The sequence below is a fragment of the Methylobacterium sp. Leaf123 genome (genome assembly GCF_001423405.1).
Lineage (GTDB): Bacteria > Pseudomonadota > Alphaproteobacteria > Rhizobiales > Beijerinckiaceae > Methylobacterium.
Window position 1 is genome coordinate 1 of sequence record NZ_LMNS01000038.1, and the last position, 55,052, is coordinate 55,052.

The 55,052-nt window shown below is 69.0% G+C and carries 55 protein-coding genes (1 of these 55 running past the window's edge); 28 read left to right on the forward strand and 27 right to left on the reverse strand.

Annotated features, from left to right (window positions below; genetic code table 11):
• The first annotated feature begins 320 nt into the window (after positions 1–320).
• Positions 321–1,439: a heme-binding protein gene (locus ASF53_RS19645; protein ID WP_156635704.1), complete on the forward strand. Its 1,119-nt coding sequence runs from the start codon at positions 321–323 to the stop codon at positions 1,437–1,439.
• A gap of 74 nt (positions 1,440–1,513) precedes the next feature.
• Here ASF53_RS19645 and ASF53_RS19650 read toward each other — a convergent pair whose 3' ends face one another.
• A complete protein-coding gene (locus tag ASF53_RS19650) occupies positions 1,514–1,951 on the reverse strand; it encodes a DUF3429 domain-containing protein (RefSeq protein ID WP_056202587.1) in 438 nt (145 codons plus the stop codon).
• A 312-nt stretch (positions 1,952–2,263) separates the two neighbouring features.
• Here ASF53_RS19650 and ASF53_RS19655 point away from each other — a divergent pair, with 312 nt between their 5' ends.
• The 3 genes from ASF53_RS19655 to ASF53_RS19665 all read left to right on the forward strand — a co-directional run bounded on the left by ASF53_RS19655 (position 2,264) and on the right by ASF53_RS19665 (position 4,708).
• On the forward strand, positions 2,264–3,592 hold the full coding sequence (locus ASF53_RS19655) for a chloride channel protein (RefSeq protein ID WP_056202591.1): 1,329 nt from the start codon (positions 2,264–2,266) through the stop codon (positions 3,590–3,592).
• Positions 3,593–3,665: 73 nt separating this feature from the next.
• Positions 3,666–3,845 carry a DUF1328 domain-containing protein gene (locus tag ASF53_RS19660; protein WP_056202595.1) on the forward strand — a complete coding sequence of 60 codons (180 nt, stop codon included), beginning with the start codon at positions 3,666–3,668 and terminating at the stop codon, positions 3,843–3,845.
• Positions 3,846–3,862: 17 nt separating this feature from the next.
• A complete protein-coding gene (locus tag ASF53_RS19665) occupies positions 3,863–4,708 on the forward strand; it encodes an SDR family oxidoreductase (RefSeq protein ID WP_056202598.1) in 846 nt (281 codons plus the stop codon).
• A 209-nt stretch (positions 4,709–4,917) separates the two neighbouring features.
• On the opposite strand, the gene thiL is transcribed toward ASF53_RS19665, so the two are convergent.
• From thiL to ribH, 3 genes are read right to left on the reverse strand one after another with little or no spacing between them, the layout of a single operon-like run.
• Positions 4,918–5,895 carry a thiamine-phosphate kinase gene (thiL, locus tag ASF53_RS19670; protein WP_056202604.1) on the reverse strand — a complete coding sequence of 326 codons (978 nt, stop codon included), beginning with the start codon at positions 5,893–5,895 and terminating at the stop codon, positions 4,918–4,920.
• A 5-nt stretch (positions 5,896–5,900) separates the two neighbouring features.
• Entirely contained in the window at positions 5,901–6,416 is a 516-nt protein-coding gene (gene nusB, locus ASF53_RS19675) for a transcription antitermination factor NusB (protein ID WP_056202605.1), read from the reverse strand.
• A complete protein-coding gene (ribH, locus tag ASF53_RS19680) occupies positions 6,413–6,934 on the reverse strand; it encodes a 6,7-dimethyl-8-ribityllumazine synthase (protein WP_056202606.1) in 522 nt (173 codons plus the stop codon). The genes nusB and ribH overlap by 4 nt, the downstream gene beginning before the upstream one ends.
• Positions 6,935–7,324: 390 nt before the next feature.
• Between ribH and ASF53_RS19685 the strand changes: the two genes are divergently transcribed.
• Entirely contained in the window at positions 7,325–8,845 is a 1,521-nt protein-coding gene (locus ASF53_RS19685) for a UbiA family prenyltransferase (RefSeq protein WP_056202607.1), read from the forward strand.
• The gene (locus ASF53_RS19690; RefSeq protein ID WP_056202609.1) at positions 8,845–9,270 is read left to right on the forward strand and encodes a GtrA family protein; all 426 of its coding nucleotides are present in this window, start codon (positions 8,845–8,847) and stop codon (positions 9,268–9,270) included. The genes ASF53_RS19685 and ASF53_RS19690 overlap by 1 nt, the downstream gene beginning before the upstream one ends.
• On the opposite strand, the gene ASF53_RS19695 is transcribed toward ASF53_RS19690, so the two are convergent.
• Complete coding sequence (locus ASF53_RS19695) at positions 9,258–10,478, reverse strand: hypothetical protein (protein WP_056202611.1); 1,221 nt, start codon at positions 10,476–10,478, stop codon at positions 9,258–9,260. The genes ASF53_RS19690 and ASF53_RS19695 overlap by 13 nt on opposite strands.
• A 294-nt stretch (positions 10,479–10,772) precedes the next feature.
• Between ASF53_RS19695 and ASF53_RS19700 the strand changes: the two genes are divergently transcribed.
• Positions 10,773–11,294 carry a hypothetical protein gene (locus ASF53_RS19700; RefSeq protein WP_056202613.1) on the forward strand — a complete coding sequence of 174 codons (522 nt, stop codon included), beginning with the start codon at positions 10,773–10,775 and terminating at the stop codon, positions 11,292–11,294.
• A gap of 13 nt (positions 11,295–11,307) precedes the next feature.
• Here ASF53_RS19700 and ASF53_RS19705 read toward each other — a convergent pair whose 3' ends face one another.
• The 12 genes from ASF53_RS19705 to ASF53_RS19760 form a co-directional block, all read right to left on the reverse strand.
• Entirely contained in the window at positions 11,308–11,946 is a 639-nt protein-coding gene (locus ASF53_RS19705; RefSeq protein WP_056202615.1) for a riboflavin synthase, read from the reverse strand.
• Position 11,947: 1 nt separating this feature from the next.
• The gene (gene ribD, locus ASF53_RS19710; RefSeq protein WP_200943306.1) at positions 11,948–13,024 is read right to left on the reverse strand and encodes a bifunctional diaminohydroxyphosphoribosylaminopyrimidine deaminase/5-amino-6-(5-phosphoribosylamino)uracil reductase RibD; all 1,077 of its coding nucleotides are present in this window, start codon (positions 13,022–13,024) and stop codon (positions 11,948–11,950) included.
• A 50-nt stretch (positions 13,025–13,074) separates the two neighbouring features.
• Positions 13,075–13,632 (reverse strand): transcriptional regulator NrdR, encoded by a 558-nt coding sequence (nrdR, locus tag ASF53_RS19715; RefSeq protein WP_056202619.1) that lies wholly within the window; start codon positions 13,630–13,632, stop codon positions 13,075–13,077.
• 63 nt (positions 13,633–13,695) lie between these two features.
• Entirely contained in the window at positions 13,696–14,190 is a 495-nt protein-coding gene (locus tag ASF53_RS19720; RefSeq protein WP_082482872.1) for an RrF2 family transcriptional regulator, read from the reverse strand.
• Between the two features lie 210 nt (positions 14,191–14,400).
• Positions 14,401–15,705: a serine hydroxymethyltransferase gene (gene glyA / locus ASF53_RS19725; protein ID WP_056202627.1), complete on the reverse strand. Its 1,305-nt coding sequence runs from the start codon at positions 15,703–15,705 to the stop codon at positions 14,401–14,403.
• A 363-nt stretch (positions 15,706–16,068) separates the two neighbouring features.
• Entirely contained in the window at positions 16,069–16,554 is a 486-nt protein-coding gene (locus ASF53_RS19730; protein WP_200943308.1) for a F0F1 ATP synthase subunit B family protein, read from the reverse strand.
• Between the two features lie 90 nt (positions 16,555–16,644).
• A complete protein-coding gene (locus ASF53_RS19735) occupies positions 16,645–17,250 on the reverse strand; it encodes a F0F1 ATP synthase subunit B (protein ID WP_056202633.1) in 606 nt (201 codons plus the stop codon).
• Between the two features lie 197 nt (positions 17,251–17,447).
• Positions 17,448–17,675, reverse strand: coding sequence for a F0F1 ATP synthase subunit C (locus ASF53_RS19740; RefSeq protein ID WP_003601125.1), 228 nt, complete (start codon positions 17,673–17,675; stop codon positions 17,448–17,450).
• A 60-nt stretch (positions 17,676–17,735) separates the two neighbouring features.
• Positions 17,736–18,491, reverse strand: coding sequence for a F0F1 ATP synthase subunit A (locus ASF53_RS19745; protein ID WP_003601124.1), 756 nt, complete (start codon positions 18,489–18,491; stop codon positions 17,736–17,738).
• A 136-nt stretch (positions 18,492–18,627) separates the two neighbouring features.
• On the reverse strand, positions 18,628–18,981 hold the full coding sequence (locus ASF53_RS19750) for an AtpZ/AtpI family protein (RefSeq protein ID WP_056203824.1): 354 nt from the start codon (positions 18,979–18,981) through the stop codon (positions 18,628–18,630).
• A gap of 163 nt (positions 18,982–19,144) precedes the next feature.
• Positions 19,145–19,798: a DsbA family protein gene (locus ASF53_RS19755; RefSeq protein WP_056202636.1), complete on the reverse strand. Its 654-nt coding sequence runs from the start codon at positions 19,796–19,798 to the stop codon at positions 19,145–19,147.
• Positions 19,799–19,970: 172 nt separating this feature from the next.
• Positions 19,971–20,447: a DUF721 domain-containing protein gene (locus ASF53_RS19760; protein WP_056202638.1), complete on the reverse strand. Its 477-nt coding sequence runs from the start codon at positions 20,445–20,447 to the stop codon at positions 19,971–19,973.
• Between the two features lie 169 nt (positions 20,448–20,616).
• Between ASF53_RS19760 and mutY the strand changes: the two genes are divergently transcribed.
• Positions 20,617–21,831: an A/G-specific adenine glycosylase gene (gene mutY, locus ASF53_RS19765; RefSeq protein WP_056202641.1), complete on the forward strand. Its 1,215-nt coding sequence runs from the start codon at positions 20,617–20,619 to the stop codon at positions 21,829–21,831.
• A gap of 65 nt (positions 21,832–21,896) precedes the next feature.
• On the opposite strand, the gene ASF53_RS19770 is transcribed toward mutY, so the two are convergent.
• A complete protein-coding gene (locus tag ASF53_RS19770) occupies positions 21,897–23,093 on the reverse strand; it encodes a site-specific DNA-methyltransferase (protein ID WP_082482924.1) in 1,197 nt (398 codons plus the stop codon).
• A 429-nt stretch (positions 23,094–23,522) separates the two neighbouring features.
• On the opposite strand from ASF53_RS19770, the gene ASF53_RS19775 reads away from it, so the two are divergent.
• From ASF53_RS19775 to ASF53_RS19800, 6 genes are all read left to right on the forward strand, one after another.
• Positions 23,523–23,870, forward strand: a complete 348-nt coding sequence (locus ASF53_RS19775) for a septal ring lytic transglycosylase RlpA family protein (RefSeq protein ID WP_056203827.1) — start codon at positions 23,523–23,525, stop codon at positions 23,868–23,870.
• Positions 23,871–23,997: 127 nt separating this feature from the next.
• Positions 23,998–24,315 (forward strand): polyhydroxyalkanoic acid system family protein, encoded by a 318-nt coding sequence (locus ASF53_RS19780; RefSeq protein WP_056202646.1) that lies wholly within the window; start codon positions 23,998–24,000, stop codon positions 24,313–24,315.
• A gap of 107 nt (positions 24,316–24,422) precedes the next feature.
• Positions 24,423–24,644, forward strand: a complete 222-nt coding sequence (locus ASF53_RS19785; protein WP_056202649.1) for a hypothetical protein — start codon at positions 24,423–24,425, stop codon at positions 24,642–24,644.
• 161 nt (positions 24,645–24,805) lie between these two features.
• Positions 24,806–26,629, forward strand: coding sequence for an ABC-F family ATP-binding cassette domain-containing protein (locus ASF53_RS19790; protein WP_056202652.1), 1,824 nt, complete (start codon positions 24,806–24,808; stop codon positions 26,627–26,629).
• A gap of 326 nt (positions 26,630–26,955) precedes the next feature.
• Positions 26,956–28,617: a porin gene (locus tag ASF53_RS19795; RefSeq protein WP_056202658.1), complete on the forward strand. Its 1,662-nt coding sequence runs from the start codon at positions 26,956–26,958 to the stop codon at positions 28,615–28,617.
• A gap of 223 nt (positions 28,618–28,840) precedes the next feature.
• Positions 28,841–30,838, forward strand: coding sequence for an OmpA family protein (locus ASF53_RS19800; protein ID WP_056202660.1), 1,998 nt, complete (start codon positions 28,841–28,843; stop codon positions 30,836–30,838).
• On the opposite strand, the gene ASF53_RS19805 is transcribed toward ASF53_RS19800, so the two are convergent.
• On the reverse strand, positions 30,822–32,117 hold the full coding sequence (locus ASF53_RS19805) for an adenylate/guanylate cyclase domain-containing protein (protein ID WP_056202665.1): 1,296 nt from the start codon (positions 32,115–32,117) through the stop codon (positions 30,822–30,824). The two genes, ASF53_RS19800 and ASF53_RS19805, sit on opposite strands and share 17 nt — an antisense overlap.
• Positions 32,118–32,254: 137 nt before the next feature.
• On the opposite strand from ASF53_RS19805, the gene ASF53_RS19810 reads away from it, so the two are divergent.
• The gene (locus ASF53_RS19810; RefSeq protein ID WP_056202668.1) at positions 32,255–32,848 is read left to right on the forward strand and encodes an HD domain-containing protein; all 594 of its coding nucleotides are present in this window, start codon (positions 32,255–32,257) and stop codon (positions 32,846–32,848) included.
• On the opposite strand, the gene ASF53_RS19815 is transcribed toward ASF53_RS19810, so the two are convergent.
• Positions 32,838–35,162 carry a lytic transglycosylase domain-containing protein gene (locus ASF53_RS19815; protein ID WP_056202671.1) on the reverse strand — a complete coding sequence of 775 codons (2,325 nt, stop codon included), beginning with the start codon at positions 35,160–35,162 and terminating at the stop codon, positions 32,838–32,840. The two genes, ASF53_RS19810 and ASF53_RS19815, sit on opposite strands and share 11 nt — an antisense overlap.
• A 199-nt stretch (positions 35,163–35,361) precedes the next feature.
• Between ASF53_RS19815 and dapA the strand changes: the two genes are divergently transcribed.
• On the forward strand, positions 35,362–36,252 hold the full coding sequence (gene dapA / locus ASF53_RS19820; protein WP_056202675.1) for a 4-hydroxy-tetrahydrodipicolinate synthase: 891 nt from the start codon (positions 35,362–35,364) through the stop codon (positions 36,250–36,252).
• Between the two features lie 102 nt (positions 36,253–36,354).
• Entirely contained in the window at positions 36,355–36,828 is a 474-nt protein-coding gene (gene smpB / locus ASF53_RS19825; RefSeq protein WP_056202676.1) for an SsrA-binding protein SmpB, read from the forward strand.
• 189 nt (positions 36,829–37,017) lie between these two features.
• On the opposite strand, the gene ASF53_RS19830 is transcribed toward smpB, so the two are convergent.
• The 5 genes from ASF53_RS19830 to rpoZ form a co-directional block, all read right to left on the reverse strand.
• Entirely contained in the window at positions 37,018–37,674 is a 657-nt protein-coding gene (locus ASF53_RS19830) for a LabA-like NYN domain-containing protein (RefSeq protein WP_056202677.1), read from the reverse strand.
• Between the two features lie 502 nt (positions 37,675–38,176).
• On the reverse strand, positions 38,177–38,767 hold the full coding sequence (gene pyrE, locus ASF53_RS19835; protein WP_056202678.1) for an orotate phosphoribosyltransferase: 591 nt from the start codon (positions 38,765–38,767) through the stop codon (positions 38,177–38,179).
• A gap of 212 nt (positions 38,768–38,979) precedes the next feature.
• A complete protein-coding gene (locus tag ASF53_RS19840; protein WP_056202680.1) occupies positions 38,980–39,321 on the reverse strand; it encodes a hypothetical protein in 342 nt (113 codons plus the stop codon).
• A gap of 112 nt (positions 39,322–39,433) precedes the next feature.
• Complete coding sequence (locus ASF53_RS19845) at positions 39,434–41,665, reverse strand: RelA/SpoT family protein (RefSeq protein WP_056202683.1); 2,232 nt, start codon at positions 41,663–41,665, stop codon at positions 39,434–39,436.
• 371 nt (positions 41,666–42,036) lie between these two features.
• Positions 42,037–42,447 carry a DNA-directed RNA polymerase subunit omega gene (rpoZ, locus tag ASF53_RS19850; protein ID WP_003602879.1) on the reverse strand — a complete coding sequence of 137 codons (411 nt, stop codon included), beginning with the start codon at positions 42,445–42,447 and terminating at the stop codon, positions 42,037–42,039.
• Between the two features lie 203 nt (positions 42,448–42,650).
• Between rpoZ and ASF53_RS19855 the strand changes: the two genes are divergently transcribed.
• The 4 genes from ASF53_RS19855 to ASF53_RS19870 all read left to right on the forward strand — a co-directional run bounded on the left by ASF53_RS19855 (position 42,651) and on the right by ASF53_RS19870 (position 45,479).
• Positions 42,651–43,217, forward strand: a complete 567-nt coding sequence (locus ASF53_RS19855) for a NifU family protein (RefSeq protein WP_056202686.1) — start codon at positions 42,651–42,653, stop codon at positions 43,215–43,217.
• Between the two features lie 159 nt (positions 43,218–43,376).
• Entirely contained in the window at positions 43,377–44,057 is a 681-nt protein-coding gene (tsaB, locus tag ASF53_RS19860) for a tRNA (adenosine(37)-N6)-threonylcarbamoyltransferase complex dimerization subunit type 1 TsaB (protein WP_056202688.1), read from the forward strand.
• Entirely contained in the window at positions 44,054–44,575 is a 522-nt protein-coding gene (locus ASF53_RS19865) for a GNAT family N-acetyltransferase (protein ID WP_056202690.1), read from the forward strand. The genes tsaB and ASF53_RS19865 overlap by 4 nt, the downstream gene beginning before the upstream one ends.
• A 25-nt stretch (positions 44,576–44,600) precedes the next feature.
• Positions 44,601–45,479: a lysophospholipid acyltransferase family protein gene (locus tag ASF53_RS19870; RefSeq protein ID WP_056202693.1), complete on the forward strand. Its 879-nt coding sequence runs from the start codon at positions 44,601–44,603 to the stop codon at positions 45,477–45,479.
• A gap of 4 nt (positions 45,480–45,483) precedes the next feature.
• On the opposite strand, the gene ASF53_RS19875 is transcribed toward ASF53_RS19870, so the two are convergent.
• The gene (locus ASF53_RS19875) at positions 45,484–45,924 is read right to left on the reverse strand and encodes an MEKHLA domain-containing protein (protein ID WP_056202697.1); all 441 of its coding nucleotides are present in this window, start codon (positions 45,922–45,924) and stop codon (positions 45,484–45,486) included.
• A 131-nt stretch (positions 45,925–46,055) separates the two neighbouring features.
• Here ASF53_RS19875 and miaB point away from each other — a divergent pair, with 131 nt between their 5' ends.
• From miaB to ASF53_RS19905, 6 genes are all read left to right on the forward strand, one after another.
• Entirely contained in the window at positions 46,056–47,396 is a 1,341-nt protein-coding gene (miaB, locus tag ASF53_RS19880) for a tRNA (N6-isopentenyl adenosine(37)-C2)-methylthiotransferase MiaB (RefSeq protein WP_056202699.1), read from the forward strand.
• 36 nt (positions 47,397–47,432) lie between these two features.
• Entirely contained in the window at positions 47,433–48,539 is a 1,107-nt protein-coding gene (locus ASF53_RS19885) for a PhoH family protein (protein ID WP_056202702.1), read from the forward strand.
• A 69-nt stretch (positions 48,540–48,608) separates the two neighbouring features.
• Complete coding sequence (ybeY, locus tag ASF53_RS19890) at positions 48,609–49,094, forward strand: rRNA maturation RNase YbeY (RefSeq protein ID WP_056202706.1); 486 nt, start codon at positions 48,609–48,611, stop codon at positions 49,092–49,094.
• 36 nt (positions 49,095–49,130) lie between these two features.
• Positions 49,131–50,276, forward strand: a complete 1,146-nt coding sequence (locus ASF53_RS19895; RefSeq protein WP_056202708.1) for a hemolysin family protein — start codon at positions 49,131–49,133, stop codon at positions 50,274–50,276.
• Positions 50,277–50,408: 132 nt separating this feature from the next.
• A complete protein-coding gene (gene lnt, locus ASF53_RS19900) occupies positions 50,409–52,112 on the forward strand; it encodes an apolipoprotein N-acyltransferase (RefSeq protein ID WP_056202710.1) in 1,704 nt (567 codons plus the stop codon).
• Between the two features lie 190 nt (positions 52,113–52,302).
• On the forward strand, positions 52,303–53,034 hold the full coding sequence (locus tag ASF53_RS19905) for a BA14K family protein (RefSeq protein ID WP_056203830.1): 732 nt from the start codon (positions 52,303–52,305) through the stop codon (positions 53,032–53,034).
• Positions 53,035–53,145: 111 nt separating this feature from the next.
• On the opposite strand, the gene ASF53_RS19910 is transcribed toward ASF53_RS19905, so the two are convergent.
• The gene (locus ASF53_RS19910; protein ID WP_056202714.1) at positions 53,146–54,738 is read right to left on the reverse strand and encodes a catalase; all 1,593 of its coding nucleotides are present in this window, start codon (positions 54,736–54,738) and stop codon (positions 53,146–53,148) included.
• Between the two features lie 146 nt (positions 54,739–54,884).
• On the opposite strand from ASF53_RS19910, the gene ASF53_RS19915 reads away from it, so the two are divergent.
• A protein-coding gene (locus tag ASF53_RS19915) for a LysR substrate-binding domain-containing protein (RefSeq protein ID WP_056202717.1) crosses the window boundary here: on the forward strand, positions 54,885–55,052 show its start. Its footprint extends 804 nt past the window's final position; only the first 168 of its 972 coding nucleotides appear in the window; the start codon lies at positions 54,885–54,887; its stop codon lies beyond the right edge, outside the window.

A 55,052-nucleotide genomic window follows, 5' to 3' on the forward strand; every position in this document is an offset into this window, starting at 1 on the left:
TCCACATGGCACGTCCAGATCAGGCTTCAGCACCCTTCTGGAATCACCGCCATCCCGGCCACTCAACCCCGGCCAGACATTATCGGACGGGCTCTCAGACGAGCGTCGCGCCGGCCTTAGGGCTGGTCGCGCGGCTCGGCATGAGGATCGGCAGGAACACCACCTCAGACCAATCTAACAAACGCCCAAGAGCGTCCCGGTCCGCAGGGCCTTCCGCCGGCATCTCGTGACCCGAAATCGTCTCGTGAATACGACTTCTGCGCGAAAGTCGACAAACAGATAATTTGCAATGGTACTCCTTTTCAAGGAGGACAGGCGCCATGACTGCTGTCAAAAACCCGGAGCGCAGAACCCGCAAGTTTTCCGAAATCATTACACCGCAGCCCGTACGCACCCGTAGCTTGTCCAGCCGGGGGGTCGCGCCGCGCCAGGAGCTTGGTCCGCTCGAACAATTGCTGGGCGTGTGGAACGGGCGGGGCACGGGCTGGAACATGATCGCCCTGCCGTTTCACAAAGCTCCGGCGTCGCCGGCAGGATTCAAGTTCCGTGTGCTGATGAACCAATACGACGAGGAGCTTCAGTTCACCTTCATTGACGATGACGTTCCCAATCGCGGGCTCTCACGGCCCAGCCAGCCCGACTTCGATCAGTTCGTCGTCACGCTCGACTATCAGCAGAAGATCGCACAGATCGCAGCGGAAGATCGGCCGAGCAGCGGCGGTCTCGCCGGCCCGGTCGGACTGCCGATCCATCACGAGCCCGGCTTGTGGCTCTACGAAAAGAACCGCCGAACCAAGGACGATCAGATCAAGGGTGACGCAATCTCGGAAGTCGAGCTCGATGTCGCTCGGCTGGCGTCGATCCCCCACGGCAACTCCGTTCTGGCACTCGGCAAGTCGGAGTTGCACGATGGCATGCCGCCCATCCCACCCGTGAGCGGACTACCCTCAGGCCGATTCGAGGATGTCTCAACTCCGGACTATGACTTCAGGTCAGCCGCCAATCCGGATCCGTATCTTGAGCCCTACCGGCATTACATCGACCATCCGTTCATGGGGAATGTCACGGTGCCCGGATTTCCGGGTTTCAGCCCCGCCGACATGAACCAGATCCTTCGCTTCGCGAACCAGAATGTCGACATCGTTCGAACGACGACGCTGACAGTGGATTCGACTCGGAAAAGCGCCGGTATATCGAACGTTCCGTTCTCGGTTCGCGAGGCCGAGCCCGTCAGCATGAAGTCGACATTCTGGATTCAAGAGCTGGCGGAGAAGGACGACCAGGGGAAGCCGAAACTGCGGCTGCAATACTCACAGGTCGTCATGCTACATTTCTTTCGCCCCCGCGAAGACGAATTACCGGAAAGAGCCGTCTGGCCGCATATTAGCATCGCGACCTTGGATAAAATGCCTGCCAATTATGAGCTTGTGGAAGGTTAGACCACAAACCACGCCCTTCGAGAGATCCAGGACGCATCGCCCGGAAAGCGGTGGCCAGCATTCGGGACGATCCCTTATGCGGCCACCAATAGCGCCGCCCCGGCGACGGCGGACAGGGCCAGCCGCAGGCGGCCCATCCAGGCCGGGACCATGCCGCGGCGGGGCAGGTCCTGATCGACGATGCCCCAGAGCAGTACGAGCGCGCCGAGCATCCGCAGATCCCAGGGCGGCGGGGCGGCGAGCGCCGCCCAGGCGAGGAGCGAGGGCACGATCGCGAGGCCGTAATCGCGCCAGCCCGCATCGCGGGCCGCCGCCGCTCCCCAGCGGATACCGCCGAGGAACGAGGCGATCACCGCCCCGTAGGCGGAGAGGATGGTGCGCGGCGACAGGCCGATGGTGCCGAGCCCGACATCCGTGCCGCTGACCGAGAGGGCCGCAAAGCCCACGAACGGAATCAACCCCGCAATGCCCAGAAGGACCGCGCTCGCCGGTACCGTGGTCAGCCGCCCCATGCCGTCTCCCTGGCTGATTGCCGCGCGGCCCGGTTCTGCGGGATCCGCGCATCGTCCGCCTCGACCGCCGGCCATGCGAGACCCAGGATGGGCCACCGACAACCGGGGGTGTCATGAAGCCTTCTAAACGCGCAGATCCTCATCCATGTCGCAACCGAGACCATTTGTTGCAGCGCCCGGTCTCCCCCTCCGTACCGGCCCTCCACATCGGATGACGCGTTCGCGCCGGATCCTCGCGCCGCGGCGATGGCCCTGCGCCGATTTCGCCGCCAGGGTGTGGGCGACACGGTCCATCCCTTGCGTGATCCCCCCATGCCGCTGCGCCCCACGGACCTGAGACCAGCCCTGTCGCGGCTGCGCGGTGCCTCCGGCAATGCGTGGACGACCTGGCGCAGGCGGAGCCTGTTCCTGGTGGGCGGCATCTGCGTCGGCCTGGCGGCGGTGCTGATGGCCAAGGCGGCCGATGCGGCGCAGGATCTCTTCCGGCACGGGCTCCACGCCTCGCCGGCCCTGGCGCTTCTGCTCTGCCCGGCCGGCTTCGCGCTCGCCGCGTGGCTCGCCCGCACCGTTTTCCCGAACGCGCAGGGCTCGGGCATCCCGCAGGTGATCGCCGCCCGTGCCCTGGATGCCGGGCCCGCGCGCCGCGCGCTGGTCTCGCTCAAGGTGGCGGCGGGCAAGATCGTCGTGATGTGCCTCGGGCTCCTGTGCGGCGCCTCGATCGGCCGCGAAGGGCCCACCGTGCAGGTCGGCGCGGCGATCATGGCCGCCTTCGGGACTTTGAGCCCGGAGCGGATGCGGGGCCTGCTGCTCGCGGGCGGCGCGGCCGGGGTGGCGGCCGCCTTCAACACGCCGCTGGCCGGCATCGTCTTCGGCATCGAGGAACTCGGCCGGGCCTATGACAGCCGCGGCAGCGCGCTGATCGTCGCCACCATCGTCGCCGCCGGCCTGACCTCGCTCGCGATCCTCGGCGACTACACCTATTTCGGCACGTCGGACGCGCGGCTCTCGCTGGCCGCCGGCTGGCTCGCGGTGCCGCTGCTCGGCGTGGCGGGCGGCCTTGCGGGCGGTCTGTTCAGCCGCATCGTCATCGCGTTCGGCCGCGGCCTGCCGGGACGGGTGGGCGGGTGGATCGGGCGCCGTCCCGTCCTGTTCGCCGGCCTGTGCGGGCTCGGCGTCGCCCTGTGCGGGCTTGCCTCCGGCGGCTCCGTCTACGGCACCGGTTACGAGGAGGCGCGGGCGCTGCTCCATGCCGGGAACGATCCGCGCTGGGATTTCGCCCCGCTCAAGTTCCTGGCAACCGTCCTGTCCGCGATCAGCGGCATTCCCGGCGGTCTGTTCGCGCCGTCGCTGGCCGTCGGCGCCGGGCTGGGCGCGGAGGCGAGCCTGTTCCTGCCGGATGTGCCGGTCGGCGCGCTCGTGCTGATCGGCATGACCGCCTACCTCACCGGCGTGCTTCAGGCGCCGCTCACCTCCTTCGTCATCGTCACCGAGATGACCCAGAACCACGCGATGATGATCCCGCTGATGCTCGCGGCGCTGATCGCGGATGCGGTCTCGAAGCTGGTCTGCCGCGGCGGCCTCTATCACACCCTGGCGGAGCTGCTGGTGCGGCGCGCGGCGGCGGAGCAGACCGGCGCTTAAAGCGCGAGCCGCGACGGAACGCCGCCGGCTCATCGGCCGTTACTGCTCCGCTTTTGTTTCGGAGTGAACTGCCATGACGCTTCTCAAATGGGCCGCCATCGCCTTCGTGATCTCGCTTGTTGCCGGCGGCCTCGGCTTCACCGGCATCGCCTCCGGCGCGAGTTCGATCGCCCGCATCCTGTTCGGCCTGTTCCTCGTGCTCGCCATCGTCATCGTGGTGATCGCGCTGGCCATCGGTCAGGCGGTGTTCTGAGCCGCCGGCTCCAACCCGTGCGCCTCGACGGCCGCACCGCCCTCGTCACCGGCGCCTCCTCCGGGATCGGCGCCGAGACGGCCCTGGGGCTCGCCCGCCTCGGGGCGCGGGTCGGCCTCGTCGGGCGCGACCGCGCGCGCACGGAACGCGCCGCCGCGCATCTGCGCCGGGAGACCGGCGGCGCGGCGGACGTCTTTCTCGCAGACCTGTCGAGCCAAGCCGAGATCCGCAGGCTCGCGGGCGAGGTGAGGGCGCTCTACCCGGCCCTCGACCTCCTCGTGAACAATGCCGGCGCGATCTTCTCGGAGCGCCACGTCACCGCCGATGGCATTGAGCGCACCTGGGCCCTCGACCACCTCGCCTACGTGCTGCTGACGCACGAGCTGCGTGGCGCGCTCGAAGCCGCGCCCCGTGCCCGCATCGTCAACCTCGCCTCGGCCGCCCATACCCGCGGGCGCATCGATTTCGAGGATCTCGGCGGCGAGCGCCGCTACGGCGCGATGAAGGCCTATGCCCAGGCCAAGCTCGGCAATGTGCTGTTCACCACCGCGCTCGCCCGGCGGCTGGCCGGCAGCGGCATCACCGTCAACGCGGTGCATCCGGGTGTCGTGGCGAGCGACTTTGCCAAGAACACGAAGGGCGGGCTCGGCTTTGCCTGGAGCCTGATCCGCCCGTTCCTGATCTCGACCGAGGCCGGCGCCCAGACCTCGCTTCACGTCGCCACCGCGCCCGAACTCGCTGGCGTGAGCGGGCGCTACTTCGCCAAGAGCCGCGAGACCGCCGCGTCCGCCCGCAGCCGGGATGAGGCGTTGCAGGAGCGGGTCTGGGCCCTGAGCCGGCGCCAGACCGGAATCGAGGTGTAACCCGGCTCGCCGTCGACCGTGCTGTTCCTTATGGGACGCGCGCTTACTCAGCCCCCGTCTTCGTGTTGTTCTCTTTGCTCTTCTGGATGTGGGCGCGTCGGCACTCATCGACGCTCGGCTGCTGTTTCGTCGCCGCGCTCGCCGATTGAGCGTTGCTCCCCCTGGCGCTTTCGGCCTGCACGATCATGGGCAGAGCCGCGGGCACCGCTTCAGAAGTGGCTGAACGAGGCGCGGGCAAAGCCCATTGCGCGCCCATGCGCATCGTGAAAGCGCGGCGGCCCGTCGCCGGCTTCCACGGTGCCGATTTCGGCAGCGGGCACCCCGGCGGCCCGCGCCTCGGCCAGGAACGCGCCTACGGCGTCGGGCGGCACGGCGCAGAGGATCTCGTAATCGTCGCCGCCGGTCAGGGCCGTATCGAGGCGGCTCGCATCGCCGGCGATGGCCGCCTGCGCGGCGGGTGAGAGCGGCACCACCGGCACGTCGATCCGGGCGGTCAGGCCGGTGCCGGCGAACATCTTCGTCAGATCGCCCGCAAGCCCGTCCGAGACGTCCATGGCCGCGCGGGCATGGCGGCGCAGCACCGGGGCGAGCGCCAGCCGCGGGCGCGGATGAAGGTAGCGGTCGAGGAGCGCATCGCGGTGGAGGGGGGCCAGCGCGGGATCGGGCGTGAGCCGCAGGGCGAGGCCCAAAGCCGCGTCGCCGATCGTGCCGCTGACGCAGAGCCGGTCACCCGCTCGCGCCGCCTGCCGCCTCAGGATGCCGCCGGCCGGCACCTCGCCGAAGGCGGTCACGCCGATGAGCGCCGGGCCGCCGGAGCGCACCGTGTCGCCGCCCAGCAGCGGGCAGCCATGGGCGCGGCTCGCCGCACCGAGACCCTCGGCGAAGGCCGCGAGCCACGCCTCGGTCCAGTCGTCCGGCAGCGCGAGGGTCAGGAGGAAGCCGCGCGGGCTGGCGCCCTTGGCGGCGAGATCCGACAGGTTCACGCCGAGCGCCTTGTTGGCGATGGAGCCGGGCGGGTCGTCGGGGAAGTAATGCACGCCGGCCACGATGGCGTCGGCCGTCACCACGAGGTCGTGGCCGGGCGTCGGCGTCAGGCTCGCGGCGTCGTCGCGCAGTCCCTCGGCCCCGGGGCCACTGAGCGGCGCGAAGTAGCGCGCGATCAGCGCCTCCTCGCCCGCACGCGCCATGCCGGTCAGCCCTTCTTCGCCGGGCCGGGCGCGGCAGGAATCCCGAACTCGGTGGAGCGCACCTCGCGGCCGACCCGGTCGAGCACGGCGTTGACCATGCCCGGCTCGTCGCCGCCGTAGAAGCTGTAGGCGACCTCGACATATTGCGAGATCGCGGCGCGGGCCGGCACGTCGCGGCGGAACATCAGCTCATAGGCGCCCGCCCGCAGGATGGCGCGCAGCACCGCTTCGAGCCGGCGTAGCGGCCAGCCCTTCGCCAGCGCCGTATCGAGCTTCGGGTCGATGGCGCGCTGCTCCTCCACGGCGCCGCGGAGCACGTCACGGAAGAACGCGATCTCGGCCGGGGGGTGAACGACGCCGTCGACCTCCTGACCGATCCAGAAGGCCTCGAACTCGGCGAGCGCTTCGATCACGCCCTTATCCGAGATCTCCATCTCGTAGAGCGCCTGCACCACGGAGAGGCGCGCGCCGGTGCGGGCGTTCGGCTTCGGCTGGGCCGGTGTCGCGGCGGGTTCTGTCATCGGGCGGGTTCCAGGTTGGCGGCGCGCTTGATGGCGAGGAGGCTCAGGGCCGCCTCCGCTGCACCGCCGCCCTTGTTCATCTCGGAGACCCGGGCGCGAGCGAGCGCCTGCTCCATGGTCTCCACGGTGAGGATGCCGTTGCCGAGCGGCAGGTGCTCGGACACGGAGAGGTCCATCAGCGCACGGGCGCTCTCGCCCGCGACGATGTCGTAATGGCCGGTCTCGCCGCGGATGACGCAGCCGAGCGCCACGGCCGCATCGTAGGGTCCGCCGGCCTTGCGGCCGGCCTCCATCAGGATCGCGATGGCGGCGGGGATTTCGAGGGCGCCCGGCACCGTGAAGACCCGCGCCTCGGCGCCGACCGCCTCGATCGCGGCGCGGGCACCGGCCAGCAATTCGTCGGCGATGTCGTCGTAGTAGCGCGCCTCGACCACCAGCACGCGGGTGCCGGCGAGGCTTTCGAGGATGCTCTTGGGGCTATCCTTGGGCGCGTCCGCGTCCCGGCGTTGGGAGACCATGCGACTGTCGTTCCGGGGCGAGTTCACGAATGTTCGGGGCAGGCCGGAGGGTTAGCCCAAGTGCCGCGGGCTCCACAAGCGGCACGGGACGCAGCGCGGGCAATTGCGCGAAGAGCGACGGCGCCGTCCGTCCGGTGCGGGTCCCGACCGTACCGAACTGCCCAAGCGGAGCGAAGGCGAAGGCCGCCAGCGTTCGAGGCCGGACCGGCAACAGCACAATTCAGCGGAGGCGGAAAGGTTTGATCAATCAAATGGAGCCGAAGTCTCGGTGCTACAACCTGCGGTGACATTCATTAACCCGGCTGAAGTCGATCCCGGCGATAGACTGTCGAACGCAAATTCGCGGGTGTTCGACCACCGATCCCGCACTGGAAACGGGGGTTATCCCGCATGGCGACGGCGCACGCGCGAAGGGCGGAGACGGCCCCGATCCTGATCGAGGACGCGGCCCCGCGACCGGTGCCGCTGGTGATCGACCTCGACGGCACGCTGCTGCGCACGGATCTGCTTCTGGAAGGCATCATCGCGCTGCTGCGGCGCAACCCGCTGACGCTGCTCCTGATGCTGCTATGGCTGCCGCGGGGCCGGGCTTTCTTCAAGCGCCGCATCGCGGAAGGCGCCGGCCTCGACCTCGCGTCCTTGCCGGTCAACGCGGCGCTGCTCGCCCATATCGAGGCGCGGAAGGCGGCGGGCCAGGAGATCGTGCTCGCCACCGCCGCCGACGAGCTGATGGCCCTGGGTGCCCTGCGGCGTTTTCCGGTCTTCGACCGCGTGGTGGCGAGCGACGGGGTGCGGAACCTCAAGGGTGAGGCCAAGGCGGCGCAGCTCCGGGCGCTCTACCCGCAGGGCTTCGATTATGCGGGCGATGCCAGGGCCGACCTTCCGGTCTGGGCCGCGGCCCAGCGGGTGATCGTGGTGGGCGCCTCCGGCTCCGTGCTCCGCGCGGCGCGGGGGCTCGGCAAGCCGGTCGAGGAATTTCCCGCCGTCTCGCAGTCGCGCGCGCTGCTCAAGGCCCTGCGCCTGCATCAATGGGCCAAGAACGCCCTGGTCTTCCTGCCGCTCGTCCTCGGCGGCCGGGCAGGGGAGTCGCAGGCCTGGGGAAGTGCAGCTCTGGCCTTCCTCGCGCTCGGCCTCGTCGCCTCGGCGAGCTATCTGCTGAACGACCTGCTCGATCTGTCGCACGACCGGGCGCATTGGTCGAAGCGCGAGCGCCCCCTGGCGAGCGGCCGGCTTCCCATCGCCACCGGTCTGGCGGCCCTGGTGCTCGGCCTCGTCGGCGGGCTCGCGGTCGCGGCCTGGGCCGGGGCGGCGGTGCTCACCGGCGTGCTCGCCTATCTCGCCCTGACGCTGGCCTATTCCGCGTGGCTGAAGCGGGTGCCGATGCTCGATGCGCTGACGCTCGGGAGCCTGTTCTCGTTGCGCATTGCCGTCGGCGTCGCGGCGGTCGCGGTGGCGTGGTCGCCCTGGCTCCTGACCTTCTCGATGTTCCTGTTCACGTCGCTGTCCTTCGCCAAACGCCATACCGAGCTGCGCGGGGCGGTGCGGCGCGGGCAGGCCGGCACCATCGCCGGGCGCGGCTATGAGCCGGCGGACGAGCCTGTGGTGCTCGCCTTCGGCATCGCCTCCGGGCTCGCCAGCGTCGTCATCTTCATCCTGTATCTCGCCAACGAGGCGTTCCGCCACGCGATGCTCGCGGCGCCGCCGGCCCTGTGGATCTTCCCGCCGATCCTCGTCCTGTTCATCGGCCGGGTCTGGTTGCTGGCAGGCCGCGACGCGCTCCACGACGATCCGGTCGCTTTCGCGGTCAAGGATCGCCCGAGTCTCATGCTCGCGGGCGTGGCCGGCCTCGCCTTCGCGGTGGCGGCCTTCGGCCTGCCGCCCGGTCTTCTCCCAAAGACGTTCGGGCTGTGATGCAAAGCGAGGTCGTCCGCTTCCTGATCGCCGGCGGCTCGGCGGTGGCGATCAACTGGGTCGCGCGGATCCTGCTGTCGTTGGCGCTGCCTTTCGAGGCGGCCCTGATCCTGGCCTACGGCATCGGCATGGTCGCCGGCTTCTGGCTCTACCGCGTCTTCGTGTTCCGGGCGGCCGCGCACGGCACGCTGCGCGGGCAGCTCGTCCTGTTCCTCGCGGTCAACGCCGTCGGCCTGGCGGTGGTCCTCGCGGTCAGCACACTGGTGATCGACGGCCTGACCGGCCTGTTGCCGGGTCTGAAACCGGCCGTGGCGCAAGCCCTCGGCCACGGCGCCGGCATCGCCGTCGGCGCCGTGACGAACTTTCTCGGCCATCGGCTCCTCACCTTCGGCGCGGCCCTGCGACCGCAGCCTCAGAGCCGGTAGAGCGACACCAGCGTCACCACGGCGAGGTTGGCGACGACGCCCCAGGTGACGAGGATCGGCAGGGCGGCGAAGGCCGGCGGGCGTTCACCGCGCACCATCAGCACGATCAGGATCGGCAGCCAGTCGAGGACGTAGCGCTGGGTCGCGATCTGCTCGGCGCCGTTCGAATGATAGAACAGCGTGATCCCGGCAATGACCGCGATGGTCGCCGCCCCGGCGGCAAAGACCCGGTCGAGCCGCGCGTAGAAGGCCAACAGCAGCCACGGGCTCGCCACGAGGAGCGCCGTGCCCGCCTTGTCGAAGCCGACGAGTTCCGTCAGCCGGGGGCTCCCGAACTCGAAATGGATTCCCTGCAGGAACAGGTAGAGCGTGTTGAACAGCAGGTAGTCGCGCGAGAACAGGCCGCCCTCGGTGATGCGCCGCCAGATGAAACTCTCCTGGCCGGGATTGTGGATGAAGGCGTAGCCGGTCTCGAACGGGCTTCCGAAGCGCGCGGCGTTGTAGGCGCAGTAGATGGCGAGGGCGGCTGCGACGCATAGGCCCGCCAGCATCGCGGATTTCGCCACCGAGGCCGGGTTCGCCAGCAGCGAGCGCCCGCGGGGGAGGGCGAGAACCAGCAGGAACAGCGGATAGAAGATCGCCATCTGCCGACACAGGAAGGCGAGGCCGACGAACAATCCGGCCAGCGGCAACGAACTCCGACAGATCACCGCCCACAGGCTCAATGTCATCATCAGGAAGCCGACGGTCTGGGAGAAGAACCAGACGCCGTCCGAGCGCAGCGTGACCTGATAGAGCGGGCTCGCGAAGGCGAGCGCGGCAAGCAGCCACAACGCCTGCCCGCGCTCGACCTCCAGCGCGCGGAAGATGCGGCTCCAGGCGAGCAGGCTCAGGGCCGACAGGCCGAGGCCGAGTAGCACGAAGCCCTTGAAGCCGGGAAAGCCGAATAGGGCGACGAACGGCGTCAGCACCAGGGCCGGCAGCGGCGGGAAGATGATGTAGGTGCGCCCCTCGAACACCGCGCAGTCGATCTCGGGGCAGTGCTCGACCCAGAGCCGGCCGTGCAGGAACGCGTCGGCCAGCGCCCCGTGCGAGTTGAAGCCGGCATCGCGCAGCGCACCCCGCCCCAGAAGGAGGGCGAGGAGGACGGCACCGCTCAGCGCAGTCAGCGCCGCCAGCACCCTGTCGCGGCGTCCTGTAACCGTCATGATGGCCAGCGCCCTTTTATGAAACGAGCCCGAATCGAGGCGAGAGATTCGGCGGGAAGGATTAAGTCTTCCTCACGGATCATCCGGTGAGCGTCCTCACCAAGACTGGTCGAACCGAAGACCCACCCAGCGCTCACCCGATGCGGCGGCTCAATCGACACGATGCCCGGGACGTTCCGTCTCCTTGAAAAGGTTTCTGTCGATCTGGGACGGGTGTGCATTGCCGAACGCTAAGCGTGACGGCAAGTCTCGGGCAGGCTCGCTCACAACGAAGGGGGCCGACAGGGGATATTCATGACGATCGGATCGCCGAAATTCTTAGGCAGTGCAGCACTCGCCTTCTTTCTGCTGGCCGGCAGCGCCGCCCTCGCCAAGAAAGTCACGGTCGTCCCCGGCGATCGGCCGATCGCCGTCGATATTCCGGCGGCGTGGAAGGTCACCACGATCGATCGCGGCGTCCAGGCCCGGACCGCGGACGAGGAGATCTACCTCTGGTTCGAAAGCTACAAGCCCGCCCAGTTCCAGGCCCTGCTCGGCGAGCACAACGCCTACTTCAAGGGGCAAGGCGTCAAGGTGACCGGCGAGGGCCAGTCGAAGGAGGTCGATTTCCCGACCTACAGCCTCAAGATCACCGAGGTTCCGGCGACCTATGAGAACAAGCCGACGGTGCTGCGCTATCTCTCGGTCGTGCCGAAATCCGATGGCCAGCGCTATCTGCTGGTGAGCTATTGGGCCTCGCCGGAGGGCGACAAGAAGTACGACGCCGAGACGAACCAGATCATGAACAGTCTCGCCGCCTCCTACGACGGCAAGTAAGCCGGAGCGGTCCTCACGCCTGCAACAACCCGCGCGTCTCGGCGAGGCGTGCGGCGTAGCGGGCAAGCAGATCGACCTCCAGATTGATCCGATCCCCCTCGCGGCGCTCCTCCCAGGTCGTGACCGAAAGGCTGTGCGGGATCAGCAGCACCGAAAAGTCGCTGCCCGAGACCGCGTTGACGGTGAGCGAGGTGCCGTCGAGGCAGATTGAGCCCTTCTCGGCGATGAAGCCGGCGAGTGCGGCCGGCGCCCGCAGGGTGAAGCGCTCGCTCGCCCCCCAGGGGTTGTCCTCCCCGGTCATGGTCTCGCGGGCGAGGATCTCGGCGATGCCATCGATATGGCCGGTGACGAGGTGGCCGCCCAGCTCGTCGCCGAGCTTGAGCGAGCGTTCGAGATTGAGCCGCGTGCCCTCGCGCCACGCGCCCACGGTGGTGCGGGCCAGGGTTTCGGCGGCGGCATCGACCGAAAAGCGGCAGCCCGCCCCGTGCGGCTCCACTGCGACGGCGGTGAGGCAGGGGCCGGAGCAGGCGATCGAGGCGCCGAGCGCGATGCCGGCGGGATCGTAGGCGCTCTCGATCACGATCCGGCGCAGGCGCTCCGTGCCCTCCACCGAGACGACGCGGCCGACATCGCTGACGAGTCCGGTGAACATCTCAGATCCTCTCGTAGGTGACCGCCGTGTCGGGGCCGAAGGCGCGGGACTCGGTGACGCTCAGGGAGCCGTCGGCGAGCCGGCGGGCGAGGTTGGCCCCGAGCGCCGGCAAGCCGCCGGCCTCGCCCAGTGTCACGGCGCCGGTGATGAGCGTGCAGGCATCGATGAGATCGTGCGCCGCCAGCGCGTCGGCAAGCGCCGGCCCGCCCTCGCTGCAGATCCGCGTCAGGCCGCGCTCCGCCAGTGCGGTCAGCGCGGCGGGCAGATCGATGCGGCCCCCCGCATCGGTGGGGACGAAGGCGATCTCGACGCCGAAGGAGGCGAGCATCCGCCGGGCATGGGCCGGGGCGCCGCGTCCAGTCAGAACCAGGGTCGGCAGGTCGCGGGCTCCGCGCACGAGGTGACTCGCGGGGTTGAGGCGCAAGGTCGAGTCGAGGACGATCCGCAGCGGCGAGCGCTCGGCGAGCCCGGGAAGCCGGACGGTCAGCGAGGGGTCGTCGGCGCGGGCCGTGCCGATGCCGACCATGATCGCGTCGGCATGGGCGCGCCACAGATGCACCGCGCCATCGGCGATCGGGCCTGTGATCTTCAGCCGCTCACCCGTCGAGGGGGCGGCGAAGCCGTCGCGGGTTCGGGCGAGCTTGAGATGCAGGCTCGGGCGCCCGCGCGTCACGCGGGAGAAATGGCCGCGATGGTCGCGGGCGGCCTCCTCGCGCAACAGGCCGGTTTCCACGGTGATCCCTGCCGCACGTAGGCCCGCATGGCCGCGCCCGGCCACCCGCGGATCGGGATCCTCGATTGCGGTGACCACGCGGGCGATCCCGGCGGCGATCGTGGCATCGGTGCAGGGCGGGGTGCGGCCGTGATGCGAGCAGGGCTCGAGGGTGACGTAGAGCGTGGCGCCGCGGGCGGCCTGGCCGGCCATGGCGAGCGCCAGGGGCTCCGCATGCGGGCGTCCGCCGACGGCCGTCACCGCCTGCCCGACAATGCGGCCCTCCGCCACGACGACGGCGCCAACGCTCGGATTCGGCCAGGTCCGGCCGAGATTGCGCCGCCCCAGCGCGAGCGCGAGGCGCATGGCGCGGCGATCGATCGCTTCCTGTTCGGACACGTCCACGGCTCGCCCCGTCACGCCCGCTTCCGGGCCGGACGGCCACGGCGCGGGGCGGCGACCGCCTCGTCGGACGGGGCGGGCACAGCCTCCCCCTCTTCGGGCAGGACGCCTTCACCCTCCAACCGCTCGCCGAGGGTGCCGAGCAGATCCTGGAAGTCCTGTGCCTCGCGGAAATTCTTGTAGACCGAGGCGAAGCGGACATAGGCGACGTCGTCGAGCCCCTTCAGACCCTCCATCACCGCCTCGCCGATGGCCTCGCTGGTGACCTCGCCCTCGCCGCCGCTCTCGAGGCGCCGGGTGATGCCGCTGACGAGGCGCTCCACCCGCTCGGGATCGACCGTGCGCTTGCGCAACGCCACATCGATCGAGCGCTGGAGCTTGTCGCGATCGAACGGCACGCGCTTGCCCGAGCGCTTGAGCACGACAAGTTCGCGCAACTGCACCCGCTCGAAGGTCGTGAAGCGTCCGCCGCAATCCGGGCAGACGCGGCGGCGGCGGATCGCCGAGGAATCCTCGCTCGGCCGCGAATCCTTCACCTGGGTGTCGGGCCCCCCGCAGAACGGACACCGCATCGCGCGCTCACCACCTCGTCCCGGACGCTCTCAAAAGCCGCCTCTCTCTGCCCCACCCGACGCTCAATTGCCAGAAGCGGGATCACTCGGATCGGGTGCGACCGGCGTCGCTTCCCCGTCGCCCGGCTCGGGGCGAAAGAGGCCGCGGAGTGCGGCGGCCGTCGGTCCGGCCACCACGTCGGCGAGAGTGAGACGGTCGAGTTCGAGGAAGAACGCCTGCTCGGCCGCATCGAGGGCCCATTTGAGGCGGCAGCGGCCGATGAGCGGGCAGGGGTCGCGCCGGCAATCGACCACCGTGCCGACGCCCTCCAGATTGGCAACGAGGCGTCCGAGCCGAATCTCGCGCGCGTCCCGTGCGAGACGCACGCCGCCGGACCGGCCCTGGCGCGCCTCGACGACACCGGCCCGGACCAGCGTCTGGGCGATCTTCTGGAGATGGTGCACCGAGATGTCGAAACGTTGCGCGACGGCCGGGGTCGCAACCCAGGCTCCCGGCGCAGCCAACGTCAGGTGCATCAGCAGACGCAGGCCGTAATCCGTGTGAAGCGAGAGATGCAGGGTCGCCCTCCCGAGCGGTGCCGCGCAACCTTCAGGCGAAGGAAGGCTCGACCCACATCATTTCAAGGATGTACCGACGTGTACACTCCCCGGAACGACAAACCTTACGTGGATTAATTTTGGGGTTGCCCCGAAACGACAGCGGCCGCGGATCCGGAGATCCGCGGCCGCATCGGCCCGCGTTACGGGCCGAATGTGTTTCGATCAGGCTCAGGCGTAGATCGGGAACCGATCGGTGAGGGCGTGGACCTTCTCCTTCACCGCCGCCTCGACCGCGGCGTCGCCACCATCGCCCTTCTCGGCGATGCCATCGAGCACCTGAACGATCAGCGAGCCGACCTGCTTGAACTCGGCGACGCCGAAACCGCGGGTGGTGCTGGCCGGCGTGCCCAGACGGATGCCGGAGGTGATCGTCGGCTTCTGCGGGTCGAACGGCACGCCGTTCTTGTTGCAGGTGATGTCGGCCCGCGAGAGCGCCGCCTCGGCCGCCTTGCCGGTCAGGCCCTTCTTCTGAAGGTCGACCAGCATCAGGTGGTTGTCGGTGCCGCCCGAGGTGATGTCGTAGCCGCCCGAGATGATGGTGTCGGCCAGCGCGCGGGCGTTGTCGATCACCTGCTTGGCGTAGATCTTGAACTCGGGCTTCAGCGCCTCGCCGAAGGCCACCGCCTTGGCGGCGATGACATGCATCAGCGGGCCGCCCTGGAGGCCGGGGAAGATCGCCGAGTTGAACTTCTTGGCCAGGGCCTCGTCGTTCGTGAGGATCATGCCGCCGCGCGGGCCGCGCAGGGTCTTGTGCGTCGTCGTGGTTGCGACATGCGCATGCGGGAACGGCGACGGGTGCAGGCCCGCGGCGACGAGGCCGGCGAAGTGGGCCATGTCGACGAAGAAGTAGGCGCCAACCGAGTCGGCGATCTCACGGAACTTCGCGAAGTCCCAGTGACGCGGGTAGCCCGAGCCGCCGGCGATGATCACCTTGGGCTTGTGCTCCTGGGCGAGGCGCTCGACCTGCTCCATGTCGATGCGCTGGTCTTCGCGGCGCACGGTGTAGGAGACCGGCTTGAACCACTTGCCCGAGACGTTCGGGGGCGCACCGTGGGTGAGGTGGCCGCCGGCCGCGAGGTCGAGGCCGAGGAAGGTGTCGCCGGGCTGCATCAAGGCCATGAACACGCCCTGGTTCGCCTGGGAACCGGAATTCGGCTGCACGTTGGCGAAGCCGCAACCGAACAGGCGCTTGGCCCGGTCGATGGCGAGTTCCTCGGCGATATCCACGAACTGGCAGCCGCCGTAGTAGCGCCGGCCCGGATAGCCCTCGGCGTACTTGTTGGTGAGGACCGAACCCTGCGCTTCGAGCACGGCGCGCGAGACGATGTTCTCGGAGGCGATCAGCTCGATCTCGTGCTGCTGCCGGCCCAACTCCTGCGAGATGGCCTTGGCGATCTCGGGATCGGTCTGGGCAAGAGGAGACGAGAAGAAGGTGTCGAGGTCGGTGGTGTCGGTCGCAGTTCCGGCGCTCATGAGCGTAGCCTCTTTTCGTTGTTTACGGGCAAACCCACCCGTTCTCCCGTCGGCGTTCACGCGGGTGTATTTCAGTCACTATTCGTACACGCCGCGGCACCACAGGCCAAGCACAGGTGATTTTTCGCCTGTCTTCAAAATTTTTAACGGGACCCGTCTCGCTCTGCGGCACCGCAGCGCATCCGGCCCCACACATGAAAACACCCGGCAAAGCCGGGTGTCACGGGACCGATCCAATCGGTGAGTGGCCGGCCCCGCGAACACGCCCGAGAACCGTAGCCGCTCCGATCGAGGCGGCTTGCCGATTTGCGCCGTGTCCTTGCCGAAACCCGGCAAGGGCCCGTTCGATCGGCGCCATCAGGCTCAGGCCTGAAGCCGGCTCTTCACATCGCCGAGGCTGGCCCGGAGAAGATCCTGTGCCGCGGCGCCCTGGAGGCGCTCCCGCAGCAGCGTCTCGGAGACCTTCACGGCCGCGTCGGCGGCGGCAGCGCGAACCTGGGCCGTGGCCTGTGCCTCGGCCTGGGCGATCTTGGCCTCGGCGCCCTTGGTGCGGCGGGCCACGAAGTCGTTGAGACGGGCATGGCCCTCGGCGGCGATGCGCTCGGCGTCCTCGCGGGCACCGGCAATGATCGCTTCGGCCTCACGCTCAGCCTCGGTGCGGCGGCGCTTGTAGTCGGCGAGCACGGCCGCGGCTTCTTCACGCAGGCGGCGGGCCTCGTCGAGCTCGTGGCGCACGCGCTTGGCGCGGCTGTCGAGCCCGTTGGTCATCATCGAGAAGCCGCCGACCCGCCAGACGATGACCAGGAACGCCACGAAGGCGACGGCGACCCAGAATTCCGCGGTCAACAACATGTCGGTCTCAAACCCTTGAACGGCCCTCCGCCCGGCGGGCCGGGGCGGGGTCGGATGGGAGGGGCCGGCAACGGGCCGGCCCGCGGATCAGTGTGCGGCGGGCGTCGCGTCGAGGGCGCGATTCAAGCTCGCCTGGTCGGGAGCTTGGCCGGTCAGCCGCTCGACGATCGCGGAGGCGGTCTCACCGGCAATCGCGCGGACGTTGCCCATGGCTTCGTTCGTGCGGGTGCGGATGGTCGCCTCGGAGGCGGCGAGCCGCTGGTTCAGCTCGGCTTCGAGGGTCTTGCGCTTGGCGTCGGCCTCGGCCGAGAGGGTGTTGCGGGTCTCCTGGGCGATGGCCTGCGCCTTCGCCTGCGCCTCGCGCAGAGACTTCTCGTAGGCGGCACCGGCGGCGTCGGCCTCGGTCTTCATGCGCTGCGCCTCGGTCAGATCGGACGAGAGCCGGCCGGCGCGGTCGCCGAGGATCGCCTCGATGCGCGGCAGCGCAACCTTGGACATCAGGTAGTAGAGCAGGCCGAAGGCCAGGGCGAGCCAGATCAGCTGAGAGAGGAAGGTGTGGCTCTCGAAGGGCGGAAAGGCGCTGCCATGGCCGCCGGAGGGCTGCTCGGTATGGGTATGCGGGCTTCCCGCCGGGACGATGGTCGTGTCCGCGTTCGGGGAGGGGGTCGTGAGGGAATTCTTCTGCTCGGCCATGGCCCTGTCCGGTGACGTCGGAAGGCCGGCTCCGCGGGGGGAGCGGCCGGATCGGTGTCTCTCAGGAAACCTCCGCTGCGCCGCCGTGCCGAGGGACGGACGACCGAGCAGAGGAGGTTTCGCGAGGCACTCTCAACGAGCGGGGGAGCGCGGGGCGGGCCCAGTGGCCGGCCCGCGCTCCCCCGAAGAACGACGCGTCAGACGGCGAAGAGGAGCAGCAGCGCGACGAGCAGCGAGAAGATGCCGAGCGCCTCGGTGAGCGCGAAGCCCAGGAGGAGGTTGGTGCGCTGGCTATCGGCGGCCGACGGGTTGCGCAGGGCGCCCGCGTAGAACTGACCGAACAGGTTGCCGAGGCCGATGCTGGCGCCCGCCATGCCGAGGCAGGCGAGACCGGCGCCGATGTACTTCGCAGCGACGGGATCCATGAAACACTCCTGAAGTTCGAACGGGGTTCGTTGAGGGCGGAAGGGTCCGGCCGGGAAGGATCAGTGGCCGGGGTGGAGGGCGTCGGCGAGGTAGACCGCCGTCAGCGTCGCGAAGACGTAAGCCTGAAGGGCCGCGACGAGGAACTCGAGAGCCGTCAGCGCGATGGTGAGCGCGAGCGGCAGGGGCGAGAGCACGCCCCAGGCACCGGCAACCAGAAGCTGGACCACGAAGAAGGCGAAGATCTTCAGCGCGATGTGGCCGGCCAGGATGTTGGCGAAGAGACGAACCGAGAGGCTGATCGGCCGCGACAGGAACGACACGATCTCGATCGGCACCATGATCAGCAGCAGCGGCTTCGGCACGCCCGACGGCACGAACACGCCGAGGAAGTGGGTGCCGTGCTTGGCGACGCCATAAATCACCACGGTCAGGATCACGACCAGCGCGAGGCCGAAGGTGACGATGAGGTGGCTGGTCACCGCGAAGGCGTAGGGGATCATCCCGAGCAGGTTCAGGATGAGCACGAACATGAACAGCGAGAACACGAGCGGCAGGAAGCGCTTGCCGTCCTCGCCGGTCGCTTGGTGCACCGTGTCGGCGATGAATTCGTAGAGCGTCTCGGCCAAAGCCTGGAGACGGCCCGGAACCACGGAACGCCCGGAGGTCGCCACGATGGTCAGCAGCGCGATGATGCCCACCGCGGCGAACATGTAGAGAGCCGATTGCGTGAACGCGAGCTGCTGGTTGCCGATGTGACCCAGCGAGACGAGCGGCTGCAGCTCGAACTGGTGGATCGGGTCGATACTGACCGCCATGTGCCCGCTTCCGCCCCTTTGTGTGTCGCGCGAGGAAGCCTTTGCGGCTCCCGTCTGTCGCGCGTCGCCCTTACACGATGCCGGGCGAGTCTCAAGACCCTTGAGGCGTCTTGGAGACCCTTACCGGCGATCTTTCTCAGTTTTTCTTGGTGCTGAAGCCGCTGACCCGCATGACGTTGTAGATCCCCGTCACGAAGCCCAGCATCAGCAGCACGATCATCCCCCACGGCTTGGAGCCGAAGAGATGATCGACGATGTAGCCGAGGATTCCCCCGGCGATCACACCCGCGATGAACTCGGTCGAGAGCCGCATGGCCTGGCCGAGCGGGGCAGACCCGCCGGACGTGCCGGTGCGCGCAAGCTTGTCGGGCGCGGTGTTGGGCCGCTTGCCTTCGAGCTGCGTCTCGAGACGCTTGAGCCTCGCGGAGAGATCGCCTTCGGTGGGAGCCTTTTCCGGCCCGCTCCCATCACCTGCCGGGCCGCCGCTCACGGGCGACCCCACATGTCGTCGGGAGCGAAGGGAAAGGTTTCACCCCCTCGGCGCGGCGCACCATAGTTTCGCCAACCTTGAGTGTCAAGGCAGCCGAATTGCCCATTAAGCTGTTGATTAAACAACATAATTCTTCATTTTTCCACGGCTTTCGGAAGCCGGATCAGGCCCCCAGGATCGGCTTGATGATCTTCTCCAATTCCTCGATCGAGAGGGCACCGGCGCGCTTCTCGCCGTTGATGAAGAAGGTCGGCGTCGATTCAACCTTGAGGGTGTCGAGGCCGCGGGTCTTGACCGCATTGATGGCGGCGTAGGTCTTCTGGTCCTTCAGGCAGGCCTCGAACTTCTCCTTCGAGAAACCAGCCTGACGCAGGAGTTGCTCCAGGGCATCGACCGGCGATTGCGGCTTGCGCACGAAGGCCCAGTTCTGCTGCTGGTCGAACAGCAGATCGGTGATCGGGTAGTACTTCGCCTCGCCGTCGCAGCGGGCCAGCATGAAGGCGGCGGTGGCCAGCGGATCGAGCGGGAACTCGCGCAGGGTGAAGCGCACCTTGCCGGTGTCGATGTAGCGCTCCTTGAGCACCGGCCACGTCGTCGCGTGGAAATGGGCGCAGTGCGAGCAGGTCATCGAAGCGTATTCGATGATCGTCACCTTGGCGTCCGCCGGCCCGAGCCAGACATCGCCGAGGGGGCCGGGCTGCATCAGGGCGGCGGTGTCGGCCGATTGCGCCAGCGCCTCGAGGGTCAGGCGGGGAAGCAGGGCGGCGGTGCCGAGGGCAAGGCCGGTCAGTTTCAGGGCATCGCGCCGGGTGATCATGGCAGGGCGGGCTCCGTTCGCAGGCCGCATTCGGCCCGATACCGCGCAGGATAGGACGGAACGGCTCCGTCCGGCCGGGGGACGCGTCGCCGCACGGCCTTTCGCGAGCCGCTTATCACGCCGCGCCGCCGCCCGCACGCTCTTCGGTTTATCGGATGCCAGGCCTGCGGCGCTATCGCCGCGCCACCACGGCGATGCCGAGTCGGTCGAGGGCGTCGCGCAGGCACTCTTCCTCGATGCGCGCCACCGCCAAGGCCACCTCGCCGCGCCGGGCCGGGTCGAGGGCCTTTTGCGGGACGCGGCGCGTCGCCCGATGCACGCGATCCTGGCGCATGACGATCTTTCCGATGCAGGCCCAGCCGTAATGCGCGTTGACGCGCTGGATCACGATCGGTGCGAGATGCTGGAGTTCGAGGGCGAAGGCGCCCTCCACCCGCACCACCAGCGTGCCGGGCTCCGGCCGGCCTTCCGCATCGCGGCGGGCGCGGCGCGGCCATTCGAGCTTGACCGGCTGGCAAGCCTCGGAGAGCCGCGCGCCGACGATATCCGGCCACGCGGCGAGGATGTCGGAGGAGGCGAAGCCCTGCGCGGCGAAGGCCGGGCCGATGCAGCCCTCGATCAGTTCGCTCAGCGGTTTGACGCGCGCCATCGGCACTCCGGAACACAAGGGCGGCACAACGGACGCGCCCCATTCCCAACCTACCCGAATTGCGGTCCGCACGGGAGTCGGGAGCGGCGGATGAGGGAGCGAGGACGTCACCGCGTCACATTTCGGCAAGGCGCTGTTTTCGCGGCCGCGCTCCCGCTATGGACGGGCCATGCCCGCCGCCTCGGCCGCCGACCTCCTCACTTGGTATGACCGCCACCGCCGGGCCCTGCCTTGGCGGGCGCTGCCGGGTGAGACGCCCGACCCTTACCGGATCTGGCTCTCGGAAGTGATGCTGCAGCAGACCACCGTCACGGCGGTCAAACCCTACTTCACGAAATTCCTGACGCTGTTTCCCAGCGTCGCGGCGCTCGCGGCCGCGCCGGAGGAGGCGGTGATGTCGGCCTGGGCCGGGCTCGGCTACTATTCCCGCGCCCGCAACCTGCATGCCTGCGCCAAGGCGGTCGCCGCTGCGGGCGGCTTCCCCGATACCGAGGAGGGCCTGCGCAAGCTGCCCGGCATCGGCGCCTACACGGCCGGCGCCATCGCCGCGATCGCCTTCGACCGGCCGGCGGCGGCGGTCGACGGCAATGTCGAGCGGGTGATGAGCCGCCTCCACGCCATCGAGACGCCGCTCCCCGCCGCCCGCGCCCAGATCCGCCTGTTCACCCAGGCCCTGGTGCCGGACCGGCGGCCGGGCGATTTCGCCCAGGCGCTGATGGATCTCGGCGCGACGCTCTGCACCCCGAAGCGGCCGGCCTGCGCCCTGTGCCCCTGGATGCTGCCCTGCCGCGCCCGCGCCGAGGGTTTGCAGGAGACGTTTCCCCGTAAAGTGAAGAAGGAGAAGGGGACCTTGCGAAAGGGCGCGGCCTTCGTCGCGCTGCGGGCCGGCGATGAGGCGATCCTGCTGCGCACACGGCCGCCGGAGGGCCTGCTCGGCGCCATGGCCGAACCGCCGACGAGCGAATGGCTGCCCGATTACGATCCGGCCAAGGGCCTGCTCGACGCGCCGCTCGATGCCCGCTGGAAGCGCATGCCCGGCGTGGTGAAGCACGGCTTCACCCATTTTCCGCTCGAACTGACGGTGTTTCTCGCCCGCGTCGCGGCGGATACGAAGCCGCCGGAGGGCATGCGCTTCACCCCCCGCGACGCGCTCGACACCGAGCCGCTGCCCGGCGCGATGAAGAAGGTGCTGGCCCACGCGCTCACCGGCCCGGTGCCCGTGGCCGCGCCGAAGCCGGCCCCGGTCCGCGAGCCCGATCTGGCAACGATTCCCGACCCCGAGCCGCCGCCGCGGCGCGGGCCGATCCCGAAGCCCGCCTCGTCGCGGCCCTCGGATCTCGCGCGGATCGTCAAGAAGGCGCCGAAGCCGGTTCGAACGCGGTAGAAATAGATGCAGGGCTCTGCCCTGCATCCGCGAAAGGACTTGTCCTTTCGAAACCCCGACCGGCGTTATGCGCCGATCCGGCCCCGCATCTCGCTGCGATACGCGTCGATGCAGACGAGTTTGCCGCCGCGCTCCGCGTGCCAGAAGGTCCAGCCGTTGCAGGCAGGCAGGCCCTGCACCAGGGCGCCGACCTTGTGGATCGAGCCCATCGCCGGCCCGACGCTGAGCTGGCCGTCCGGCCGCACCGTCGCCCGGAAGCGGCGGCGCTCGTCGGTCAGCGTCTCGCCGGGGCGGACATGGCCCGCCTCGACCACGCTCAGGAACGGGATACGCGGCTCGGCCCGCTTCGGGGTGGCGAGCGCCAGCGAGGCAGCCGACAGCGTCTCAATGCCGTCGATCCGGGCCCGCGCCGCGGCGGCGTAGGTCGGGTCGCGCTCGCAGCCGATGAAGTGGCGGCCGAGGCGCTTGGCCACCGCGCCGGTCGTGCCGGTGCCGAAGAACGGGTCGAGCACCACGTCGCCGGGATTGGTCGCCGCCATCAGCGTCCGGGCCAGGAGCGCTTCCGGCTTCTGGGTCGGGTGGACCTTGCGGCCCGCCTCGTCCTTCAGCCTTTCCTCGCCCGTGCAGAGCGGGATGAACCAGTCCGACCGCATCTGAAGGTCTTCGTTGCCAGCCTTCAGGGCATCGTAGTGGAACGTGTACTTCGCCTGCGGCGAGCGCGAGGCCCAGATCAGCGTCTCGTGGGCGTTGGTGAAGCGCTTGCCGCGGAAATTCGGCATCGGGTTGGCCTTGCGCCACACGATGTCGTTCAGGATCCAGTAACCGAGATCCTGCAACGCGCTGCCGACCCGGAAGATGTTGTGGTACGAACCGATCACCCACAGCGTGGCGTTCGGCTTCATCACGCGGCGCGCGGCCTTCAGCCAAGCGCGGGTGAAGTCGTCATAGGCGGAAAAGCTGGAGAACTTGTCCCAGTCGTCGTCGACGGCATCGACCACGCTCTGGTCCGGACGGGTCAGTCCCGCCTCGCCGAGTTGAAGGTTGTAGGGCGGGTCGGCGAAGACACAGTCGACGCTTTCCGCCGGCAGACGATCCATCGCGGCGATACAGTCGCCGATCAGGATTTCGTCGAGGGGTAAGGTGCTGGGAAGACGCTGAACGGAGGGTGCAAGACCCATCCGCGGCGCCGACGCGATCCGCCCGGTACGCGAGACTTGATTCCGGGCGGTGGCGCCGACGACCGCGGTACGCGGGGAAGCCATGGCAAACACCGGTTACGCGACTGACAACCGGACCATGCCCCGATCACGGTAAAGGGCGCGTTTGCCGTCGCCGTATGGTTGCGTCTCGATATGGGGCGGCAGTTTTTGCCGGGTTCCTCCATGCGCCAAATGCAATGCTGCGCTGCCGCTCGGGCAAGCGCGTGCGAAGCTTTGTCAAGGCTTTCCCGGCCGGGCGCGAAGCCGCGCTGAATTCTTTCGCGACAAGTTTTGTGGATATCGAGACGCCGAGCGCCGGCGTCGCGCCAAGTAATCAATTCTTATCGCGACAGGAAACCCCGAAACCGCGATCGATAGTCTGATCCAGGGCTCATACCGCAGCGCAAAATCCCCGTCTTATTTTAGCCGGGATCGGGCTCATTTTCCGCGGCGCTCACAACACGTCGCAAAAACAAGGGAATGCGATCCTCGATGAAGGTTTCCAACCGGACCGCTGCCGTCTGCCTCGCCACCGTCATCGGTGCCCTCTCGGCGCTGCCCGCCCAGGCCCAGGGCGGCCGGGCCTCGTGGTACGGAAGCGGCAAGAAGACGGCCAATGGCGAGCGTTTCAACCCCAACGGATACACCGCCGCCCACCGTAGCCTGCCGTTCGGGACCCGCGTTCGCGTGACGAACCGGTCCAACGGCCGCTCGGTCGTGGTGCGCATCAACGATCGTGGCCCGTTCGTCGGCGGCCGGGTGATCGATCTGGCCCGCGGCTCGGCCCGCGCCATCGGCATGTCGGGCGTCAGCTACGTCTCGCTCAACGTGGTGCGCTGAGGCGGGCACCGCCTCCGTTCCATCCGGCGTTGCCGGGGAACCGCTCCCGTCCCATCTTCGTCTCAACCGAGGACGCGCAAGCCCGGAACGCTTTTCGATCCGGGCCGCAAAGGGATGAGGAGCCGAGATGGCGAAGCCGATGGTGGTCGAGATTCCGCATGAACTCGGCCGCGACGAGGCCCGGCGACGCATCGACGAGGGCACCGTGCGCGTGCGCGAGGCGCTCGGCAAGAGCGGCATCGCCATCAACACCCTGACCTGGACCGGCGACCGGCTCGACTACTCGGTCACGGCCATGACCCAGACCGTCGACGGCCAGATCGATGTCGGCCAGGACGTGGTGCGCGTCGAGGTGCGCATGCCGCTGCTGCTCTCGATGTTCGCTCAGAAGATCCAGAAGATCGTCGGCAAGGAGGGCAACAAGCTCCTCCTGACCAAGAAGTAGCCGGAGCTGGGCCATTGCGAGGTCCGGGCGACGGGAACCGGCTCGGCGACGCCTCGTTGGCGTGACACGGCGGCATGGTGGCCGCCGCCAGCGAGGCTTCGACCCCTATGGCCAATCCCGGATCGATCCCGGAGACCCCCGTGCCCGGCCCCGAGACGCCTGGACCGGAGACGCCCGACTCCCCCCAGATCCCCGAGCCCGGTCCCGGCCCTGAAATCCCCGGCGGAACGCCCGCCGAGGCGCCGAGCACCACCCCGACCGAGATTCCCGTCGAGAGCCCCGGCCTGCCAGATTCGACGCCGACCGGCCCGGCCAACCCGACCGCCTGACCGCGTCGCCGGCTCCGTGGGACGCGAAAGCTTGAATCCGCGGAGGCGGGCGCCGACAAACGAGACCAGCAAAAAATCAGGGCCGTCGCTTTCCGGCGATCGCCCTGACGACGTCGTCCCCTTGCGTTGTTCCGGGCTGCGGCTGCTGCCATAAGCCCGGCATGGCCGCTCCCCCGCTTCTCACCCTCCAAGACGTCGCGCTCACTTTCGGCGGAACCCCGCTGATCGAGCGCGCCGAGCTGACGATCGCGCCCGGCGAGCGCGCCTGCCTCGTCGGCCGCAACGGCTCGGGCAAATCCACCCTCATGCGCATCGCCGCAGGTCTGGTGGAGCCGGATCGGGCCGTGCGCTTCGTGCAGCCCGGCACCACCATCCGCTACCTCGCGCAGGAGCCGGACTTTTCCGGCTTCGAGACGACGCTGGCCTTCGCGGAATCCGGCCTCGCGCCCGGCGACGACGCGCACCGCGCCCGCTATCTCTTGGAGAGCCTGGGTCTCGACGGGACGGAGAACCCCCAGCGCCTGTCGGGCGGCGAGGCGCGCCGGACCGCGCTCGCCCAGGCGCTCGCGCCCGAGCCCGACATCCTGCTGCTCGATGAGCCCACCAACCATCTCGATCTCCCCGCCATCGAGTGGCTGGAATCCGAGCTGAAGCGCACGCGCTCGGCCCTCATCATCATCAGCCACGACCGGCGCTTTCTCTCGGCCCTGTCGCGATCCACCATCTGGCTCGACCGCGGCGTGACCCGCCGGATCGAGCAGGGATTCTCGAGCTTCGAAGCGTGGCGCGACGCCTTCTTCGAGGAAGAGGAGCGCGACAAGCACAAGCTCGACCGCAAGATCGCCGACGAAGAACACTGGCTGCGCTACGGCGTGACCGCCCGGCGCAAGCGCAACGTGCGGCGCCTCTCCGACCTGCAGACCCTGCGCAAGCAGAGCCGCGACCACCGCCGCCCGGTGGGGCAGGCGGTGCTGACGGCGAGTGAGGGCGAGGCGTCCGGCACGCTGATCGCGGAAGCCAAGCATGTCTCGAAATCCTACGGCGAGCGCCGGATCGTCCACGACCTGTCCCTGCGCGTGCTGCGCGGCGACCGGCTCGGCATCGTCGGCCCGAACGGGGCGGGCAAGACCACGCTGATCAACCTGCTGACCGGCGCGCTCACGCCCGATTCGGGGCAGATGCGCCTCGGCACCAGCCTCAACATGGTCCATCTCGATCAGGCCCGGGCCGTGCTGGAGGGGAGCGCGACCGTCACGGAGGTGCTGACCGGCGGAAGCGGCGACAGCGTCACGGTGGGCGGGCGCAGCCGCCACGTCATCGGCTACCTCAAGGACTTCCTGTTCGCGCCCGAACAGGCGCGCACGCCCGTGAGCGTGCTCTCGGGTGGCGAGCGCAACCGGCTCTTGATCGCCCGCGCGCTCGCCCAGCCCTCCAATCTCCTCGTGCTCGACGAGCCCACCAACGACCTCGACCTCGAAACCCTCGACCTGCTCCAGGAGATGCTCGGCGACTATGCCGGTACTTTAATTCTCGTGAGCCACGACCGCGACTTCCTCGATCGGGTGGCCGGCACCGTGCTCGTCAGCGAGGGGGAGGGGCGCTGGGTCGAGTATGCCGGCGGCTATTCCGACATGCTGACTCAGCGCGGGCGCGGGGTGGAGGCGCGCAGCGACGGTCGGGAGAAGCCCGCCCGCGAGCGGGCCGAGCTGCGGGAGAAGGCGACGCGGGCAGAGGCCGCCCCGGCGCGGAACAAGCTCGGATTCAAGGAGCAGCACGAGCTGAAAACCTTGCCCGTCCGCATGGCCGAGTTGGAAACGGGCATCGCCAAACTGCGTGAGGTTCTGTCCGATTCCGGCTTGTACAGCCGCGATCCCGGCCGCTTTCAGAAGGCGACCGCCATGCTCGGCGCGGCGGAAGCCGAACTGGCCGCCGCCGAGGAGCGCTGGCTGACCCTGGAGATGCAGCGCGAGGCGCAGGGCGGCTGACCGCCCCGGAACTGCCCCTGCACGACGCCTCGATCCGGGGAAAACTTTTGCGGGCGGCCGGGGATTAAGTTGCGAGCCTGCAACAGAGTGCAGCGAAGCAGCTTTGTGTCAGCTCCAAGACAGTCATCTCTGTTGCCCGTACGGCCACGCTCGCTCATGGTGCCGCTGCGGACGGGATAACCCCGCTGCGGCTTGGCCGATCACCCGGATGGGAAGGGCCAAGCTCCAAGGGAAAAAGGACGAGCCGGAACGACCACGGAATGGTGGGCGCCCGGCCAAAACAGAAGTCCGATCCCGTGGGTCTCGAAACTTCTGGAGGGTATACCATGAAGCTCGTGAAGAGCCTTCTCCTTGGATCGGCAGCAGGACTGGCCGTCGTGGGTGGGGCTCAGGCCGCCGACCTGCCGGTGAAGAAGGCCGTTCCGATCGAGTACGTCCGCGTCTGCACCGCTTACGGCGCCGGCTTCTTCTATATTCCCGGCACCGATACCTGCCTGCGTGTCTCCGGCCGCGCCCGCGCCGAGTACGGCTATATCGGCAGCGACAACCGCGACATCCCCGGCGGCGGCGATCTCTCGGGCTTCACGGGCCTTGCCCGCTTCAACTTCGATGCCCGCACCCAGACCGGCTACGGCACCCTGCGCGCCTTCCTGCGCCTCGACGCCGCCAGCCGCACCGGCAACACGAAGTACTCCTCCGGCACGAACCTGCGCGGCGCCTACGCCTTCTCCGGCACCGGCCAGGACCAGCTCGGCCGCATCCAGAACTTCATCAACGTCGACAAGGCGTTCGTGCAGTTCGCCGGCCTGACCGCCGGTCGCGCCTCCTCGTTCTTCGACTTCTACGCCCACGACTTCGAGATCATCGGCTCGTCGCTGGGTTCCGATCTGCCGTCCACCAACCTGCTCGCCTACACCAAGAAGTTCGGTGAGGGCTGGTCCGTGACGCTGTCGATGGAAGACCCGAACTACCGCAAGAACCCGATCTACTCCGACGCCGCCGGCAGCACGGGTCTCGTCCCCGGCCAGGCGGGTCTGAACAACGTGTTCACCACGGCGCCGACCCCGATCATCCTCGGCACCAACGGCGTCGGCAACGCCACGGCCGTGGCCTTCGTCGATGCCGTGCAGCGCTCGCGCCTGCCCGACTTCGTCGGCTCGCTGCGCTACGACGCTGCCTGGGGCTCCGCCCAGTTCTCGGCCGCCGTCAAGGACATCAACACCGGCGGCTTCATCGCGGGCTCCTCGATCGGCGTTCCCGGCACCGGCGCGGCGCTGGCCGGCAACACGGCGACGGCTCTGGCGGCACGCGGCATCAATGCCGGCGCGCAGACCGAGTACGGCTGGGCGGTCCAGGGCGGCATGAAGTTCAACCTGCCCTTCATCGCCCCCGGCGACGGCCTCTACCTCCAGGGTGCCTACGGCGAGGGTGCCTCGTTCTACACCGGCATCAACCGCTTCACCGCCGGCTACCTGAGCAACGCCTCGGTCTACGCGGGCAACCCGTTCAACCAGTACCTCTCCGACGCGATCGTCAACCCGCTGACCGGCCGCATCGAGCTGTCCAACAGCTTCACGGCGGTGGCGTCCTACCTCCACTACTGGTCGCCGGAATGGCGCTCGGCCTTCTACGCCAGCTACGGTGAGATCTGGTTCTCGCAGGGTGCCCGCCAGGCGGTCAGCCAGGCGAACGCGGCCGTCGGCGCGGCCTCGACCGTGGCGCCCCCGTCCTACCTCACCAACGCCGTCGGCTATAACCTCAGCCCCGCTCTGCGTGACACCTATCAGGTCGTCACCGGCGCGAGCCTGATCTGGTCGCCGGTCAAGGATCTCGATATCGGCGTCGAGGGCCAGTACATCAAAACCGGCGTCAAGAACGGTCGCGTCTCCGACAGCGACAAGGGCGCCTTCGTGAGCAACATCCCGACCCGCACCGTCAGCAGCGAGGACGTGTTCCAGGCTCGCTTCCGCGTGCAGCGCGACTTCTAAGCCAGACCAAATCACCGACCCCCGCCCGTGCGGGGGCCGGATACGACGACCACTTTCCAGACCCCGGCCCCGCGGCCGGGGTTTTTTATTGGCCGCCGCCAGATCCCAAAGCGGGCCGGCACAAATCGCCGTCCGTCGGCGCACGGGATCGGTACAGCCTTCAAAGCGCCCCGATGGGCCTGTCTTCTGGCCCTCATCGCCGGCCGCCGAGGAGGTCGAGCCCATGTCTTCGCAAGTACCACCATCGCAAGTACCGCCGCAGGGCCGCACGCCCCGGTCTCGCCTGATCCGGGTCGCCTGGATCGCCGGCCTTCCGCTCCTCGCCCTGCTCGCCGCAGCGGCCTATTTCGGCATGCTGCGCGTCTCGGCGCGTCTGGAGCGGGAAGCGACGGCGATCGCCGCGGCGACCGGCGAGGGGCAGCCCGAGCCCTGGCTGCGGGTCTCGGTGAAGGGCCGTGACCTGACCGCCACGGGTGAGGCTCCGGAGGCCTCCCAGCGTGAGGCGGTCGTCGGTCGCCTGGCCGCCATCGACGGCATTCGCCGCCTCACCGACCGGACCGGCGTGATCGAGGAAGTCTCCCCCTTCGTCTGGTCGGTGGAGCGCCCCGCCGCCGGCCGCATCGAGGCCACCGGCAGTCGCCCGGCCGAGGTCGGCGCCTTCGAGCTGGCCCAACGCCTGAAGCCGGCCCTGCCGCGTGACGCCACCTTGAGCGACAAGGCCCGCGCCGCGCGGGGCGCCCCGCGCGATTTCCCCGATGCCGCGGCCTTCGCCGTGGAGCGGCTTCAGGATCTTACCACCGGCGCCGTCGCTACGCTCAACGACACAGTCCTCTCGATTCGCGGCGAGGCGGCGAGTCTGGCGGCCTACGACGCCCTGCGCACGGCGCTGGCGAGCCCGCCGCAGGGTTACACCCTCGGCACGATCGAGATCACGCCGCCGGTCGTCGGCGATTTCCGGTTCGGCGTCTCCCGCCGGCCGGATGGCAGCCTCGAACTGAACGGCCACGTCGCCTCGGAAAGCGCCCGCGAAGAGATCCGGGCCGCCGCCGCGGAGGCCGCGGAGGGGGCGGCGATCGACGATCGCCTGCGCGACGCCCGCGGCCTGCCGCAGGGCATCGATGGCACGGCCCTGGCCCGCTTCGTGTTCCAGCTCGCGGGCCTGCTGCACGAAGGGCGCGTCACCTTCGAGGGCGCGGCGGTCTCGATCGAGGGCAATGCGCTGGATGCCGGCGCGGTCGCCGAGGCGCAGACGCTGATGCGCGACGCTCGCCCCCCCGGAATCGCCGCGGGCCGGGTGGCGCTCTCCGCCCGTCCCATCGTGCCTTACGTTCTGCGCATCCGCCGCGGCAGCGACAGCGTCACGATGAGCGGCCATCTGCCGGATCAGGCGGCGCGTGAGGCGCTGCTGGCCCGGCTCAATCCGCGCTTCTTCCGCGAATCGATCCACGATCGCACGCGGCTGGCCGACGGTGCGCCGGCCGATCTCAGCGCCGCACTGGCGGCGGCGGTCGATCCGTTCTCAACGCTGGCGAGCGGGGAACTGACGATCACCGGCACCAGCCTGCGCCTGACCGGCACCAGCCTTTATCCCGAGAGCGCCGCCCGCCTTGCGCAATCCCTGCCGAAGGCGATGCCGGCGGGCTGGACCGCCACGGTCGCCGTCACCTCGGACGCGCCCCCCGCGGCGACGGCCGAGATGGGCACGTGCGGACAGCGCCTCGCCGAACGCACCGCCGGGCATCCCCTGCGCTTCGCTCCGGGCAGCACGGCGCTCGCGCCCGAGTTCTATCCGGTGCTCGACGCGGTGGCGGCGCTGGCCCGCGCCTGTCCGACCGAGCGAATCGAGGTCGTGGGCCATCTCGATCCGGCGGGCGTGAAGCCCGAGAATCAGGCCGACCCGGTCGCCGAGGAGGCCGTTAAGGAGACCGCACCCAAGCCCGCCAAGGCGGAGACGAAGAAAGACGCGAAGGCCAACAAGGGCAGCAAGGGCAAAACCGAGACGAAGCAGGAGGCGGCCAAACCCGAACCGAAGCCCGAACCGAAACCCGAGAAGACCGAGGCCGAGCGGGCGGATGCCGCCGCCGATCTCGCACGGGCACGGGCGCTCGCCGTGGTGGATTACCTCCAGAAGGCCGGCGTGCCGCTGGAACGCGCCGCCGCGCCGACGGGCGTCGCACCGCTCTCCGACCGTCAGGGAATCGGCCTCAGCCTGCGTTCGTAACTGGGCGGGTCGCCTCGCTTCGGGCGGGCTCGGGCGCGCCGCCTTCGGCCATCCCCTCCGACGTGCCGTCCGACTCCGCGGCCAGCCCCCAGATCCGCTGCTTGCGCCCGACACCGCGCAGGGCGAACTCGCCGACGGGGACGAGCGAAGCTCCGCAACGCCGGGCAAAGGCATCGGAGAGGAGAAGCGGGCGCTCCAAGCTGTCGCAGAGCCGCTCGATCCGGCTCGCCTCGTTGACCGCCCGGCCGATCACCGTGAAGTCGAGGCGCCGGTCGGTGCCGACATTGCCGGAGACGACGCGCCCGTAATGCAGCACGATGTCCGCCTCCAGGGGCGGCAGCCCATCCCGGCGGCGGGCGGCGTTCAGCCGGGCGTTGCGCGCCAGCGCCTCGCGCGCCGCCTCGAGCGCACCCGAACAGGCCGGGCAGGCGAGGGCGTCCGGCTCGGCCACGGGGAAGACAGCGAGAAAGCCGTCGCCGAGGAATTTCGAGATCTCGCCGCCATGGCGCTGCACCGGCTCGCCGAGCGCATCGAAATGTTCGTCGAGCCAGCCCACCACCTTCAGCGGGTCCTCGCGATCGACCACCGCCGTGAAGCCGCGCAGATCCGCGAGCAGGATCGCGGCGTGGACCACCGTGCTCTGCCCGCGCCGCATCTCGCCCGCGAGCACCCGCGCCCCCGTCGCCGGGCCGAGATAGGTGCCGAGCATCTCGCGCATCGCGTGCGACAGGCTGAGCTTGGCCGTGACCAGGGCGATCACCGGCACGAGCCCGGCGACCAAAGCCAGCTCCGCTTGCGAGAAGCCGCCGGCCTGATCGGTCGCAAACGAGATGCCGACGCCCTCCATGGCGCTGCCGGGCGCGAAGGCGGCGGCGTGGATCAGGTAGTCAGTGGCGCTTGCCCGCCTCAACTCGTCGAGAAGCGGGAGATCGGGATACGCGTTCGATCCGTCGAGCCGCCAGCGCACGAAGACGAGGTCGTTCGCCCGCAGCCAGCCCATGGGGCTGCGGAAGAAGGTGTCCTCGCCCTCCGGCCCGTGCACGGTCGGGAAGAACCCCATACCCTGCCCCCGCCGCCAGGCGAGGCTTACCCCGCGGAACAGAGGATCGATCACCGGCACCGCGAGGCTCAGGCGCCAGAGCGGGAGACCGGCCGCAACCAGCGCCTCGCAGAACTCCGCAATCATGGCATCGGCGTCGTCCGATTCGGCCGCGCGCGTGATCAGGCGGGCTTCGATGCTGCGAAGAGTAGAGACTGAGATCGGGTCCGTGATGGCCATGGCGGACCAACTCTATCGGCGCCCGCGCACCGATCCAAAAGCATCAAGTGGGCGATGCCTGTGGGAAATCGGCCGTATAGCCGCCTTGCCCGGACGCTCCGAACCCTTCAACCGTGCCGCCAGACGGGGACAACGACATGGACGACGCTGCCAACATCGCGAGCCGATTCGCATTCCTTGCCGAGATCGATGGGCTCAAGGCCGTGTTGCGCCAGAACCGGACCATCGGCGAGCGGCGGCGTGAGAACTCGGCCGAACATTCGTGGCATCTGGCGATGTTCGCCCTCGTGCTCGGCGATCGCGCGCCCGGCCTCGACCTGAACCGCGTCGTCGCGATGCTGCTGGTGCACGACATCGTCGAGGTCGATGCCGGCGACGTGCCGATCCACGGCGCCTACGACGCCGCGGCTCTGGCGCTGGTCGAGGAGGCCGCGGCGGCACGGATCTTCGGGCTTCTGCCCGAGCCGCAGCAGGACCGCCTCCTCGCGCTATGGCGGGAATTCGAGGCGGCCGAGACGGCGGAGGCGCGTTTCGCCAAGGCGCTCGACCGGCTTCAGCCGCTGCTGCTCAACACGCTGACCGAGGGCGGGACCTGGGCCGAGAACGGCCTGACCGAGACACAGGTGATGGCGCGCTACCGGCCGGTGATCGAGGGCGGCATCCCCGGTCTCTGGCCCTTCGTGGAGACGATGATCCGCCGCCACTACCAGGGTCACGCCGCTACGGCGTGACCGGCTGCGCCTCGGCGCTGACGGCGGTGCGGGCGCCGCGGGCAAGATCGCGCTCGATCAGGAGCGCGCTCTTGCCGTCGAGGCGGTTCCGGTAGACCTGCAGGTTCTCCATCACCCGCTGCACGTAGTTGCGCGTCTCGGTGAAGGGGATGCGCTCGACCCAGTCGATCGGATCGACATCGGGCCGGCGCGGGTCGCCGTAGGCATCGACCCATTTCTTCACGTTGCCGCCGCCCGCGTTGTAGGAGGCAAACGCGAGGATGTAGGAGCCCTTCCAGTCCTCCATCAGCTCGCCGAGATGGGCTTGGCCCAGCCGCGCGTTGTAGGCGGGATCGCTGGTGAGCCGGTCCGTTTCATACGACGTCGAGACGCGCTTGGCCGTGCGCTGGGCGGTGGCCGGCATCATCTGCATCAGGCCGCGCGCGCCGACGCCGGACTGGGCGCGGGGATCGAACTGGCTCTCCTGCCGGGCGATGGCGAAGACCATGGCCCGCTCGACCTGCGGCACGGCGGTGAAGGTCTCGTAATCGGGGATGCCGATGGTCGGGTAGGCGTGGGTATCCAGCGCCAGCCCGCGCTGCGTGGCGAGCTTGCCGATGGAGACCAGCGCCCGCGCATCGCGCATCGCCACCGCGGTCTCGCCGAGCGCGTTGACCTGCGCCTCCTCGGTCAGCGAGCGGGCGGCGTCGATGTAGAGCGGCAGCGCCAGCTCCTTCATCTGGGCGGCGGCGAGCAGCTTCAGGCCGCGCATGAAGAGGCGGTCGTCGAAGGCGGCGCGGGCCGTCGGGCTCAGCTCGGCGGCGCGGCGCAGGGGCAGGCTGTGCTGGCCGAGCCGGGCACGGGCGAGCTGCCCGTAATAGGCGATCGGCTGGAGCGCGGCGCGCTCGTAGAAGCCCTTCGATTCGACGGTCTTGCCCGCAGCCTCCGCCGCGCGACCCTGCCAATAGGCGGCCCGCGCCAGGGAGATCGGCGTTTCGGCCACGCTCGCGGCCAGGGCGAAGTGCCGCTCGGCCGCGGCCGGATCGGCCATGAAGCGCAGCGCGATCCAGCCGGCATGGAATTCGGCCTCGATCCGCTTCTCGGAGGTGCGGGCGGAATGCGCGGCGGCCACGGCGTAGGCGGTCTTGGACTCGCCCGCATCCATCAGCTTGCGGGCGACGATGCGGCGCTCGACCCACCACGTGTCACCGTCGGCGAGCACCTCCGGGTTGGTCGGCGCGGCGAGCAGCACCTTGGCCGCCTCCGGCGCCTTGTCGGCGCGGCGGAAATATTGGGCGCGCGAGAGCAGGTAGGACGAATCGTTGCGCAAAGACGGCGGCACCGCCGCGAGCGCGGCCGCCGCCCCGGCCTTGCCCTGCACCGCCCGGCGGGCGCGCACGAGGCTGGCATAGGAGCCGCCGGCATAGTCGGCGGCCCGCGCGGCGGTGACCCAATCCTCCTTCAGGAGGGCGCGCTCCATCCGGTAGCGGTGGTCGATCACCGTGAGCACGCCGGGGAAAGCGTCCGTGACCTTGGCCTCGAGGCTGCGCCCGAACGTTTCCTCGCGCCACAGGTCGTGCACGAGTTCAGCCGCATCCGCATCGAGCCCGTCGGCGCGCAGGGCCAGCGCCAGGGCGAACTTGCCCGGCGCGCTCGACGGCTTGGCGCTCGCGAAATAGGCGCGCACCACGGCCGGGCTCTTCTTCTCGGTGAGCAGCCGCTCCTCGGCGCGGCGGCGCAGCAGCGGGCCCGCCGGCCAATCGGGATTGGCGCGCGAGAAGGCGACCACCCGCTCGAAGCTGACGCCGGCGCCGGCGCGGATCGCGACCCATTCGAGCAGCGCCCGCGCCGCCGGATCGGAGAAGCCCGCGGCGAGCCGGTCACCGTCCGAGACCTTGCCCTTGCGGTAGAGGTCGATCGTCTCGCGGAGTTGGCCGAGATCGGTCTCGCCGAATGCGACCGGGCGGGCCGGGTCCGGCACTTCGGGGGAAGGGGCGGCCGGAGACACGGCCGCATCGGGCAGCGGGAAGGCGATCGGGCCGTCCGCTTCGGTGGAGGCGTAGGAGGAGGCCGCGGCGGGCAGCGGCTTGTCGGAGGCGGCTTCACCCGAACTCGGATCGAGGCGCAGCGCATCCGCCGCGACGGGATCGGAGGCGGGGCCCTGGCCGTCGCTCGGCTGCCCGGCGGGCGCGGTGGCGTCGCTCGCGGGGGCGGTGGGGGCGGAGGCCGGCTGCGGGTTTCGGAGTTCGATGGCCCCGCCGCGCTGTGGCAGCACGGCCGTGCCGGACAGCAGCAAGCCGAGGAGCAGGGGCAGGGAGCGTGTGGGCAACGCCATGATCTGAGACACCCCGACCAGAGGCCAAGCCTTAAGCTGGGCCCCGGTCCGTTAAGATGGCATTAACTGCGCAAGCGAAGCGTTTGCGCACGGACGGGGGACGGCCTATGTCTCGCCCGTCCCAGGCGCGGCCCGCACGCGGCAGCCGCCGCCGGGGCACGCCAGAAGACAGGCAAGAAGAACGGCCGGGAACGCCAGGATGACCGATACCCACGCCCGCCTTCGCGGCTCGATGACCGCGCTCGCGACCCCGTTCCGCGACGGCGAGTTCGACGAATCGGCCTTCCGGAAATTCGTGAACTGGCAGATCGATCAGGGCACCCACGCCCTGGTGCCGACCGGCACCACCGGCGAGAGTCCGACGCTGAGCCACACCGAACACGACCGCGTGGTCGAGGTGTGCGTCGCCGAAGCGGCCGGCCGGGTGCCGGTGATCGCGGGCGCCGGCTCGAACTCGACGCGGGAGGCCGTCGCGCGGGCGCGTCATGCCGAAAGCGTCGGCGCGGATGCGGTGCTCACCGTCACGCCCTACTACAACAAGCCGACGCAGGAGGGGATGTACGCCCACTTCAAGGCGGTGAACGACGCCGTCGGCATCCCGATCATCATCTACAATATCCCCGGCCGGTCCGTGGTCGACATGAGCGTCGACACCATGAAGCGGCTGTTCGAACTGAAGAACATTGCCGGCGTGAAGGACGCCACGGCCAAGATTGACCGTGTCAGCCTTCAGCGACAGGCTTTGGGAGAAGACTTCATCCAGCTTTCTGGCGAAGATGCGACGGCCCTCGGCTTCAATGCCCATGGCGGGGTCGGCTGCATCTCCGTGGTCTCGAATGTCGCACCCCGGCTCTGTGCCGATTTGCAGGAAGCGACACTGGCGGGCGACTACGCCAAGGCCCTGAAGATCCAAGACCGGCTGATGCCGCTGCATGTGCAGATGTTCTACGAATCGAATCCGGTGCCGGCGAAATACGCTCTGTCGCGCCTCGGGCTGATGTCGGAGGAGGTGCGCCTGCCGCTGGTGCCGGCGACCGAGGGCTGCCGCCGGGCGGTCGATGCCGCGCTCGCCCATGCCGGCCTGATCTGACGCCGTCGGATTGATCCGAGAAGATCCGGCGGGAAGCCTCGCCGGAGAACGCGGCGGTCCCCATATCGGTGGATCGCCGCCCGCTCACGAACTTGAAGACGAATGGCACCCAAACCCGATCCCGGCCGGCGCGTCGTCGCCGACAACCGCTCCGCACGCTTCCACTACGCGATCGAGGACACGTTCGAGGCCGGCATCGCGCTGACCGGCACCGAGGTGAAATCGCTGCGTGGCGGCAAGGCGACGATCGGGGAGTCCTATGCCGGGCCGTCCGGCAACGACCTGATGCTGTTCAACGCCTATATCCCGGAATATCTGGAGGCGAACCGCTTCAACCACGACACCAAGCGGCCCCGCCGCCTTCTGCTGCACCGCCGCCAGATCAACAAGCTGATCGGCGCGACCCAGCGCCAGGGCTACACGGTGATTCCGCTGAAGATCTACTTCAACGACAAGGGCCGGGCGAAGGTCGAGCTGGGCCTCGGCAAGGGCAAGCAGCTCCACGACAAGCGCGAGAGCGTCAAGCAGCGCGACTGGGATCGCGACAAGGCCCGCCTGATGCGCGACAAGGGCTGAGTTCAGCCCTCGACGTTTTCGGCGCCGGGACTGCCGGCGCCGTTCGGTCGGCAACGCACGCCGCCATCACCGCACGACGAAGTGCGTCTTCTCCGGATAGGGCAGGGCGCCGGATGATTTCGGCGTAACCTCGCCATCGACGACGACGGGCCTTCGCCCGTCACCGCGATGTGAGCATCAAAGCGTCGCTCAGCCCTCGGCTCCCTCGTCGGACGCGCCGGGGCGGATGCCGTAGCGGCTCTCGAGACCGGGATTGGGGCGGGGCGCGCGCTCGGCGAAGTCGCGGCGGGGGCCGTCAGCGGGCGCGCGGGTGGTGCGCTCGCTCGGGTCACGACCGATCCGGCTCGCAAGATGGGCGAGATCGATGAACTCGTCCGCCTGACGCCGCAGGTCGTCGGCGATCATCGCCGGCTGGGTCTGGATCGTCGAGACGACGGAGACGCGAACGCCGCGGCGCTGGATCGCTTCCACGAGCGAGCGGAAATCGCCGTCGCCGGAGAACAGCACCATGTGGTCGATATGCGGGGCCAGTTCGAGCGCGTCGATGGCGAGCTCGATATCCATGTTGCCCTTGATCTTGCGGCGCCCGGCGGAGTCGGTGAATTCCTTCACCGGCTTGGTGACAACCCGGTAGCCGTTATAGTCGAGCCAATCGATCAGCGGGCGGATCGAGGAATATTCCTGATCTTCGATCATCGCCGTGTAATAGAAAGCCCGAATTAGATTGTCGCGGCTCTGAAAATCCTTGAGCAGCCGCTTGTAATCGATATCGAAACCGAGCGCCTTCGTGGTCGCATACAAATTCGCGCCGTCGATGAAAACTGCGGTCCGTTGTTTATCACTCATCGATTGGTCCGTGTTCTTGAGATGAAAGAGATTGTTTCTAGAAATTCAGACATGAATGCAGTACATGAAACCGCAGATTCAATGCGCTGCCGAAGCCCGGCATCCCGGCACTCTCGACGGGTAGCAGTCTTTGTGTTCCGAAGCACGCTCTCCGTTCGGAAGAGCGTGATCCGGCCAACGGGATCGCGGTGTCTGAAAGGGGCAGGACTCGGAACAGCGTAGCAGAGTCCGGCCCGAATCCCCTTTGTGGTGGCCGAGCCGGCAATCCCTGTCAAGCGCCAGAAAGTGTTAACGCCGCCCGCGCCAAATCCAAACGAAGATGATGTGACGCAACCCAGAGCGTAATCTTCGCAATCATTTTCGTACTAGCGGTTGCGACACAGCGCCCACATCGATCCGCTGCGGTATTTACACACCTGAAGTTGCCGCAACGAGCGAATTGACGTGGGTTGCCCACGCGGAACCTTTGCAGCCGCCGAACCGGCGGCTGTCACGTCGCGGGTCAGGGCTTTGGCAGGGCCCGGCTGCCCGGCTTGACCGGGGGGATGGCGGCAAGCTCGGGGGGCAGGGCGTCGGGCGCATAAGCCGGGATGTCGAGTGTGACCAGGGACAGGAGCGGCAACCCGATCTCGCCGCGCCCGCCCGAACGGTCGATCAGGCAGGCCGCGCCGACCACCTCGCCCCCCTCGTCTTTCAGCGAGGCGAGGCATTCCCGGGCGGAGAGACCCGTCGTCACGATGTCCTCGACGATGACGGCGCGGGTGCCGGCGGGAATCGAGAAGCCGCGGCGCAGGGTGAAGGGACCGCCGGGGTCGCGCTCCACGAAGATCGCCTTGGCGCCGAGATGGCGGGCGGTCTCGTAGCCGGGGATGATGCCCCCGATGGCCGGCGAGACCACGATGTCGATCCGGCCGAAGCGGGCCGTGATGACTTCGGCCAGTGCCCGGCACAGCCGCTCGGTGCGCGCGGGATCAGAGAAGATCGTCATCTTCTGCAGGAAGGTCGGCGAGCGCAGGCCGGAGCTGAGAATGAAGTGTCCCTGCAGCAGGGCCCCTGCGGAGCGGAATTCTTCGAGAACTTCTTCCGGCGTCATGATCACCTGCTCGCCAAACCGCGTTCCGCTACTTCTTGCAGCGGCGCAAGCGGGGCGCAAGCCGAAGGCCAAGGGCATCAACCGACGACGGTGGCCGGTCTTCGGGCGATGACGATCCGACGGGTAGGATCCGGCCTCGTCGGAACGCGCCTTGCGCGGCCGAATCACCATTCCCCTCGGTGATGGGGGCCGGCTTGTTTACCTCGATAAATCTAGTTCCGGACGCGAAGCGGCTGCCGGCGGCGATCAGGACGGGCCTCGTAGGCGGGCGGGGGATAGGACGGGTCGTAGACCGTCCCGTCATACGGATCGTAAGCCCGGGGCAGGAGCGCGCCGAGCTGCACGCCCTCGCTTCCGCCGCGCTGGATCATCGTGCGCATGCCCGGCTGCAGCTTGCTGTCGTCCAGATCGTCGGGATGGGCGGGGATGAGCGGCAAACCCTCGGGGCCGCCCCGTTGGAGCATCGTCCGCATGCCGGGCTGAAGCGCCTGCGCCCCCCCGGCGAGCGGGATGCCGAGCGCGAGGATGACGGCGGTGACCAGGGAAAGCTTCATGATGGTCGCTCCGGAAAAGCGCGTCGCAGGCTCCGCCGTCCATAGAGCGGCTCGATGACGGAATGACGGGTTCCGCCATCGGTTCCAGCAGCGGCGCCTGCAGGACCGACCGTCAGCCGTTCACCCGCTCGACGCGGCTCACAGAGCGTTTGCCGCGCAGGTCCGCGACGATGGCGGTGAGGTGCTTCAGGTCCGGCACGGAGAGGTCGATGGAGATGTCGGTGAAGTCCTGCGTGCGGCGCTTCATCGAAACGTTGTCGATATTGCCGTCATGCTCGGCGATCACCTGGGCGATTTGCGCCAGCGTGCCGGGTTCGTTGATCGATTCGAGCGCGAGCTTGGCGGGGAAGCGCTCCTGCGAGCCCTCCACGTCCCAGCGCACATCGAGCCAGCGCTCGGGCTCGTTGTCGAAGGCGGCAAGCGCGGCGGACTGGATCGGATAGATCGTCACGCCGACGCCGGGGGTCAGAATGCCGACGATGCGATCCCCCGGCAGGGCGCCACCATTCGGGGCAAAGCTCACCGGCAGGTCGCCGGCGAGCCCGCGAATCGGAATGCTGGCCAAGGCCGAAGCCCCCTCGGCATCGCCGGAGAAGGTCAGCCGCATGGTCTGATCCTTGGACCGGGTGAGGCGCCCCGCCGCGCCGTTGGCGGCTGGGCCGCCGCTCGCCCCCGCGCGCCGCTCCTCCTTGAAATCGGGATAGACGGCCTTCACCACGTCGCCGGAGAACATCTCGCCGCGCCCGACGGCGGCGAACACGTCCTCGGTGGTTGCGCGGGCGAGCCGGGGCAGGGAGCCGCGCAGCTTCTCCTCGGAAAAGCTCTTGCCGGCCCGCTCGAAGGCGCGATCCAGGATCTGGCGTCCGAGCCCGGCATATTGGCGCCGCACGGCGGTGCGGGTCGCCCGCCGGATCGCCGAGCGCGCCTTGCCGGTGACGACGAGCGATTCCCACGCCGCCGGCGGCGAGGCGCCGTCAGAGCGGGCGATCTCGACCTCATCGCCGTTGGCGAGTTCGTGGAGCAAGGGCGCAAGCCGTCCGTTGATCTTGGCGCCCACCGCCGTGTTGCCGACATCGGTATGCACCGCGTAGGCGAAGTCGATCGGCGTGGCGCCCCGCGGCAGGGCGATCAGGCGGCCCTTGGGCGTGAAGCAGAACACCTGATCCTGGAACAGCTCCAGCTTGGTGTGCTCCAGAAACTCTTCCGGCGAATCGCCCTCGGCCAGCAGCTCGATCGTCCGGCGCAGCCATTGGTAGGCGCCGCTCTCGGTGGCGAGCCGCGGATGGATCTCGGCCTCGCCGCCCTCGGCGGAGGCCTCTTTGTAATGGGCGTGGGCGGCGATGCCGTATTCGGCGATCTCGTCCATCTCGGCGGTGCGGATCTGCAGCTCGACGCGTTGGCGCTTCGGCCCGATCACCGTGGTGTGGATCGAGCGGTAATCGTTCTGCTTGGGCGTCGAGACGTAGTCCTTGTAACGGCCGGGGACCATCGGCCAGCTCGTGTGGACGACGCCGAGCGCCGCGTAGCACTCGGCCAGGGTGCCGACGATCACGCGAAAGCCGACGATGTCGGAGAGCTGCTCGAAGGCGACCGACTTGCGCTCCATCTTCGACCAGATCGAGAACGGCTTCTTCAGCCGCCCTTTCACCTGAGCGGCGATGCCGCGCGCCGCCAGCCGGGCGGTGAGGTCGTATTCGATGCTCTCGATGACACTGCCGGATTTCGCCGAGAGGTCTTCGAGCCGCTTGGTGATCGTCGCGTAGACCTCGGGCTTCAGCGTGCGGAAGGAGAGGTCTTCCAACTCGTCGCGCAGCTCCTGCATGCCCATGCGGCCGGCGAGCGGCGCGTAGATGTCGAGGGTCTCCTCGGCGATCCGCGCGCGCTTGTCGTCGCGCATGAAATGCAGCGTGCGCATGTTGTGCAGGCGATCAGCGAGCTTCACTAGAAGCACCCGCACGTCCTCGGCCACGGCCAGGAGCAGCTTGCGGAAGTTCTCGCCCTGCACCGCCCGCTTCGAGACGAGGTCGAGGCGCTTGAGCTTGGTCAGCCCGTCGACCAGCGCGCCGATCTCGGGGCCGAAGATCTCGCGGATCTCGTCGAGGGTCGCGGCAGTGTCCTCGACGGTGTCGTGCAGCACCGCCGCGACGATGGTCGCGTCGTCGAGGCGCAGGTCGGTGAGGATCGCGGCGACTTCGAGGGGATGGGCGAAGAATGGGTCGCCGGAGGCGCGCTTCTGCGTGCCATGCGCCCGCATGGCGTAGACGTAGGCGCGGTTGAGAAGCGCCTCGTTCGCGGCGGGATTGTAGCGCTTGACCCGCTCGACGAGTTCGTACTGGCGCATCATCCGCCGAAGGATCCTGCTCTCAAATCTGCTCAGCGTCTCTCACAAGACGCCCGCTGCGCCGCCGTACTCCAAGGGGAGACGATCGGCGATCGGGCGGTTCGTGAGGCACTCTCAAAGGGGGGCCCGGCCCGGACGGACGCGGTCGCTCGTCCGACACCTTCCCGCATCGGCGTGCATTTGCCCAGACCCATGGCGTCGCGGACAAAGCGCGACGGCTCCGCCTCCCCCGCATGGACGCCAAGATGAGCGCATCCCGAACGCCGGCGACCGGCTTCCGGGATCATACGTGGGGGAGGGAGCGACACACGAGAACGCCCGCCGCTCGGGGACCGAGGGCGGGCGTGAAACGTCAGGCCGAGCGCGAAAAGAGCTTACTCACCCTCGTCGTCGGTCTCGGTCGGCGGTGCGAGATTCTCGAGACCGCGGAGGAGATCCTCCTCGCTCATGAAATCGAACTGCACGTTCTTGTCGTCCGAGGAGGACTGGGGCGCGACCGCCGCGGCGGCGGGCGAGCTCGACAGGAGCGGCACGGTCTCGGCCTCGGGCTCGTCCACCTCAACGTATTTCTGCATCGAGTGGATGAGCTGCTCTTTCAGATCCTCCGCCGTGATGGTCTCGTCGCCGATCTCGCGAAGGGCCACGACGGGATTCTTGTCGCGGTCGCGCTCCACGGTCAGCGGGGCGCCGGCGGCGAGCAGGCGAGCCCGGTGGCTGGCGAGCAGGACCAGCTCGAAGCGGTTCTCGACCTTCTCGATGCAGTCTTCGACGGTGACGCGAGCCATGCGAGGCGGCTCCTTCCTCAGGCGCGGATACGAACGATATGCGTGATGAACGGGCTTCCTACACCGGTTATCGCCGTCCAACAAGTCGCGGGAGCGGTTGAGAATCCGTCCCTGTCGGTCCACATGGAAAGCGGTGTTGGTCCAACCCGGCACCGATCCCGGCCGGCCTTGAACCGGCGCCAGCGGACCCGAGGATTCTCCACATGTTCATTCAGACCGAAGCCACGCCGAACCCCGCCACGCTCAAGTTCCTGCCCGGCCGCGTCGTGCTCACCGACGGGACCTTCGAGGCCCGCGACACCGCCAGCGCCGAGCGCTCGCCGCTGGCCACCGCCCTGTTCGCGGTGCCCGGCGTCTCGGGCGTCTATTTCGGGCACGACTTCATCTCCGTCACCAAGGCCGACGGCGTGAACGAGTGGCCGCAGGTGAAGCCCGCCGTGCTCGGCGCGATCATGGACCACTTCCAATCCGGCCGCCCGGTCCTGGCCGAGGGCACGGCGCTCGCGGAAGAAGAGACGGACGAGTTCTACGACGAGGCCGACCACGACACCGTGGCCACCATCAAGGACCTGCTGGAAACCCGCGTGCGTCCGGCGGTGGCCGGTGACGGCGGCGACATCACCTTCCGCGGCTACCGCGACGGCATCGTCTACCTCGAGATGAAGGGCGCCTGCTCGGGTTGTCCGTCCTCCACCGCGACCCTGCGCCAGGGTGTGCAGAACCTGTTTCGCCATTTCCTTCCCTCCGTGCGGGAAGTGCAGGCGATCTGATCGGCGGCCCCGCCGCCCGGTTTTCCCCTGACATCGGCGCAACACCGCACCGCTTCCTTGGGGAGTCGGGCCGCGGATGCGCTGACGGGGAGGGCGGTTTCGTCCTAAGAAGAGCCGGAGGGCGGGCGCTCGGGGTCCGCCACCGGATGGAATCGACGTTTGCGGATCCTTGCCATCGATACGGCGCTCGAAGCCTGCGCTGCCTGCGTGGCCACCGACGACAGCGACGACCTGCTCGCTGAGGAGTCGATGCCGCTCGTGCGCGGCCATGCCGAAGCGCTGCTGCCGCTGATCGAGCGGGTCATGGCCCGGGTCGAGGGCGGCTTCGAGGGTCTCGACCGGGTCGCGGTCACGGTCGGGCCCGGCAGCTATACCGGCTTGCGCGTCGGCATCTCCGCCGCCCGTGCGATCGGGCTCGCCACCGGCATTCCGGTGGTGGGCGTGACGACTCTGTCCGCCCTGCTGGCGCCGCAGCTCGCGCTCAACGGCGACGACACGGTGGTCGCCGCGATCGATGCGCGCCACGGCGCCGTCTACCTCCAAGCCATGAGCGTGACGCAAGGCACGGTGATCCCGCCCCGTCACATCGCCCTGGAAGAAGCGGCGACCCTGCTCGGCAACCGTCGGACGATCCTGACCGGCTCCGGCGCGCCCGCGCTCGCGGCGGCGGCGACTGCCGCCGGCATCCCCGTCGAGGTCGCCGAGACCGGCGCGCCGCAGATCGCCTGGGTCGCCTCGCTCGGACTCGTCGCCGACCCGGACCAGGCGCTGCCGCGCCCCCTCTACCTGCGCGGGCCCGATGCCCAACCGCAGCATCATGCGAGGCTCGCAAGGGCATGACGCGGACCGTCTCTCCGTTCTGGCCGCTCGATTGGTGGTCCGCATGGTGGGACGCCTGGGGCTCCGTGCCCTACGTCGCGCCGCTGCGGGATGCCGGACAGGCCTCCGACCTGGAAAAACTGCACGCCACCGCCTTCGCCCGCCCCTGGGCGGCCCATGAATTCGAGCGGATGCTGTGCGAACGCTCGACCGAGGCGCATGCCCTGCGCCGGGGCAACGCGCTGCTGGGCTTCGTGCTGTCGCGCAAGGCCGTGGACGAGGCGGAGATCCTCACCATCGTTCTGGCGCCCTCCGCCCGCGGCGGCGGCCACAGCCACCGGCTCCTGCGCGAGCACCTGAATGCGCTGGCCTATGCCGGCATCCGCACGGTCCATCTCGAAGTCGACGAGGGCAACACGCCGGCCCTGAAGCTCTACACCCGCCACGGCTTCCTCAAGATCGGCGAGCGCAAGGGCTACTACCCCCTGCCCAACGGCAGCCGAGCCACGGCGCTGACTATGAGCGCGACGCTGTCGTGAGGCTTTGCGGGAGCGCATCCGCCCGATGACGCGCGTCGGCATCGGCCTCCGCCTCCTCGTCCAGGCGCTGGCCTTCCTGATCGTGATCGGGCCGCACTGGCTCAGCCTGCGCTTCGGCCGGGGGCGGCTCGCGGCGCGGCTCGCGGTGCTGTTCCACCGCCTGTTCCTGCGCCTGTTTTCCCTGCGGGTGACGCAGAGCGGCACACCGCCGCCGCCGGGCGAGCCGGCGCTCGTGCTCTCGAACCATGTCTCCTGGCTCGACATCGTCGCGCTCGGCTCGCTGCGCCCGCTCTCCTTCGTCGCCAAGTCGGAAATCGCCGGCTGGCCCCTGATCGGCGTGCTGGCCAAGCTTCAGCGCACCGTCTTCATCGAGCGATCGAAGCGGACGGCGACTGCTCGCGTCAACGCTACGGTCGGGCAACGGCTCGCGGACGGCGACCTGATCGTGCTGTTCGCCGAGGGCACCACCGGCGACGGCCTGCGCCTGCTGCCGTTCCGCTCGTCGCTGGTCGGCGCCGCGCGAACGGCGCTGACGGCGGAAACCGGCGGGCTCGCACGCATTCGGCTTCAGCCCCTGGCCGTAGGCTACCCGCGCCGCAACGGCCTGCCGGTGACCCGCATCGAGCGGCCGGAGATCGCGTGGTACGGCGACACGGAACTCGCGCCGCATCTCGCCCTGTTCTCCAATCGCGGCCCCATCGACGTGCACGTGAACTGGGGCGCGCCGATCGCCTTCGAGGCCGCCACCGACCGCAAGGTCGCCACCGCCCAGGCCGAGGCCGCCGTGCGGCAGGGCCTGCGCCAGATTCATCGCGGCGGGGCCACTCCCCACCCGGCGCCGGCAGCACCGGAAACGATCGGGGAGGGCGCCGACGTCTCGGCGCCGGGCATCGCCGCCGTGTGACCGTTCAGGCCGGGAGCGGGAAGGTCGCCGCTTGGCCGCGAACGACCCCGCCCTCATCCACGAGCTGCCAGACGATGCCCTCGGTGACCGGGAAGCGCCGCCCGTCCTTGGCAACCCGAATGCCGGCATAATCCGAGACGAACCCGTCGCGGGCGACCGCGTCGAGCAGGCGCTGCCGCTCTGCCCGCTCCGGCGCCTCGGCCGAGAGCCGCGAGGGCATGCCGACGATGTCTTGCCAGTCATAACCGAAGGCCCGCTGCGCCGCCCGGTTGGCGTAGACGAAGAGCGGGTCGGCGCTCGTGTCGTGGGCCAGCACCGCGAAGGGCGCCGACCCATAGAGCCAGTCCGGCCCGAGATCCGGCTCAGGGATGAGCGGGCGGCCGACGAGGCGCAGGAAGCTGCCGGTCAGCAGGGTGAAGAAGGCGGGATCTTCGGCAAGCCTCACGGGCGGACCTTTTTGAAGGGGCAAAAGTTCGGATCGCTGAGAGAATCGTGTCGGCGACCGAACCGTGATAGAGGGCCTGTCGAGCAGAAAATCCTCAAAAATCACCGCCCGCCGGCGGCAGGGTTGCGATCTTGAAGAAAGCCTACGTCAAGTCTTACGGCTGCCAGATGAACGCCTACGACGCCGGCCGCATGGCCGACGTGTTGGCGGCCGAGGGCTACAGCGCGACGGACTCGGTCGAGGAGGCCGATGTCGTCGTTCTCAACACCTGCCACATCCGCGAAAAGGCCGCTGAGAAGGTCTATTCCGAACTCGGGCGCCTGCGTGTGCTGAAGGGCGAGCGCGCCGAGAGCGGGCAGGACACGCGCATCGTGGTCGCGGGCTGCGTCGCGCAGGCGGAAGGCCGCGAGATTTTGTCCCGCGCGCCCGCCGTGGACGTGGTGGTGGGCCCGCAGAGCTATCACCGCCTGCCGGACCTGTTGCGCCAGTCGCGCGAGACCCGCGTCGTCGACACCGAATTCCCGGCCGAGGACAAATTCGATCACCTGCCCGCCCGGCGCAACCGCGGCGTCACCGGCTTCCTCACCGTGCAGGAGGGCTGCGACAAGTTCTGCGCCTTCTGCGTCGTGCCCTATACCCGCGGCGCGGAGGTCTCGCGCTCGGTGGCGGCGGTGGTGGACGAAGCCCGCCGCCTCGTCGAGGGCGGGGTGCGCGAGATCACCCTCATCGGCCAGAACGTCAACGCCTATCACGGCGACGGGCCGGACGGCGCGCCCGCGACGCTCGGCCACCTGATGGACGCGCTCTCCGCGGTGCCGGGCCTCCTGCGCCTGCGCTACACCACGAGCCACCCGAACGACTTCGCCGACGATCTCATTGCCGCCCACGCGACGAACCCGCTGGTGATGCCCTACCTGCACCTGCCGGTGCAGTCGGGCTCGGACCGCATCCTTCAGGCGATGAACCGGCGCCATACCGGCGATGCTTACCGCCGGCTGATCGAGCGCATCCGGACCGCGCGGTCCGACATCGCACTGTCCTCGGATTTCATCGTCGGCTTCCCCGGCGAGACCGATGCCGACTTTGCCGAGACCATGCGGCTCGTCGCCGATATCGGCTTTTCGGCGGCGTTCTCGTTCAAGTACAGCCCGCGCGCCGGCACGCCGGCGGCGGAGCGCGAGGACGCGGTGCCGGAGGCGGTGAAGACCGAGCGGCTTGCCGCCCTCCAGGAACTCCTCGACCGCCAGCGCCACGCCTACAACGCCGCAAGCGTCGGCACGCTCACCGAGATCCTGGTCGAGAAGATCGGCCGGCATCCGGGGCAGGTCGCGGGCAAGACGCCGCACCTCCAAGCGGTACAGTTCGATGCGCCGGCCTCGACCATCGGCACGCTGGTGCCGGTGCGTATCACGCGGGCGGGCTCGAACAGCCTGTTCGGCGAAACGCTGGAGGGTGCGGCGGCGGCCGCGTGACCTATATGAGGCCCATCACCATGCCGGATCTCTCGCGTGCCGATTGACGTTGCGTCAGCCCGTGGCCCTGCCGGCCGCAACAACCGCCCCTCACCGGGGCGTCCGGGTCTCGCCGAGGCCGTAGAGGTCTCGCTCACCTTCGATGACAACCGGCTCGCCAGCCTCGTCTTCGGCCAATACGACCAGAACGTCGCCCATATCGAGCGGCGACTCGGCATCACCGGCACAGCGCTCGGCAACCACCTCGTGGTCAAGGGCACGCCCGAGGCCGCCGAGAAGGCGCGGCGGGTGTTCGAGCGGCTCTACACGCGGGTGCAGAAGGCCGGCACGACCCTGACGCTCGGCGATGTGGACGGGGTGATCCAAGAGGTCACCGTTCAGGGCAACCTGTTCCCCTCCGCCGAGATCGTCGCCGACAACGGCCGCGAGCAGTTCGAGCAGATCGCCACCCGCAAGCGCGGCGCCGTGCGCGCCCGCAACGCCGCGCAGAGCGAGTACATCAAACTCCTGCGCGCCAACGAACTCGTCTTCGCCGAAGGCCCCGCCGGCACCGGCAAGACCTGGCTCGCCGTCGGCCACGCCGTCTCGCTGCTGGAACAGGGCCATGCCGAGCGGCTGATCCTGTCGCGCCCGGCGGTCGAGGCCGGCGAGCGGCTGGGCTTCCTGCCCGGCGACATGCGCGAGAAGGTCGATCCGTATCTTCGCCCGATCTACGATGCGCTCTACGACTTCATGGAGGCACGCCACGTCGATCGCGGCCTCCAGACCGGCATCATCGAGATCGCCCCGCTCGCCTTCATGCGCGGGCGCACCCTGACCAACGCCGTGGTGCTGCTCGATGAGGCGCAGAACACCACCTCGATGCAGATGAAGATGTTCCTGACCCGGTTGGGCGAGAACTCCCGCATGATCATCACCGGCGATCCCAGTCAGATCGACCTGCCGCCGGGCCAGAAATCCGGCCTCGTCGAGGCGGTCAACGTGCTCGACGGCGTCGAGGGCATCGGCCGCGTCCGCTTCCGCGACGTGGACGTGGTGCGCCACGACCTCGTGCGCCGCATCGTCACCGCCTACGAATCCGCCGCTCACGGCGAGGGTGAGGCCGACCGCAACCCGAACCCGCGGCGGCGTCCGCTGGCTTGAGCGGCGACAGAATCGCGGTGGCCCACGGGACACCGCAACGACGTTGACGGTGCTGACCAGAAGCCACACATGAGCGACAACGAGATCGACATCGCCGTCGAGGATGCGCGCTGGGAACAGGCGATCCCCGAGTTGGAGGCGTTCACGCTGCGGGCCGTCGAGGCGGGATTGGCAATTTCGCCTGATTCGGCGGCGGGCCCCGTCGAAGTGAGTGTCCTGCTCGCCGACGACGCGACCGTCCAGGACCTCAACCGCACGTGGCGGAACAAGGATAAACCCACCAACGTGTTATCGTTTCCGGCCGCGGAGCAACCGGTTCAGCCGGGTCTGGCGCGCCCCCTCGGCGATGTGGTTCTTGCGTATGACACACTCGTGCGCGAGAGTGCGGAGCAGTCGAAGCCCTTCGAGCACCATTTCGCCCACCTCCTCGTTCATGGCACCCTTCACCTTCTCGGACAGGACCATGAGACCGGCGAGGCTGAGGCCGACGCCATGGAGGCGCTCGAAGTCGCCGCGCTCCGCGCGCTCGGCATTCCGAACCCTTACGACGACTGAACTCCGGCACTCCCGCCGAATCCAACCTAGAGACCCATGACCAACGACCGAAGTCGCGGCGCGGCCCTGGCCGCGCCAGCCGCGGACGCCGAACCGCCCTCACGCGAGGCGTGGTACGATCGTCTGCTGAACGTCTTCCAAATGCGTCCGCGCGACTCCCTGCGCACCGACATCGAGGAGGCCCTGGCCGAGCCCGGCACGGGTGAAGACGCCTTCTCGCCCCTTGAGCGCGCCATGCTCAAGAACGTGCTCGGCCTGCACAAGGTGCGCGTCGACGATGTGATGCTGCCCCGCGCCGACATCGTGGCGGTGGCCAGCGACACCAGCCTCAGCGATCTCCTGAAGCTGTTCCGCACCGCCGGCCATTCGCGCCTGCCGGTCTACGGCGAAACCCTCGACGATCCCCGCGGCATGGTCCACATCCGCGACTTCGTGGAATACCTCGCCACCCAGGCGGAAGCCGCCCCGCGCCGGGCCGCACCGCAGCCCGTGGCCACCGGCGCCGAAGCCAAGCCAGCACCGCGCCCGCGCCGCACATCCTCTGCCCGCGGCACGTTGCGCAGCCTCGATCTCGGCAAGGTCGATCTCACCGCGACGCTCGCCTCCACCCGCATCCAGCGCCCGGTCCTGTTCGTACCGCCCTCCATGCCGGCCATCGACCTGCTGGTGCGGATGCAGGCGACCCGCACCCATATGGCGCTGGTCATCGACGAGTATGGCGGCACCGACGGGCTGATCTCGATCGAGGATCTGATCGAGATGGTCGTCGGCGATATCGAGGACGAGCACGACGTGGCCGAGGGCCAGCTCGTCAACCGCCTGGAAGGCGAGACGGAGGCGTATATCGCCGACGCCCGCGCCGGCCTCGCGGAGGTGTCGGCGGCCACCGGCCTCGACCTCGCCGCCGCCTTCGGGGAACTGGCGGACGAGATCGATACGATCGGCGGCCTTATCGTGACGCTGGCCGGCCGGGTTCCGGAGCGCGGCGAGCGGATCCCCGGTCCCGACGACCTCGAATTCGAGGTGCTCGACGCCGACCCCCGGCGGGTGAAGCGGATCAAGCTCCAGCGCGCGCCGGCCAAGATCGGCACCGTGGTGCCGCTCGCCCTGCCGCCGCCCCGCCCGGTGGCGCCGCAGGCCCCCGACACGGACACGGCGCAGGTCGCCGAATCCGGCCGGTAGAGCAACGTCCGGAACGCTGGCCAACCGCGTTCGGGACGTTGCGGACAAGGCTCGCGCATTCCGACGACAGGGCCACCGATCCGTCGAAGGAATGCGCCTCATGACAACGACCACGGGACGAAGCGACACGGCATGACCGCTCCGCTCGGCCGCGCTCCCGGCGCCGGACTAGGCCCGGCCGCGGCGCGGATCGGCCTCCTCGAGGCCATCGCGCACCGGATCATCCTGAGCCAGGGCTGGACGCGGGCCGCGATCGCCGTCGCGGCCGGCGCCTGCGGCGCGCTGGCCATGCCGCCCTATGGACTGTTCCCGGCGCTCGTCGTCTCGCTCTGCGTCGCCGTCTGGTTGATCGACGGCGCGGCGATCGATGGCTCCGGCCGGCGCACCCTGCGCGTCTGTGCCGGGATCGGCTGGGCCTGGGGCTTCGGCTACTTCACCGCCGGTTTGTGGTGGCTCGGCGCCGCCTTCCTCGTGGAGGCGGACCAGTTCGCCTGGGCGCTGCCGCTCGGCGTGGTCGGCCTGCCGGCCGTGCTCGCCCTGTTCTTCGCTGCGGGCTTTGCCCTCGCCCGACTCCTCTGGTCGCGGGGGGCCGCGCGCATCGCCGCACTCGCCTTCGGGCTCGCCGCCGCCGAATGGCTGCGCGGGCATATCCTGACGGGCTTTCCCTGGAACACCCTCGGCATGGCGCTCGGGGGCAATCTCTGGACGATGCAAGCCGCCTCGCTCGTCGGCCTCTACGGCCTGACCCTGCTCGCGGTGCTGATCGCCGCCGCGCCCGCGACGCTCGCCACCGGCGCGACGCCGCGGGGCCGGTTCGGGCCGGTGTTGGCCGCACTCGTCGCGCTCGCGGGGCTGGCCGCCTACGGCGCCGGGCGTGTACCCACCGCGCCCGATCCGACGGTGGCGGGCGTGCGCCTGCGGCTGATCCAGCCCAACATCCCGCAGGATGACAAGTTCGGCTCGGAAAACCGCGAGCGGATCGTCGGCAAGTATCTCGAACTCAGCGACCGCGCGCTCTCGCCCGATCGCACCGGCATCGCCGACGTCACCCACCTGATCTGGCCGGAATCGGCCTTCCCGTTCCTGATCCAGCGCGATCCGCAGGCGCTCGGCCGGATCGGTGCGGCTTTGCCCGAGGGCAAGCAGCTCATCACCGGCGCCGCGCGGGTGCGCGAATTGCCCGAGGGCGAGCGGCTGACCCGCGAGAACGCCGTCTTCTTCAACGCGATCCTGACGATCGACGCGGGCGGGCGCTTCGGCGACCTCTACGACAAGGTCCACCTCGTCCCCTTCGGCGAATACCTGCCGGGGCCGCTCGACGCGCTGCTGCGGGCGGTGGGCTTGCGCCAGTTCGTCTCCATCCCCGGCGGCTTCACTCCGGGGGATCGCGCCGGCCAGCGCATCCTCAACGTGCCGGGCCTGCCGCCGGTGGCGGCGACGCTCTGCTACGAGGCGATCTTCCCCGGCGCGATCCTGCCGCCCGATCCGGCCGAGGGCGCGCCCGCCGTGCCGGGGCTGATCCTCAACCTCACCAACGATGCGTGGTTCGGCGACACGCCGGGCCCGCGCCAGCATTTCGCGCAAAGCCGTCTGCGGGCGGTGGAGGAGGGGTTGCCGCTGGTGCGCGACGCCAATTCCGGCATCTCCGCGGTGGTCGATGCCCATGGCCGGATCGTCGCGAGCCTTCCGCTCGGCATCGAGGGCGTGCTCGATGCGAGTTTGCCGGCAAGGCTGCCCGGACGCACGCTCTACGCCGCCTTCGGCGATGCCCTGTTCGGGGCCGGCCTCATCGGCTGCCTCCTGATCGCGCTCGCGGCACGCCGCCGTCGGACGTAACAGGCGAGCGGCCAAGGTAAGGCCCGATAACTTTCGAGACGTTCGCACGCGAATGGCGACGCATGCGCGACATTCGATCAATCTTGGCCTTAGGATCATCCGTCATCGCCCGGCGTTCTCAAGATAACGGCCCTTCTTTCGCCGGTGGAAACCGGTGCAGGCCATTCTCTCGAATTCTAAGGGAATGACGATGAAACAGATCTTCCTGGCCTCGGCCGTCCTTGCGGGCGCGCTGGCCTATCTTCCGGCGAGCGCGGATGCGCGCCCGATGGGTGTCGGAGGCTCCGGCGGCCTTGGCGGTGGCAACTTCCGGAGCGCGCTCGGCGCGGGTGGCGTGTCCGGCTTCGGCCGCGGCGGCGGCTTTGCCGGAGGCGGCTTCCGCGGTGGTGGAGCGGGGATCGGCGGCGGCGGGTTCCGTGGCGGTGGAGCGGGTCTGGCCGGTGGTGGCTTCCGGGGCGGCGGCGTCGGCCTCGCCGGGGGCGGCTTCCGCGGTGGTGGCCTTGCCGGTCGTCCTGGGTTCGGCGTGGGTCGTCCGGGCTACGGCGTGGCAGGCGTGCGGCCGGGCTTCGGCAATCGCGGCTGGTACGGCGGCAACCGCTGGCGCAATGCCGGCTTCTATCGCCGGGGTTACGGTTATGGCGGCCTCGGGCTCGGCCTTGGGGTCGGCGCCGGTCTCGGCCTCGCGGCGGGCGGCCTCTACGGCAGCAGCTACGGCTATCCGGGTTACGGCTATGGCGGATACGGCTACGATGATGGCTACTACGCGCCGGCCGGCTATTACGGCACCGAGACCGTGACCACGGGTGTCGCGCCCGGCGGCGATGAGGACTTGGTGGCCGAGTGCGCGCGCCGCTTCAAGACCTACGACCCGCAGACGCAGACCTACGCCGTCCGCCGCGGCGTGCGTCGCTCCTGCCCGTAAGGCTCCGAGACGGCGGGAGCATCACGCGATGCGCCCGCCTCTTCTCTCAAAAAGAAACCCCGCCCGACCGGATGGTCGAGCGGGGTTTTTTACGTCGTTGGGCCGTTCGCCTTACTCGGCGGCGACCTTGTGCGGAGCGTTGCTGCCGTCGGTGTAGGTCTCGGCCTGGAGGCGCTTATGCGGGGCGGCGCGGCCCGGCAGCGGCGGCAGGGCCTTGGCCTTCTCCAGATCGATCCCGGCGCCCTCGGCGACGCGGCGGCCGTAATCCTCGTCGGCGTGCCAGAAGTGCCAAACCATCCGAAGCTGGATGGGCTCGGGGCACTGCTTCATGTCGGCCACGAGGTTGGCGATCAGATCCTCACGCTCCCAATCCTGGAACGAGCGGTAGCGGACGCCGGCCTGGGTGTAGTCGTCCTCAGTGCGCGAGGTCTGGTAGCGGCCGAGATTGCCCTGGACCGGCTGGTGGTAATCCTTGGCCGGCTTGGGCGCCTCGCGCAGACCCTCGGCAAGCGTCGAGGGCTCGTAGTTGATGTGGCGGTTCGGGCCGGTGCCATCGACGCTGTAGGTCATCTGGCCGTCGCGCTGGTTCGAATAGACCTTCACGCCGGGCTGCGGCGCGTTGATCGGCAGTTGCAGGTAGTTGGCGCCGACGCGGTAACGCTGCGTGTCCGAGTAGGACAGCGTCCGGCCCTGGAGCATCTTGTCGTCCGAGAAGTCGATGCCGTCCACGAGCACGCCCGTGCCGAAGGCGGACTGCTCGACTTCCGCGAAGAAGTTGTCCGGCACGCGGTCGAGCACCATGCGGCCGACCGGCAGCAGCGGGAAATCCTCCACGGGCCACAGCTTCGTGTCGTCGAGCGGATCGAACGACAGGTGGTCGTTCGGGCCATCGGGCATGATCTGCACGCAGAATTCCCACTCGGGGAAATTGCCGGCCTTGATGTTGTCGTAGAGGTCACGGGTGGCGTGGCCGACATCCTTGGCCTGGATCTCGGACGCCTGGGCCGAGGTCAGGTTGCGCACGCCCTGCTTGGGCTCCCAGTGGAACTTGCAGAGCACCGCCTCGCCCTGGTCGTTGACCAGCTTGTAGGTGTTGACGCCCGAGCCTTCCATCTCGCGATAGTTGGCCGGAATGCCCCATGGCGACTTCAGATGGGTGACCATGTGGATCGCTTCGGGGTGCTGCGCCACGAAGTCGAAGAAGCGCCACGCCTCCTGACGGTTCGTCACCGGATCCGGCTTGAACGCGTGGATCATGTCGGGGAACTTGATCGCGTCGCGGATGAAGAAGACCTTGAGGTTGTTGCCCACGAGGTCCCAGTTGCCGTCGACGGTCTTGAACTTCACCGCGAAGCCGCGCGGGTCGCGCTCGGTCTCAGGGCTCTCCTTGGCGCCGGCCACGGTGGAAAAGCGCACGAACATCGGCGTCTTCACGCCGGTCTCGTTGAGCACGCGGGCGCGGGTGTACTTGGAGGCCGGCTCGTCGCCGATCTTGCCATAGGCCTCGAACCAACCGTGGGCGCCGGCGCCGCGGGCATGCACCACGCGCTCCGGAATGCGCTCGCGGTCGAAATGGGTGATCTTCTCGATGAACTGGTAGTTCTCGAGCGTCGCCGGGCCCCGCTCGCCGACCGTGCGCGTGCTCTGGTTGTCGCGGACCGGATGGCCCTGACGGGTCGTCAGAATCGGACGGTTCTCGCTCATGCGTGATTCTCTCCTTGGGAGGCAGGGCTTCAGGGTGGATCGCTCGGCGCGTCCGCACAGCCTGGAACCATTCTGTTTCGACGGTATGACCTAGGCATGACCCATTAGCAAATGCATCGTCACAAACGTTGTGATAGATGCAGCCTATGAATCTCTCCGGTTTGTCCCTGCGCGATCTCGAATATGTCGTCGCAGTTGCCGATGAAGGGCATTTCGGCCGGGCTGCCGAGCGCTGCAACGTGAGCCAGCCGACACTCTCCGTGCAGGTTCGTAAATTGGAGAACGCGCTCGGACTGACCTTGTTCGAACGCTCC

Bases quoted from the DNA above. Each gene is read 5' to 3' on its own strand.
- ASF53_RS19645 (WP_156635704.1), top strand. From the start codon at position 321: ATGACTGCTGTCAAAAACCCGGAGCGCAGAACCCGCAAGTTTTCCGAA.
- ASF53_RS19650 (WP_056202587.1), bottom strand. From the start codon at position 1,951: ATGGGGCGGCTGACCACGGTACCGGCGAGCGCGGTCCTTCTGGGCATT.
- ASF53_RS19655 (WP_056202591.1), top strand. From the start codon at position 2,264: ATGCCGCTGCGCCCCACGGACCTGAGACCAGCCCTGTCGCGGCTGCGC.
- ASF53_RS19660 (WP_056202595.1), top strand. From the start codon at position 3,666: ATGACGCTTCTCAAATGGGCCGCCATCGCCTTCGTGATCTCGCTTGTT.
- thiL (WP_056202604.1), bottom strand. From the start codon at position 5,895: ATGGCGCGTGCGGGCGAGGAGGCGCTGATCGCGCGCTACTTCGCGCCG.
- nusB (WP_056202605.1), bottom strand. From the start codon at position 6,416: ATGACAGAACCCGCCGCGACACCGGCCCAGCCGAAGCCGAACGCCCGC.
- ribH (WP_056202606.1), bottom strand. From the start codon at position 6,934: ATGGTCTCCCAACGCCGGGACGCGGACGCGCCCAAGGATAGCCCCAAG.
- ASF53_RS19685 (WP_056202607.1), top strand. From the start codon at position 7,325: ATGGCGACGGCGCACGCGCGAAGGGCGGAGACGGCCCCGATCCTGATC.
- ASF53_RS19690 (WP_056202609.1), top strand. From the start codon at position 8,845: ATGCAAAGCGAGGTCGTCCGCTTCCTGATCGCCGGCGGCTCGGCGGTG.
- ASF53_RS19695 (WP_056202611.1), bottom strand. From the start codon at position 10,478: ATGACGGTTACAGGACGCCGCGACAGGGTGCTGGCGGCGCTGACTGCG.
- ASF53_RS19700 (WP_056202613.1), top strand. From the start codon at position 10,773: ATGACGATCGGATCGCCGAAATTCTTAGGCAGTGCAGCACTCGCCTTC.
- ASF53_RS19705 (WP_056202615.1), bottom strand. From the start codon at position 11,946: ATGTTCACCGGACTCGTCAGCGATGTCGGCCGCGTCGTCTCGGTGGAG.
- ribD (WP_200943306.1), bottom strand. From the start codon at position 13,024: ATGCGCCTCGCGCTCGCGCTGGGGCGGCGCAATCTCGGCCGGACCTGG.
- nrdR (WP_056202619.1), bottom strand. From the start codon at position 13,632: ATGCGGTGTCCGTTCTGCGGGGGGCCCGACACCCAGGTGAAGGATTCG.
- glyA (WP_056202627.1), bottom strand. From the start codon at position 15,705: ATGAGCGCCGGAACTGCGACCGACACCACCGACCTCGACACCTTCTTC.
- ASF53_RS19735 (WP_056202633.1), bottom strand. From the start codon at position 17,250: ATGGCCGAGCAGAAGAATTCCCTCACGACCCCCTCCCCGAACGCGGAC.
- ASF53_RS19740 (WP_003601125.1), bottom strand. From the start codon at position 17,675: ATGGATCCCGTCGCTGCGAAGTACATCGGCGCCGGTCTCGCCTGCCTC.
- ASF53_RS19745 (WP_003601124.1), bottom strand. From the start codon at position 18,491: ATGGCGGTCAGTATCGACCCGATCCACCAGTTCGAGCTGCAGCCGCTC.
- ASF53_RS19755 (WP_056202636.1), bottom strand. From the start codon at position 19,798: ATGATCACCCGGCGCGATGCCCTGAAACTGACCGGCCTTGCCCTCGGC.
- ASF53_RS19760 (WP_056202638.1), bottom strand. From the start codon at position 20,447: ATGGCGCGCGTCAAACCGCTGAGCGAACTGATCGAGGGCTGCATCGGC.
- mutY (WP_056202641.1), top strand. From the start codon at position 20,617: ATGCCCGCCGCCTCGGCCGCCGACCTCCTCACTTGGTATGACCGCCAC.
- ASF53_RS19770 (WP_082482924.1), bottom strand. From the start codon at position 23,093: ATGGCTTCCCCGCGTACCGCGGTCGTCGGCGCCACCGCCCGGAATCAA.
- ASF53_RS19775 (WP_056203827.1), top strand. From the start codon at position 23,523: ATGAAGGTTTCCAACCGGACCGCTGCCGTCTGCCTCGCCACCGTCATC.
- ASF53_RS19780 (WP_056202646.1), top strand. From the start codon at position 23,998: ATGGCGAAGCCGATGGTGGTCGAGATTCCGCATGAACTCGGCCGCGAC.
- ASF53_RS19785 (WP_056202649.1), top strand. From the start codon at position 24,423: ATGGCCAATCCCGGATCGATCCCGGAGACCCCCGTGCCCGGCCCCGAG.
- ASF53_RS19790 (WP_056202652.1), top strand. From the start codon at position 24,806: ATGGCCGCTCCCCCGCTTCTCACCCTCCAAGACGTCGCGCTCACTTTC.
- ASF53_RS19795 (WP_056202658.1), top strand. From the start codon at position 26,956: ATGAAGCTCGTGAAGAGCCTTCTCCTTGGATCGGCAGCAGGACTGGCC.
- ASF53_RS19800 (WP_056202660.1), top strand. From the start codon at position 28,841: ATGTCTTCGCAAGTACCACCATCGCAAGTACCGCCGCAGGGCCGCACG.
- ASF53_RS19805 (WP_056202665.1), bottom strand. From the start codon at position 32,117: ATGGCCATCACGGACCCGATCTCAGTCTCTACTCTTCGCAGCATCGAA.
- ASF53_RS19810 (WP_056202668.1), top strand. From the start codon at position 32,255: ATGGACGACGCTGCCAACATCGCGAGCCGATTCGCATTCCTTGCCGAG.
- ASF53_RS19815 (WP_056202671.1), bottom strand. From the start codon at position 35,162: ATGGCGTTGCCCACACGCTCCCTGCCCCTGCTCCTCGGCTTGCTGCTG.
- dapA (WP_056202675.1), top strand. From the start codon at position 35,362: ATGACCGATACCCACGCCCGCCTTCGCGGCTCGATGACCGCGCTCGCG.
- smpB (WP_056202676.1), top strand. From the start codon at position 36,355: ATGGCACCCAAACCCGATCCCGGCCGGCGCGTCGTCGCCGACAACCGC.
- ASF53_RS19830 (WP_056202677.1), bottom strand. From the start codon at position 37,674: ATGAGTGATAAACAACGGACCGCAGTTTTCATCGACGGCGCGAATTTG.
- pyrE (WP_056202678.1), bottom strand. From the start codon at position 38,767: ATGACGCCGGAAGAAGTTCTCGAAGAATTCCGCTCCGCAGGGGCCCTG.
- ASF53_RS19840 (WP_056202680.1), bottom strand. From the start codon at position 39,321: ATGAAGCTTTCCCTGGTCACCGCCGTCATCCTCGCGCTCGGCATCCCG.
- ASF53_RS19845 (WP_056202683.1), bottom strand. From the start codon at position 41,665: ATGATGCGCCAGTACGAACTCGTCGAGCGGGTCAAGCGCTACAATCCC.
- rpoZ (WP_003602879.1), bottom strand. From the start codon at position 42,447: ATGGCTCGCGTCACCGTCGAAGACTGCATCGAGAAGGTCGAGAACCGC.
- ASF53_RS19855 (WP_056202686.1), top strand. From the start codon at position 42,651: ATGTTCATTCAGACCGAAGCCACGCCGAACCCCGCCACGCTCAAGTTC.
- ASF53_RS19865 (WP_056202690.1), top strand. From the start codon at position 44,054: ATGACGCGGACCGTCTCTCCGTTCTGGCCGCTCGATTGGTGGTCCGCA.
- ASF53_RS19870 (WP_056202693.1), top strand. From the start codon at position 44,601: ATGACGCGCGTCGGCATCGGCCTCCGCCTCCTCGTCCAGGCGCTGGCC.
- ybeY (WP_056202706.1), top strand. From the start codon at position 48,609: ATGAGCGACAACGAGATCGACATCGCCGTCGAGGATGCGCGCTGGGAA.
- ASF53_RS19895 (WP_056202708.1), top strand. From the start codon at position 49,131: ATGACCAACGACCGAAGTCGCGGCGCGGCCCTGGCCGCGCCAGCCGCG.
- lnt (WP_056202710.1), top strand. From the start codon at position 50,409: ATGACCGCTCCGCTCGGCCGCGCTCCCGGCGCCGGACTAGGCCCGGCC.
- ASF53_RS19905 (WP_056203830.1), top strand. From the start codon at position 52,303: ATGAAACAGATCTTCCTGGCCTCGGCCGTCCTTGCGGGCGCGCTGGCC.
- ASF53_RS19910 (WP_056202714.1), bottom strand. From the start codon at position 54,738: ATGAGCGAGAACCGTCCGATTCTGACGACCCGTCAGGGCCATCCGGTC.